We start from the raw sequence: 55,489 nt of genomic DNA, 5'->3' as shown, positions 1-55,489 counted from the left end.
ATCTCCTGGATGCGGCCGAGGGCGCCCAGCGCCGAGTTCACCGAGGTGATGGCGCCGATGAAGTTGCCGAGCGGCATCACCATCATGAAGAGGAAGAGGATGAACGAGACCAGCTGGGCGATGTCGATCGCGCCGGACGCGACGCGGTAGCCGCCGACGCCGAGGACGGCGAGGAAGGCGACCTGCATGGCGATCCCGGCCACCGGCACCACGAGGGCCGAGACGTGCGCGACGCGGATCCCGAGGCGGTACGCCTCCGTCGCGTGCTGGTTGACGACCGCGATCTCGCGATCGGTGGCTCCGGCGGCACGGATCGTCCGGACGGCGCTGATGGCGCGCTCGACGGCCGCGGCCAGATCGCCGACCTTCTCCTGGGCCTTGCGGCTGGCGGTGCGGATGCCGCGGCCGAGGGTCAGCGCGAGCCCGAGGGCCACCGCCACCACCGCCACGATGATCAGCAGCAGCACCCAGTCGATGACGGCCATCGCGATGATCGCGCCGACGAAGACGAGGGAGCCCGCGATCGAGTCGACGAGCCCCTGGGTCAGCACCGCGCGCAGGAGCGTGGAGTCGGAGCCGACGCGCGAGACGAGGTCGCCGGTGCGGCGCGCGTCGAACTCCCGGATGGGGAGGCGCAGCAGCCGCGCGACGAGGCGGCGGCGGCTCGAGAGCACGATCCCCTCGCCGGTGCGCTGGAGCAGGTAGTGCGCGAAGCCCGAGATCAGCCCGGAGGCCACGACCAGGCCGACGAGGGCCCACACCAGCGGGCCGAGATCGAGACCGGACTGGACCCGGGTGATGACCTGGCCGACGAGCAGGGGCTGGCCGAGGCTCGCCGCCGCTCCGAACAGGCTGAGGACCACGACGACCGAGAGGATGCCGCGGTGCTCGAGCAGGTAGGGCACGAGCTGCGAGAAGGAGGCGCGGGGTCCGTCGTCGCGGGAGGGTCGTCGTCCGCCGCGCCGGGAGGTGGTGGTGCTCATCGCCGTCCATTCTGCCCCGTCGTCGCTGCGAGCAGGCCGCCAGAGGGCGGGCCCGGTGCTCAGGGAGGGAGCGGAGACGCGGACGGCCCGCCGGGGGATCCCGTCGGGCCGTCCTCTGCAGGGAGTCCTACGAGACGTTGTCGTGGTACGACGCGTTCTTCGTCTCCTTGGAGAGCAGGAGCGCGATCAGCGTCAGCACGGCCGCGGCGCTGAGGTAGAGGCCGACCAGCACGGTGCTGCCGCCCGCCGCCCTCCACAGCGCGACCGCGATGATCGGCGCGAGGGCCGCTCCGAGGATCGATGCGAGGTTGTACGCCATCGCCGAGCCGGTGTAGCGGACGTTGGTCGGGAACAGCTCGGGGAGGACGGCGCCCATCGGGCCGAAGGTCAGGCCCATCAGCGTGAAGCCGAGGATCAGGACCGCCATGACGCCCGCGAAGCCGGCGCTGAACAGGGGCACGAAGAGCAGGCCGAACACGAGGATCGCCGCGGTCACCACGAGCAGCGTGCGGCGGCGGCCGAAGCGCTCCGCGAGCGGGCCGGAGACGAGCGTGAAGATCCCGAAGAACACCACGCCGACGATCAGCATGACGAGGAAGTCGTTGCGCGTGTAGCCGAGGCCCGGAATCGCGCCGTCGACGGGTGAGGTGCCGTAGGTCAGCGTGAAGGTGGTCATCAGGTAGAAGAGCACGTAGGTCGCCAGCATGATGAAGGTGCCCAGGATGAGCGGGCGCCAGCTGGTGACGAAGACGCGGGCGAGGGGCAGCTTGGCGACCTCGCCCTTCTCGACGACCTTCTGGAACGCGGGCGTCTCGACGAGCTTGAACCGCACGTAGAGCCCGATGATCACGAGCACGGCGCTCGCCAGGAACGGCACGCGCCAGCCCCAGGCCGCGAACGTCTCGTCGCTCATCGTGCTCGCGAGCACCAGGAACAGGACGTTGGCGACGATGAAGCCGATCGGTGCGCCCAGCTGCGGGAAGGTGCCGTAGATGGCGCGCTTGCCGGCCGGTGCGTTCTCGGTCGCGAGCAGCGCGGCTCCGGACCACTCGCCGCCGAGGCCGAGGCCCTGGCAGAAGCGCATCACGACGAGCAGGAACGGAGCGAGGAACTCCCAGCCGGGCGTGAGCGCGGTGGGCAGGCAGCCGATCAGGAAGGTCGCGACGCCCATGGTGAGCAGCGAGGCGACGAGGGTGCCCTTGCGGCCGACGCGGTCGCCAAAGTGGCCGAAGATGATCGACCCGATCGGGCGCGCGATGAACGCGACGCCGAAGACGGCGAAGGAGGCGAGGAGGGCCGTGGCCGGGTCCTCGTTGACGAAGAAGAGCGACGGGAAGACCAGGACGGCGGCGGTCGCGTAGGCGTAGAAGTCGTAGAACTCGATCGAGGTGCCGATGAGGCTGGCGAGGATGACGCGGCCGCGGGAGTTCTGCGGGGCGGCTGCTGGCGCGTCGGAGACGGCGGGAGAGGACATGAGGGAGGGGCTCCGTGTGGACGGCGACTCCCCCTGAGCTGGCGGGGCGGGGCGTCGATCGGGCGTCGCGGACCGCTGGGGCGAGGGGGAGGAGAGAGGGGTCGCTCGTGACGACCCGACCACTTTACTCCGTGTTCTCCCAGGTTCGTGTGCGGGCGGCCCCAGGACGGGGGCCGCCCGCAGTGGTTCAGCTGCGCAGCGAGCGGAGGAGCAGAGCGGTCGAGACCGCCGCCTCGGCCGCCTCGCGCCCCTTGTCCTCCTTCGAGCCGGGAAGGCCCGCGCGATCGATGCCCTGCTGCTCGGTGTCGAGGGTGAGCACGCCGAAGCCGACCGGCTTGCCCGTCAGGATCGAGACGGTGGTGAGCCCGGAGGTGGCGGCGTCCGAGACGTACTCGAAGTGCGGGGTGCCGCCGCGGATGATCACGCCGAGGGCGACGACCGCGTCGGCCCCCGCCTCCAGGGCCGCCTTCGAGGCGACGGGCAGCTCGAACGAGCCGGGCACGCGCACGAGCGACCAGGACGCTCCGGCCTCGTCGAGGGCTCGGCTCGCTCCGTCGATCAGGCCGTCGCTGATCTGCTCGTGCCAGGTGCCCGCGATGACGACGACGCGCAGTCCCGCGCCGTCGAGAGGGGAGGTGGTGGGGGCGCCGCTACCGGCCATTGCTACTCCTTCGTGGTGGCGCCGGCGATCCCGGCGTCGAGGGCGAGGCCGGAGATCCCGGCGTCGAGGGGGTCGTGGTCGAGGACGCTGTCGAGGGTGTGGCCCATGCGGTCGCGCTTGGTCTCGAGGTAGCCCTCGTTGAAGGCGCCGATTCCGACGACGAGCGGCACGCGCTCGGCGACGACGATGCCGCGGTCGGTGAGCTGGCGGACCTTCTCGGGGTTGTTGGTGAGCAGGCGCACCTCGGTGAGGCCGAGGTCCTCGAGGATCCCGACCGCCGCTCCGTAGTCCCGCGCGTCGGCGGGGAGCCCGAGGGCGAGGTTCGCGTCGAGGGTGTCGAGGCCGTCCTCCTGCAGGCGGTAGGCGCGCAGCTTGTTGATCAGGCCGATGCCCCGGCCCTCGTGACCGCGGAGGTAGACGACGACGCCGCCGTCCCGCTGGATCGTGTCGAGGGCGGCGTCGAGCTGGGGCCCGCACTCGCACTTCAGCGAGCCGAAGGCCTCGCCGGTCAGGCACTCGGAGTGCACGCGCACCAGGGCGGGCCGCCCCGCGGCGACCTCTCCCGCGAGGATCGCGACGTGATCCGCTCCGGTCTGCCGGTCGCGGTAGGCGCGGATCCGGAACGGGCCGTGGGTGGTCGGCACCGTGGTCTCGACCTCGAAGCTCACCCGCGCGCTCTCCGGGACCGCGACCGTGACGGGCACCTCCGCGTCGCAGTGGAACTCCTGCAGGTACGCGATGAGGGCCGCGACCGTGGTCACCGGCACGCCCTCGCGCTCGCCGAGAGCGATCAGCCCTGGCAGCCGCATCATCTCGCCGTCCTCGGCGACGATCTCGGAGATCGCGCCCACGGGGTACAGGCCGGCGAGCTTCATCAGGTCGACCGCCGCCTCCGTGTGCCCGTCGCGCTCGCGCACGCCGCCGTCGACGGCGCGCAGCGGCAGGATGTGGCCGGGGCGGTTCAGGCGGGAGGGGGTCGCCTCGGGGTCGGCCAGCACGCGGAGGGTGTGCGCGCGGTCGGAGGCGCTGATGCCGGTGGAGAGCCGGTCGGCCGCGTCGACGGACAGCGTGTAGGCGGTGCCGCGCGGGTCCTCGTTCTCGACCACCATCAGCGGCAGGGCGAGGCGGTCGGCGATCTCGTTGGTCATCGGCGCGCAGATGAACCCGGAGGAGTGGCGGACCATCCAGGCGATCGTCTCCTGGCTGGCGAGCTGGGCCGAGACGATGACGTCGCCCTCGTTCTCGCGGCCCTCGTCGTCCGCGACGATGATCGGGCGCCCGGCGCGCAGCGCCTCGACGGCCTCGGGGATGGTGGCGAGGCTCATGAGCGGGCCTCCGCGATCGAGCGCAGTGCGAGCATCCGCTCGACGTGGCGGGCCAGGACGTCGGTCTCGATGTTGACCTGATCGCCGATCGCGCGCGCGCCGAGCGTGGTGACGGCGAGCGTCTCGGGGATCAGCGAGACCTCGAACCACTGCTCCGGCTCGGCGGCGGGGCTGATCGCCGAGACGGTCAGCGAGACGCCGTCGACCGCGATCGAGCCCTTGTCGACGACGAGCGGAGCGATCTCCGCCGGCAGCGAGAACCGCAGCACCCGCCAGGCCTCGCCCGGTGCGATCGCGAGCAGCGTCGCCGTGCCGTCGATGTGGCCCTGGACGATGTGGCCGCCGAGCCGGTCGCCGACCAGCGCGGCGCGCTCGAGGTTCACGGGGTCGCCGACGCCCACGGTGTCGAGGGTCGACATCCGCAGGGTCTGCGCCATGACGTCGGCGGTGAAGCCCTGGTCGGTGTGCTCGACCACGGTGAGGCAGACGCCCGAGACCGCGATCGAGTCGCCGTGCCGCACGCCCTCGACGGCGAGGGGCCCGCGGATGCTGAGGCGGATCGCGTCGGCGCCCGCCTCGACAGCGGTCACGACGCCCTTCTCCTCGATGATTCCGGTGAACATCAGTGGGTCTCCATCTGCAGGGCGTGGGGGAGGCGGGCCGGGGTGCCGGCACCGCCCGCGGGGAGGACGTCGGGGCGCGCGGTCACGAAGAGGTCGTCGCCGAGGATCTCGACCGAGCGGAGGGAGAGGCGCCGGGCCCCGCCGATGCTCTCCACGCCGAGGTCGCCGAGCGCGAGGCGGGGGCCGCCGAGGAGCGCGGGCGCGAGGAACACGAGGTACTCGTCGACCAGTCCGGCGGCGACGAGCGCGGAGGCGAGGGTCGGTCCGGCCTCGACGTAGACGCTGCGGATCTCGGCGGAGTAGAGGTGCGCGAGGACCGCGGCGAGGTCGCGGGTGCGCTCGACCACGACGGCGCGGGGGTGCTCGTGCAGGCGGGCGCCCGGCGGCACGGGGCGCGTGCCGACGACGACGGGCACCGGCTGGTGGGCGAGGAGCTCGCCTCCGTCGCCGCGGGCGGTGAGCGCGGGATCGTCGGCGAGGACGGTCCCGGTGCCGACGAGGATCGCGTCGTGCGCGGCACGCTGCTCGTGCACGCGCTGCCGGGCCGCCGCTCCGGTGATCCAGCGGCTGCTGCCGTCCGCCGCCGCGGTGCGGCCGTCGAGGGTCGAGGCCCACTTGAGCGTGACGAAGGGGCGGTGCAGGCGGGTCGCGGTGAGCCACGGGTGGAGGAACTGCTCTCCCTCCTCGGCGAGCACGCCCTCGATCACCTCGACGCCGGCCTCGCGGAGGGTGCGACCGCCGCCGGCCGAGCGCTCGCCCGGGTCCGGCACGGCGTAGACGACGCGGGAGACGCCCGCCTCGATCAGGGCGCGGCTGCAGGGACCCGTGCGCCCGGTGTGGTCGCACGGCTCGAGCGAGACGACGGCCGTCGCACCCTCGGCGGCGCCCGCCGCGACGTGCGACAGGGCGTCGACCTCGGCGTGCGCGGTGCCGGCTCCGTGGTGCCAGCCCTCGCCGAGGACGGTGCCGTCGGGCGCGAGGATCACGCAGCCCACGCGCGGGTTGGGTCCGCGGGCGGGCCCGCGCTCGGCGAGCGCCAGCGCCCGGCGCATCGCGTGCTCGTAGTCGATCGTCATTCCCGGTTCTTCCGTTCGTCGCCGAACTCCGGGGTCTCGATCTACGGTGCGCGGGCACCGTCGCTCAGCATCGCGCGGTGATGCGCGACGCTCGTGCTGCCTCTCCTCCGGACTTTCACCGTCGGTCCTGGAGTTCCACCAGGTCAACCGCCGCCCCTCTCGAGGGGCTGCGGCTCGCGGACTGTGACCGCCGGTTCGGAATTCCCACCGACCCCGGAGCACGTGCTGTCCGGTCAGTCTACCCACCCGCCGCCCGGCGGGAGCCTCCGCGCGTCACACTCCCGGCGCACGGTCGGCTGGCGCGGGGCGGGCGGCGCTCGGACGCAGGGGCCGGGTCGCGCTCGTCGAGTCCCGCGCGGCAAAGGACGCTCGGTTCAGTTCCGGTGCTCGTCCACCCAGCGCGGGAAGGGGTCCGCGTACTCCGCCCAGGCGGCGGGGCCGGCCAGCAGCTCCTCGGGGGTGAGCAGGCAGCTCTGCAGGACGGCGGTCAGCCTCCCGGTGTCCAGGCCCGTCCCGAAGAAGGCGAGCTCCTGGCCGAGAGGCGCGTCCTCGTCCCAGCTGAGCAGGCTGGTCGGGTCCAGCGTCAGCACGTCGCCGGCGACCGACCACGAGCCGACCCGGTCGGCGCGCGTCGCCAGGCGCACCAGGCCGCGGGAGCGGAGGATGCGGCCCACCTTCTCCGCCACCAGCTCCCCGTGGACCGCCGTGCTCAGGCGGCCGGGGTGGAAGGGCAGCGGATCGCGGAACACGAACTCCTCGACGGTCGTGCCCGAGGCGCGGCGCCGCGAGGTCCCGTTGAGGGCGCACTGCCAGCCCATCGAGGAGGCGATCGCGTGCGCGCGCCGGGGGTGGAGCCTCCGTGGCGCCGCCGGGAGCTCACCGGCGGGGAGGAGATCGGCGGTGGGGGCGAGTGCTCGCAGGAGGTCGCGGACGAGTGCGGTCCGCTCGGGGTCGCTCTCGGAGAGGGGCTCGGCGAGGGCGACGAGGCTCGAGAACTCCAGGCGGGCGGCGAGGCGCTCCGCCGAGTCGAAGGAGGGGCCCGCGCCGCCGCAGAGCACGCGCAGGATCTCCTCCGTCGACGTCACGGCGACCACGTCGAGGATCGCGATGCGGGTGTCGGCGGGATGCCGCTGCGCGCAGAGGTGCTCGAGCACGAGTCCGATCTCGAGCGGGTCGGCCTGGCCATCGAGGGCGACGACCGTGTGACCGCGGTGGCCGTCGTCGGCGTCGGCCGCGAGGCGCCGGTGGAGCTCCTCGGCGAGAGCGGGACCGTCGGCGCCGGGCGGATCGACCTCGAAGGCGATCCGGGACTCGGGCCTGCCGGCGAGGAGCGCGGCGGTCCGCCCGGCGTCCTGGGGGTCGGTCGCGCTGACGAGGGTGACGGCGAGGACGGGGGGTGCGGGGTGGTGGGGCTCCATGGACCGCTACTCTATCGATAACAGTTCTCATTAACGAGAGGAGCATCCGTGAAGGTCCGCAACTCCCTCAGGTCGATGAAGGCGCAGCCCGGCTCGCAGGTGGTCCGCCGCCGGGGCCGCGTCTTCGTGATCAACAAGCTGAACCCGCGCTTCAAGGCCCGTCAGGGCTGAGCGCCGACGGGAGGGTGCGAGCCCTCCCGTCGCGCACGGCCTCAGTGCTCGTCGTAGTGGCCGGCGTGAGCGGCGTGCTTGTGGCCGTCGTGGACGAAGTCCACGTGGTCGTCGTGCTGCACGGTCTCGTGGCCGCAGGCGTCGCCGTGCTCGTGGTCGGCGGTCGAGTGCTCGGCCTCCGACTCGTGCTCGTCGTAGTGGTCGCCGTGCAGGGCGTGGTGGTGCGTGCCGTGGACGTAGTCGACGTGGTCCTCGTGCTGCACGGCCGGGTGGCCGCAGCCCTCGCCGTGCCCGTGCTCGGTGACGGGGTGCTCGGCGTGGAGATCGGTGGTGCTCATGGTGCTGCCTTTCCGGATGCGGGGGCCGCGGACGCGACGGGCTCCAGTCGACCAGATCCATAAACGCATTGCAATGGATGCGCCTAATCGAGAGCGATCATCGTTCCCGACAAGGACGGAGGTCACCCCTCCAGGGCGTGCCGGACAGCGTCGTCGACGATGTGCGTGACGTGGGTGTCGGCGACGGAGTAGTGCGCCTCGCGGCCCACGCGCTCGACCGCGACCAGCCCGGCGGTGCGGAGCATCCGCAGGTGCTGCGAGACCAGCGGCTGCGAGAGCCCGGTCACCTCGGCCAGTCGCCCGACCGTCGACGTCTCCTCGGCGAGGGCCCGGAGCAGGCGCAGCCGGGAGGAGGAGGACAGCACCTTGAAGAGCTCGGCGGCGGGTTCGAGGTCCTCGGTCATCTGCTCATGTAAGCAGAGGTGCATGCGCCGTGTCCGCGCGGCGCCCCGCGCGCCTCCGGCTACCCTCGGTGCGATGGACGAGGACAGGTACGGGCAGGACGTGCTCGCCGGCGACTGGCGCGCCCGCGGCAGGGTCGAGGTGGCGGTGGTCGAGGCCGAGCGCGATCTGGTGGTCGAGGAGGTCGCCTCCGGCTTCGTGGGTGCCGTGCTCGGCGTGGAGCTGCGGATGGTGCGGCTGGAGGACCGGTTCGGCAAGGTCCGCGTGTTCCCGCTGGGGCCCGGGTTCCTCCTCGAGGGGAAGCCCGTGTCGCTGAAGGCGCCCGGGCTGAAGCGCGACGCCGGCCTCGGTCGCGCGCGCTCCGCCTCCGGCTCCTTCCACGTCGCCGACGCGAAGGCGCGGGTCGCCCTGCCCAGCCGCATCTACGTCGAGGGACGGCACGACGCCGAGCTGGTCGAGAAGGTCTGGGGCCACGACCTGCGGGTCGAGGGCGTCGTCGTCGAGTACATCGAGGGCGTCGACAACCTCGACGAGCTGGTGCGCGAGTTCCGGCCCGGTCCGGGGCGCCGCATCGGCGTGCTCGTCGACCACCTGGTGCGCGGCTCGAAGGAGTCGCGGATCGCCGAGCAGGTCGCCGCCGGTCCGCACGGCGCCCACGTCCTCGTCGTCGGCCACCCCTACATCGACGTCTGGCAGGCCGTGAAGCCCGGCCGGATCGGCCTGGAGCGCTGGCCCGAGATCCCTCGCGGAACCGAGTGGAAGCACGGGATCTGCGAGGCGCTCGGCTGGCCGCACGAGGAGCAGGCCGACATCGCGCGCGCCTGGCAGCGCATCCTCGGCCGGGTGCGCACCTTCCAGGACCTGGAGCCGGCGCTGCTGGGCCGGGTCGAGCAGCTCATCGACTTCGTGACGGAGCCCGCATGACCCGGCACGCGGGCCTCGGCCTCGCCCTCGACGCCGTGCTCGTCCTGGTCTTCGTGCTGATCGGCCGCGGGAGCCACGACGAGGGGTCGGCGCTGATCGGCCTGCTCACCACGCTCTGGCCGTTCCTGGCGGCGCTCCTGCTCGGCTGGGTCGTCACGCGCTCGTGGCGCTCCCCGGACCGGATCGTGCCCGCCGGGCTCGTCGTCTGGGCGGTGACCGTCGCGGGCGGGATGCTCCTGCGGATCGCCTCCGGGCAGGGCGTGCAGTGGAGCTTCGTGATCGTGACGGCCGTCGTGCTGGCCGTGTTCCTCCTCGGCCGCCGCGCTCTGACGCGGCTGATCGCCCGCCGGCGCTAGGCGGACCGGCGGCTCAGCCCACCCGCACCCCGAAGTGCTCCGCGAACAGCGGCAGCAGCAGGCTGAGCTGCAGCTCGGAGAGGGTGGCGCCGCGGAGGCCGTCCAGCCCGGTGAGCACGTGCAGCTCGGCGCCGCGCAGATCGAGGTGCTCGATCCGGGCCCGGGAGAGATCGAGGGAGCGGACGTCGCAGTCGACCAGGCGCAGCCGCGTGCCGGTCGCACCCGCCAGGTCGAGCTCGTCGATCGTGCAGCGCTCGAGCAGCACGTCGCGCACCGCGGCTCCGCGGAGGTTCAGGTAGCCGAGCTTGCAGTCGGCCACGCGCACCTGCTCCCAGGTGCTCTCGTAGAGCTCGGCCGAGCCCAGCCGCGAGGCGAGCAGCTCGACGGATCGGAGCCGGCTCCGCGGCGCCGAGAGCCCGGGGACGTCCAGCCGCTCGAGCCGCGACTCCGCGATCGACGCGGCCCGCAGCTGGGCGCCGTCCAGGACCACTCCCTCCAGCACGCACTCGCTGAAGGAGGCCGCGGTGAGATCGGCGCCGGTGAGGTCGGTGCCGGCGAAGCGCAGTCCTTCGGCGTGCTCCCGGGCGCCCGTGTCCCCGGCGTACCCCTCGGCGAGGCCGTCGAGGAGGAGGGGGTCGAGCCGGGGAGGAGCGGTCGCGTCGCGCACGCGGCGAGCCTAGTGCTGGCACCATGGCGGCATGCCCCGCCTGCTCGCCGTGTGCCGCGTCGCCCGCCTCCTGCCCGACTCCGGCACGGTCGGCGTGACCGCGATCGACAAGCGGCCGGTCGAGGGTCCCGTCGGAGTGCGCGACTTGGGCCTCTACGGCGACGTGCAGGCCGATCGCGCGCACCACGGCGGCCTCGACAAGGCGCTCTACGCCTACTCCGACGAGGACGCGGTCTGGTGGGCGGAGCGCCTGGGGCGGCCGGTGGCCGCGGGGATGTTCGGCGAGAACCTGCGGATCGCGGGCCTCGACGTGAGCGGAGCCGTGATCGGCGAGCGCTGGCGGATCGGCGAGGCGGTCGAGGTCGAGGTGACGATGCCGCGGACGCCGTGCGCGACGTTCCAACGGGCCCTCGGAGAGCCCCAGTGGGTGAAGCGCTTCGCCGACGAGGGGCGCACCGGCGCGTACCTGCGGGTGCTGCACCGCGGATCGGTGGAGGCGGGCGACGCCGTCGAGGTGCTGAGCCGGCCCGGGCACGGCGTCCCGGTCGACCGCTGGTACCGCGAGCACAGCCCGGCGGACGCGCAGGCGCTCCTCGAAGCGGAGGAGGCGGGCGCGCTCCGGCCGGCTCCGGCGCTGCGGGCGTCGATCGAGCGGGCGCTCGCCTGACCCGGTCTACTCCCCGCGCGCCTCGCGCTTGAGGCGGCGCTTGACCGCTCGCTCCGTGAGCACCGTCAGGTAGTCCTGCACGGGCCGGTCCTGCAGGTCCGCGAGCTCCTCGCGCACGAGCGGCGCGACCTGCTCCTCGGAGTGGTCGGGGAACTTCTTGCGCACGTTCGCGGTCACGTCGCGCACCACCTGGTCGAGATCGAAGTCGGTCGTCATGCGGAGATCCTGGCCCCTCGAGGTGAACAGGAGGGGCGCGGAGCCCACGGCCCCGCGCCCCTCCTCCGTGCCGATGGTCAGCTCGCGGCGACGGCGATCTCGTTCGGCGTGACGTCGAGCTCGCCCGTGGCGACGACCTCTCCCGTGGTGAGGTCGACGGCGTGGATGCTGTCGGCGGCCGGGTCGGTCACGTAGGCGATGTCCCCGGCGACCGTGATCGCGGGGTGCGGGTCCTGCCACTTGACCGGGCTCTCCCAGGCGTCGACGACGGGGTAGGAGGCGGTCAGCTCGCCGGTCTCGGGGTCGAGGACGTGGATCGCGCCGTCCGAGGCGATCATGTACGCCAGGTCGTCGGGGCCGCGGGCGACGCCGCGGAAGGTGTACTCGACGCCCTCGGGCAGGTCGACGACGTCGAGGGTCTTCGCCTCGGTGTCGATCAGCGCCACGCGGTGCAGGAGGTAGCCCTCGGCGTCGCGGTCGTCCTTGTAGTCGCCGACGATGATCGGGCTGGTCTCGCTGACCCAGGCGTTGCCCATGCGGCCGTACGGCTGGTCCGGAGCCTCGAGCTTCGTGATCTCGCCGCCGTCGTAGACCAGGGCGCCGTTCTCGCAGCCGAAGACGACGACCTCGTTCTCGGCCGTGCCCTCTCCGTGGACTCCGGGGCACTGGTCGTTCGTGGCCGTCACGGCGCCGGAGGCGTCGCGCACCTCGATGCCGTTGCGCCCGTCGGCATCACCGACCGTGGTGAGGAAGGTGCCGTCCTCGAGGACGATCGAGACGCCGTGGTGCGCCTCGACTCCCGGGATGGTCTCGGTCTCGGGCATCCCGTCCGAGGACGCCAGGTCGGCGGTCTCGAGGACGGTCGTGTCGCTCGTGCCGTCGGCGTAGAGGACGGTCTTCCCGGCGTGCCGGACGACGTGGCCCGGGGTGTCCGCGGGGAAGACGATGTCCGTCAGCTCCGGCTCGCCGCCGGTGCCGGCGGCGGTGTCGAGGAGCTGGAACCCCTCGCTCATGGTGACCATGACGTGGCGGTCGTCGCCGGCGGGGTTGAGGCGGGTGAACTCCTCGGAGTCCATGTCCGCGACGGTCTCGAGGGTCTCGCCGTCGAGGACGAGGATGCCGCCCTCGTAGGCGACGGCGACGCGGGCGCCGGCGGCCGCCGCGGCCTCGGTGGCCGGTGCGGTGGACGCCGAGGACTCGGCGGCCGGGGTCGAGCTCGACGAGCAGGCCGCGAGGACCGTGATCGAGCAGGCGGCGATCAGGCCGAGGCCCGCCCGCCGGACGTGGGGATTCTGCATGGGTGCTTCTTCTTCCTGGTGGTGGATCGGAGGGCTCACGGGGAGAGCCCGGTGGCGATGCGCTGCGTGTTGACGCGCATCATGGCGAGGTAGTCGGGAGCGCCGCCCTCGGGCCCCGTCAGGGACTCCGTGAACAGCTCGACCACCTCCACGCGGATGTCGGCCTCGCTCGCCAGCGCCTGGACCAGGCGGTCGGGAGACGAGGACTCCGCGAAGATCGTGGGGACGCCGGTCTGCTCGACCGCGCCGACGAGATCGGCGAGGTCGGAGGCAGACGGCGCCGCGAGGGTCGTGCCTCCCGGGATGACGGCGCCGACGACGTCGAAGTCGAAGCGGTCGGCGAGGTACCCGAAGACGTGGTGGTTGGTGACGAGGGCGCGGCGCTCGGCGGGGATCGCGGCGAACGCCGCGGCCATCTCGGAGTCGAGCCGCTCGAGCTCGGCGCGGTAGCCGGCCGTCCGGTCCCGGACGGCGGCCGGATCGACGCCGTCGAGCGCGGCGAGCACGGGCCCGAGGGAGTCGACGACGTCGATCATCCGGCCGGGGTCCGTCCAGAAGTGCGAGTCCGGGCTCCCCTCCGCGTCGCCCTCGCTGTAGTCGAGGACGTCGACGGCGTCGCCGGCGACGAACGCGGGGACGTCCTCACCGGAGGCCTCGTCGAGGTGCTGCTGCAGGCCCTCCTCGAGTCCGAGGCCGTTCGAGACGACGAGGTCGGCGGAGCGCAGGCGCGCCGCCTCCTGCGCCGAGATCTCGAAGGAGTGCGGGTCGGCGTCGGGCTTCATCAGCGTGACGACCTGCGCCTCGTCGCCGACGAGCTCGCCCACGACGTCGCCGAGGATGTTGGTGGAGACGATGACGAGGGGCCTCTCGTCCTCCTCCGCGGACGTGCAGCCCGACAGGAGCAGGACCGCCGCGGCGGACGCGACGGCCCAGCGGCGCCTCATCGGCCCGTCTCCGCCGTGAAGGCCGGCTCGGTGGCGGTCTCGAAGGTGCGGGCGAGGCGCGCGCCGTCCGCGTAGTCGATCTCGTGCAGCTTCCGCTCGGCGGGCGCGCTGAGGTAGGCCCGCTGCTGGTCGGCGATCAGGACGGGCCGCGAGCCGTCCGCGGTCGTGTCCGCGACGAGGGGCGCGGTCTCGGCGAGGACCGCACCGTCGGAGCCGTCGAGAACCAGCACGCGGCCGTCGGCGGCGAGGGCGAGGACGGTCTCGTCCGCGTCGTCCACCGCGGTGACCTGCGCCAGCGGGGCGGGAGAGGGGAGGAGGCTCCAGGAGCGCTCCCGGGTGTCGAGGAGCCAGATGCCCGCGTCCCCGGCGAGGCCGGCGACCGTGGGGCGGCCCTCACGGTTGTCGAAGGAGGCGGCGGGTGGCGCGGTGGTGCCGGCGGGGTAGGGGATCCGCTCGACGACGAGCTCCTCGTCCTCGATCGACGCCAGGAGTGCGCCGTCGGAGCAGCCGATGACGGCGCCGACGCGGGTGGTGATCGTCCCGGCGGGGTCGGGGCAGGCCTCGCGGAGGCCCGTCGGCTCGCCGTCCGAGTCGTAGCCGGCGACGGCCGCTCCGGATCCGGACCCCTCGGTCACCAGTGCGGACGAGCCGACGGGCACGACCATCCCGGGTCCGGGCTCGACGTCCTTCCGGAACCGCTCGACGATCGCCCCCTTCGACAGCGCCTCGGTGTCGAGGAGGACCGCCTCGCCGGAGTCGGGGAAGAAGAGTCCGGTTCCGCCGGTGGTCGAGAGGTTCGTCGTGGCGACGACCGCCGTCCCGGAGCCCTCGACCGTGCCGATCAGGCGGGGGTCCGCGCGGTAGTAGTGGAAGTGGTCCACGTGGTCCCAGGTCCACACGCCGCTGTCGACGATCTCGACGCCCGCATCGGTCTGGGCGAAGAGGTAGCGGCCGTCGGTCGTCATCGCGCTCGGTGCGCCGATGGTGCCGAGGCCGGTGACCGTCTCGTCGAGGAGGTCGAGGTGCGACACGGCGCCCGACGGGTCGATCGTCGTCAGCCCCAGGCGCGGCTCGGCGAGCTCGGCGGCGTTCGCGACGGCGCCGTGGCCGGAGCCCGTGTCGTCCGCGGCCGGCGCGGAGGCATCGGTCGAGCAGGCGGCCAGGCCCAGCGCGAGAGCGCCCAGGAGGACGGTGGAGGCGGTGGTTCGGGAGTGCACGGAGTCCTTTCGAGGGTGAGCGGGGGAGGGGCGGTGCCGGCAGGGCCTCATGCGGCGACCGGCTGAGGGCCCGACCGGGACGCGAGGGCCGACGCGGCCGAGCGGACCGCCCAGGACACCGCGGCGACCGCGATGGCCGTGCCGGCGACCGAGGCGCCCGCGGCCGTGGCCGCGTGCCAGGAGACGAGCAGGCCGACGAGCACGGAGGCCGCGCCGAGGATCGACGCGAGCAGCATCCGGGTCGGGATGCGGGTGGTCCAGTGCCCGGCGGCCACCGCGGGAGCCAGAAGGAGCCCGACGACGAGGAGCGAGCCGACCGCCTGGTAGGAGGCGACGACGGCGAGGGTCACCAGGCCGACCAGCACGGCCTGAGCCGAGCGCGGACCGAGCCCGAGCACCGCGGCGATGCGCGGATCCAGCGCCAGGGCGACGAGCGGGCGGTGGAAGGCCGCTGCGACGAGGAGGCCGGCTCCGGCGGCGGCGGCGAGCAGCCCGATGTCGACGGGGGTGATCGCGAGGATGTCGCCGAAGAGGATCGAGGTCGCGTCCGTGGCGAAGCTGCCCGAGTGCGAGATCACGATGACCCCCAGCGCCAGCATGGCGACGAAGAGCAGGCCGATGCTGGTGTCGTAGGACAGTCGTCCGCGCCGCTGCAGGGCCGCGATGCCGAGGCTCATCAGCACCGCGCTGGCTGCGCCGCCCACGAGGACGGGCGCGCCGAGCACCGTCGCGAGGGCGACGCCGGGGAGCATCCCGTGGGCGAGCGCCTCGCCGAGGAAGGCCATCCCGCGGAGGACCACCCAGGTGCCGACGACGCCGCAGAGGACCGCGACGAGGACGCCGCCGAGGAGGGCGCGCTGGAGGAAGTCGAGAGCGAACGGCTCGAGGATTCCGGCGAGGAGGCTGGGCATGGTGCCCGACCGTACACGATAATGAGAACAGTTATCACTCCTGTACGCTCGTCGGGATGGACGTCTCACCCCTGCCCGAGCCCCCGGTCCGCCTCCGAGGCGCTCACGTCGACTTCGGCTCCCGCCGCGCTCTCGTGGGGGTCGATCTCGACGTCGCCGCGCGCTCGCTGACCGTGATCGCCGGGCCGAACGGCGCCGGCAAGTCGACGCTCCTGGAGGTGATCGCGGGAGTGCGTCCACTGACGTCCGGCACGCGGGACGTCACCGGAGCGATCGCCTTCGTGCCGCAGCGGGCGTCGATCCCGGACCGCCTCCCGGTCACGGTGCGCGACGTGGTCGCGGTGGGCACCTGGGGTCGGCTCGGCCGCCTCCGCCGCAGCGACGCGCGCGCGGCGGACGCGATCGCCACCGCGCTCGAGCGGATGGAGATCGCCGCGCTCGCCCGGGAGCCCTTCGCGGTGCTCTCCGGCGGTCAGCGGCAGCGGGCGCTCCTCGCCCAGGGGCTCGCCCGCGGGGCCGGCCTGCTGCTCCTGGACGAGCCCACCACCGGCCTCGACTCGGCGAGTGCGGAGCGGATCCGGTCGGTCCTGCGCGCGGAGGCGGACCGCGGCGCGACGGTGGTCTGCGTCTCGCACGACCCCGCCGTGCTGGCCGACGCCGACCGCGTCGTCGGACTCGTCGACGGGGCCCTCGCTCCGGCGGACCGATCCGTCACCCGCGGCCCGTGAGGCGGGGGCGCACGGGCCGTCCGTGACGGATCGCACCCGAGCGACGGGCCGCGGGCTGGGAGGATGGGGGGATGACCTCGACGCTGCTCGACCGCATGCCGACGCCCGACGCGGACGGGCGCGTCGACGACGACGCGGTCTACCTGGCCTTCACCGAGTGGGCGGAGTCGCGCGGCCTCCCGCTCTACCCGGCGCAGGACGAGTCCATGCTCGAGATCGCCTCCGGCTCCAACCTGATCCTCTCGACGCCCACCGGCACCGGCAAGTCGCTCGTCGCGATCGGCGCGCACGCCGCGGCGCTCGCCTCCGGGCGCCGCAGCTTCTACACGGCACCGATCAAGGCGCTCGTCTCCGAGAAGTTCTTCGCGCTGGTCGACGTCTTCGGCGCCTCCAACGTCGGGATGGTCACCGGCGACTCCTCGGTGAACGCCGACGCGCCGATCATCTGCTGCACGGCCGAGATCCTCGCGAACCTCGCGCTCCGGCACGGCGAGGACACCCCGGTCGACCAGGTCGTGATGGACGAGTTCCACTTCTACGCGGACCCGGCGCGCGGCTGGGCCTGGCAGGTGCCGCTGCTCACCCTCCCTCACGTGCAGTTCGTGCTGATGTCGGCCACCCTCGGCGACGTGACGGCGCTCGCCGCCGACCTCAGCCGCCGCACGGGCCGGGAGACCGCCCGGGTCACCGGCGTGGAGCGCCCGGTGCCGCTGCACTACTTCTACGAGATCGCTCCGATCCACGACTCCATCGAGGAGCTGCTCTCGACGAACCAGTCGCCGGTCTACGTCGTGCACTTCTCGCAGGCGGCCGCTCTCGAGCGCGCGCAGGCGCTCACCAGCGCGAACATCGCCACCCGCGAGCACCGCGACCGCATCGCCGAGGTGATCGGCGGCTTCCGCTTCACCACCGCGTTCGGCAAGACCCTCTCCCGGCTGCTCCGGCTGGGGATCGGCGTCCACCACGCGGGCATGCTGCCGAAGTACCGCCGCCTGGTCGAGCAGCTCGCCCAGCAGGGCATGCTGCGCGTGATCTGCGGCACGGACACCCTCGGCGTCGGCATCAACGTCCCCATCCGCACCGTGCTGCTCACCGCGCTGACCAAGTACGACGGCACCCGGACCCGCCAGCTCTCGGCCCGCGAGTTCCACCAGATCGCCGGCCGCGCCGGTCGCGCCGGGTACGACACCGCCGGGACCGTGGTCGTGCAGGCCCCCGAGCACGAGTCCGAGAACCGGAAGGCTCTCGACAAGATGGGCGACGACCCGAAGAAGCGGAGGAAGTGGGTCGCCAAGCGCGCGCCGCAGGGCTTCGTCAGCTGGGGGGAGCCGAGCTTCCGCAAGCTCGTCGACGCGGAGCCCGAGACGCTGACCTCGCACATGACGATCACCTCGGCGATGCTGCTGAACGTGATCGCCCGCGGCGGCGACGCCTACGCGAACGTGCACGCCCTGATCTTCGACAACCACGAGCCGTGGAAGCGGCAGCTGCAGCTCGCCCGCCGGGCGCTCGGCATCTACCGGACGCTGCGGGAGGCGGGAGTGGTCGAGCAGAGCGTCGGCGCCGACGGCGTGACCCGCATCCGCCTGACCGTCGACCTGCAGCCGAACTTCGCGCTCAACCAGCCGCTCTCGCCGTTCGCGCTGGCCGTGTTCGACGTTCTCGACCCGGAGTCGCCGAGCTTCGCGCTCGACGTGATCTCGGTGCTCGAGGCGACCCTCGACGACCCGCGCCCGATCCTGGGGGCCCAGCAGTTCCAGGCCCGCGGCGAGGCCGTCGCCGCGATGAAGGCCGAGGGGATCGAGTACGAGGAGCGGATGGAGCTGCTCGAGTCCGTCACGCACCCCAAGCCGCTCGAGGAGCTCCTCGAGGCGACCTTCGAGACCTACACCGCCGCGCAGCCGTGGGTGAAGGACTTCGAGCTCTCGCCGAAGTCGGTCGTGCGCGACATGTACGAGCGGGCGATGTCCTTCGGCGAGTACACCGCGTTCTACAAGCTCTCCCGCTCGGAGGGACTGGTGCTGCGCTACCTGTCCGACGCGTTCCGCGCGGCCCGGCAGACCATCCCCGACGAGCTGAAGAACGAGGAGCTGCACGACCTGATCGAGTGGCTGGGCGAGCTCGTGCGCCAGGTCGACTCCTCGCTGGTCGACGAGTGGGAGGAGCTGGTCAATCCGGCGCTCCACGCGGCCGACCAGGCGATCGTGCCGCCCGCTCCGCGCCGCCTCACCGCGAACCACCGCGCCTTCCGCGTGCTGGTGCGCAACGAGATGTTCCGCCGGGTGACCCTCGCCGCCCTCGACGACCACGAGGCGCTCGGCGAGCTCGACGCCGCCGCCGGCTTCGACGCCGACGCGTGGGGCGCCGCGCTGGACGACTACTACGACGAGCACGACAGCATCGGCATCGGGCCCGACGCCCGGGGGCCGAAGATGCTGCTCGTCACGGAGGAGCCGACGCAGTGGCTCGTGCGGCAGATCCTCGACGATCCGGCCGGCGACCACGACTGGGGGATCTCGGCGACCGTCGACCTCGCCGAGTCGGACGAGCAGGGTGCGGCCGTCGTCCGCGTCACCTCGGTCGGCCGCCTGGACTGATCAGCGGCCGCGCTTCTCCCGGCGCTGCATCTCGGCGGCGATGTCCGCCTCGGTGATCTCCTTGCGGGCGGGACCCCAGATCGACGCGGCCTGGCCGACGACGCCGATCCCGATCCCGATCATCGGCCAGATCGGCCAGAAGTAGCCGTCGGCCCCTGTGCCGACCCAGACGGCGGTCGTGATCGCCGAGACGCTCGCCCATCCGCCGACCGATCCCAGGAAGTCGCGGCGCCGCTTGACCTCGCGCACAGCGAGCGCGCGCTCGGCGTCCTCGACGCGGGCGGTCTCCACCTCCTCGCCGGAGGCGGCCGCCGGGACGACCTCCGCGGACCGGTCTCGCCGGGCGGACGGATCCGGAGTTCCCCACTCGTTCGTCATGCGGCAAGCCTACGCACGGGCCGTCGGCAGCGGTACGCGGGCTTCAGGCGGCGGTACGCGGGCTCAGGCGGCGGTCGCCTGCTCCGGCTGGCAGTGCGGGCACCACCAGGTGCGGCGCTGCTCGGGGTCGTCGAGGACCTCGTCGCGGACGAGCACCGTCGTGCCGCAGCGCAGGCACGGGCGCCCGGCGCGCCCCGCGACCCAGTGCCGCTCGCCGCGGCGGGTGTCACCGGTGGTGGTCTGGAACATCCCCGGGATCGTGACGGAGGCGCGGAGGCCTCTCGCCGCGGTCGCCACGAGGGCGCGGACGTCGAGGGAGCCGATCGGCCGCCAGGGCCAGACCCCGCGGAGGAAGCAGACCTCGTTGGCCCAGAGGTTGCCGAGACCCGCGAGGCAGCGCTGGTCGAGGAGTGCGGCGACGACGGGCCGGTCCGGGAGGCGGGAGAGGCGCCGGACGGCCTCGTCGGCGTCCCAGTCCGCGCGGAGCGGGTCGGGCCCGAGGTGCCCGACGGCGCGCGGCTCGTCGCGGGTGGCGAGGAGCTCGACGACCGGGAGGTCGATGCCCCACACGGTCGAGTCGTCGTCGAGGCGGAGGCGGACGCGGACGTCCTTCTGCACCGAGCGGGGGACCGCTCGGCCGGGAGCGGTCACGGTCCAGGAGCCCTGCATCCGCAGGTGGGTGTGCAGGGTCGTTCCGCCGGAGAAGCGGGTGAGGAGGTGCTTGCCGTGGGTGTCGTGCTCGAGGATCCTCAGCCCGGCGAGGGAGGTGCCGGCCGCGTCCCCGGAGCGCAGCTCGCCCTCGAGGACGGTGCGACCGTCCGCCGCCCGCCTGAGGCGGGCGGCGAGACGGTGCACACTGTCTCCCTCGGGCATCCCCGAACTCTAGGAGCCGGAGCTCGTCGAGGTCAGGGGTCGCGCGGGATCAGGCGCCGCGGTACGCCTGCTTGTAGACGCGCTCGGTGCCGTCGGGCGCGGTGACCTCGATGGTCGCCGTGCCGGCCTTGATGGGCTTGAAGACGGTCACGGTCTTCACCGTGAACGACTGGCCGGGCTTGACCGTCTTCTTCGTCTTGCTGCCGTACGCCGTCGTGATCTCGATCGAGACCGTCTCGTCGCCGTTGTTCACCGCCGACACCGTCAGCGTCCGCACGACGGCGAGGCGCTTGGTGGAGGCGGTGGTCGCGACGTCGATGACCGTGACGGGCTCGGGCTCCGGGTCCGTCCGGGTCTCGGGCAGGTCGAGGCCGACGACGACCGGGTCGTGGTCGCTGGAGCGGTACGCCGAGGTGTCGTAGAAGATCGTCGCGTTGTAGTCGTAGCGGCTGTACTCCAGTGCCACGGACTCGCCGCTGTTGATGTTCCAGGTGTCGACCCCGGTGACCGTCCTGTCGGCCGCGGGCGAGGCGAAGACGTGGTCCAGCGAGCCGACCGCGCCGTCGAACGAGTACGAGTACTTGCCGTCCTTCGCACCCTGGTCGATGTAGCCGGCGTCGGTGATCACCTTCACCGGGTCCTCCTTCGAGTAGGCGTTGAAGTCGCCCAGCAGGTAGACGAGCTCGGTGGCCTTCTCGGTGCGGAGGCGGTCGGCGAAGGCGACGAGGGCGGTCGCCTGCTTCACGCGCGAGGCGTTCGAGGCGCCCTGGCCGTCGCCCTGGTCGGCGTCGGCGCCGGATCCGGAGCCCTTCGACTTGAAGTGGTTCACGATCGCGACGAACTCGCTGGCGCTGTCGCCGAGGAGGCGGAACTCCTGGGCGAGGGGCTTGCGGGCGTTCGAGAAGTTCACCGTGTCGTTGAGCACGACGGACTCGCCGACCGGCTCGATGACGGCCTTCTTGTAGATGAAGGCGGTGCGGATGACGTCCTCGTCCGCGAGCGCGGGGAGCGCTGCGGGGGAGGGGACGTAGGCCCAGACCTCGGAGCCGGCCGCCGTATTCAGCGCGGCGGTCAGGGTGGCGAGGGCCTCGTCGCGCGGCTTGCCGAACTTGGCCGAGTTCTCGATCTCCTCGAGCGAGACGACGCCCGCGCCGAGGGTGTTGATCGCGGTCACGATCTTGGCCTGCTGGCGCTCAAGGTCGTCGGCGTTCGCCGCTCCGCGGGCGTCGCAGCCGCTGTTGACCGTGACGGGGTCGCCGTCGCGGTCGGTGTAGAAGGTGCAGCCGGTGATCGAGTCGCCGGTGGTGGAGAAGTAGTTGAGCACGTTGAAGGACGCGATCGAGAGGTCGCCGCCGACGGCCTCGGGCTTCGCGGTCCGGGTGTTCGCGAAGGTCGCGGGCTGCACGTCGCCGGCGTTCTCGACGGTCAGCTGCGTGGTGGGCTGGAAGGCCCAGCCGCCGTTGCGGTAGTCGAGGACGACGGGGCGGGTGAAGGTCGCCGGAGCACCCACGCGGATCGGCGCGGTGGTGGTGAGGTAGGGCAGCGGGATCGCCTTGTTCGCGGCGGCGCCGAGGAAGTTGATCGAGGCGCCGTCGTCGAGGGTGATCGCGCGGGCGGCGTTGTCGGCGACGACGGCCGCGAGCTCCGGCGAGCCGGGGCGGGCGACCTCGGTCGGCGTGAGCAGCGGGGACGTGCCGGCGGCGAGGCCGACCGAGCCGAAGCTGTTCAGGTCGAAGGTGTCGGTGACCGTGTAGGCGCCCTGCGGAGCGATCAGCATGCTCTCGAGCACCTCGCGCTCGGCGGCGGTGCGGGGGAGCGCGACAGCGGCCGGGACCGGCGCTGCGGCGGCGTCGTCGAGCTTCACGACGGTCGCGGCCGAGGTCGGGGTGAGCTCGGTCAGGCCGTTGTACTCGCTCACCTCGCCGGTGATGCGCAGGTGGTCGCCGATCGCGACCGACCCGACGGAGGCGGAGGAGAAGACGAAGACGGCGTCGGAGGCCGTGCGCGAGCTCTCGCCGCCGGTGCCGGGGGTCTGGATGACGTAGCCGTTGTAGCCGCCGGACGGGTAGCGCGCGGTGACGACGCCGGAGGTGGTGACGGTGCTGCCGACGAGCGGCGACGCGTCGCCGGTGCCCTGGATCTCCGCGATGGAGACGGCCGGGATCTCGGCCGGCGGGGTGGTCGGGGGAGTGGTCGGCGGGGTGGTCGTCGGCGGCGTCGTGGGCTCGGGCTCGGATCCTCCGCCCGCGGCCTGCGGGGTCGGTGCGCCGAGCGCGAAGTCGGCCGAGTTGACGTCGGTGTCGCCGGTGGCGGTGTCTGCGCGGGCGATCGTCTGGGTGAGCGAGGGGACCGTGGCGACGGACGACTCGAAGGTGTTCGAGGTGCCGTAGCCGACGAGGTCGATCACCGCGTCCGGCTGGGCGGCGGCGCCGGTGGGCGGCGCCACGAGCGCCGAGGTCCCGTCGACGAGGAAGAGGGTGCCGCCCGCGGCGGCCATGTTGAGGCCGTTCGCGCTCTGGTCGGGCGTCGGCAGGGCCGCGCCGTTGGTGCCGTTGCTGGCGCCGGCGAGCAGGAAGTGGCCGCCGGCGGGCACCGAGCCGGTGAGCGGCACGGTCGTGGTGGGGTTCGCGGTGCCGGTCGCCGAGCGGTACTGAATCGAGAGGCCGCCGAGGGCGATCTCGGCGGCGGTGGGGTTGTAGAGCTCCACGTAGCGGTTGCTGAACGCGGCGCCGGCGGAGCCTCCGCGGGCGAAGACCTCGCTGATGACGAGCTCGTCGCCCGAGGGCGCGGCCGCGGCGGAGGTCGCGACCAGCGGAGCGGCCGCCAGGGCCAGTCCGGTCAGGGCCGCCAGGCCGAGCCCGCGCCTCCGGCGGCGGTCGGGCGGAGTGGGAGAGTCGGGCATGGTGGTCCTCTCGATCGCCGCTCGGAAGAGCGGTCGCAGCGTCGTCGCCGCGCGGCGCGGCCGGCGCACCCCCGAAAGGGGCACGCATGGTCACGCTATGCAGTGCGGGTGCCCGGCCTGTGAACCGGACGTTTCATGAACGTAAACTCATCCACCGACATCGGGGCGCGCGGGTGCCGCTCGCGGCGCGTTCGCGGCTTCGCGGGCCACACTCGTCGGATGATCTCCTTCGAGCTGGCCCGTGCCCTGCGCACGGCGGGCGTGCGCTGGACGCCCCGCACCGGTGACCGCTTCCGCATCGAGCGGGAGGGCTTCGACGGCGACGTCTTCACCGTCAGCGACATGACCATCGAGGCGCACGAGTACCCGAGCGGGACCGTCCTCGGCTTCAACGGCACCACGGAATGGGCGCTCGACTCCGTCTCCCTGGAGGACTCGCTCTGGCTGCCGCGGGAGGACCAGCTGCGCGAGCTCCTCCGCGGGACCTTCCGCTCCCTCCGTCGCCTCGCCGAGCCGGAGACGCGGTTCGCCGTCGAGGTCGAGCTCGGCGGCCGGGCGCGGACCTTCGAGGACGCGGCGGCCGAGAACGCCTACGCGGAGGCGCTGCTCGCGCTGGTCAGCTCGGTCGCGGTCGACCTCGACGACGTGGACGAGCTGGACGCGGCCGACGAGCCCGACCGGGCGGCCGAGCGGGCCTGAGGCTCCGTCCGACCCCGACCCTCCGCATCCGGCGGGGCTAGGACGCCGCCTTCTCCGCCGCCGCGGTCTTCTTCGGGGTCCGCTTCTTCGCAGGCGCGTCGGCGCCCTTCTCCGGGTCGGCTCTCTTCGCCGCGGGCTTCTTCTTCGCGGCGGTCGTCGCCGGAGCCTTCGCCGCCGCCTTCTTCGGGGCAGGCTTCTTCGCGGCCTTCTTCTCGGCAGAGGCCTCCTCCGCCGGCGTCCCCTTCGCCCCGCGGCTGCGCTCGACCGAGCGCTTGAGCGCCTCCATCAGGTCGAGCACCTCGCCGCCGCCCTCCTCCTCCGGCGCCTCGCCGAAGGTCGCGGCGGTGTCGAGGGCGTCGCCCTGCTCGATCTTGGCGTCGATCAGCGTGCGCAGCTCCTCCTGGTACGCGTCGTGGAACTTCGCGGCGTCGAAGTCCTCGGAGTAGGAGTCGACCAGGTGCGCCGACATCTCGAGCTCGCGCGCCGCGATCCGGGTGCTGCCCTCCAGCGACGGGAACTCGACCTCCCGTACCTCGTCCGCCCAGAGCAGGGTCTGCAGCATCAGAAGCTTGCCGCGCACGCGCAGCGCGGCGAGGCGGGTCTTCTGCCGCAGCGCGAACTCGACGATCGCGGTGCGGTCCGTCTGCTCGAGGGTGCGGCGCAGCAGGACGTAGGCCTTGGGGGAGGAGGAGTCGGGCTCCAGGATGTAGGCGCGGTCGAACATGATCGGGTCGACCTGCTCGCTGGGCACGAACTGCACGACGTCGATCTCGCGGTCGCGCTCCTCCGGCAGCGCCTTGAGCTCGTCCTTGGACAGGACCACGGTGCGCTCGCCGTCGTCGTAGGCCTTGTCGATGTGGTCGAAGGTGACGACCTCGCCGCAGATCTCGCACTTGCGCTGATACCGGATCCGTCCGCCGTCCTTGTCGTGGACCTGGTGCAGCGGGATGTCGTGGTCCTCGGTCGCGCTGTAGATCTTCACCGGCACGTTGACCAGGCCGAAGGTGATCGCGCCCTTCCAGATGGCTCGCATGCGCCCAGTGAACACCGTGTCCCCCGGCCGCCGGAAGCCCTGTCGGACGTGAGGGAGCCCCCGACCGTCGAAGGGACCCGCCGCAGCTCGACGGTCCGGGGTCCCCTCAGGGCGGAACGACGGAGCCGCCCGGTCGTCGCGGAGCGACGGCCGGACGGCTCCGGGGCGGTGGCGGCTAGCCGCGCTCGGCGCTCCGGCGGCGCAGCGCGGCGAGCAGGAGCCCGCCGACGCCGCCGGCGATCAGCAGTCCGCCGAGGCCCAGCGGCAGGCCGACGTCGGCTCCCGTCGAGGCCAGGGGCGGGCGGCCGCCGGGGTGCGGCGCCACGGCGGTCGGCGTGCTGCTCGGGGTGGGAGCGGCCGTCGGCGCGGTGGTGGGCGCGGTCGTCGGGGCGACGGTCGGCTGCGCGGTCGGAGCGACGGTCGGCTCGTCGGTCGGGGCCACGGTGGGCTCCGGCGTCGGGGTCGGCGTGGTCGGGTCCTTCTCGGCGTCGATCGCGGAGGTGTCCGCGGCGAACGAGGCGGTCACGAAGGCGATGGCCTTCGACGTGATGCCGAGCGCCTCCTGGTTGATGTTGTCGATGTCGTCGGCGGCGGAGTGGTAGTTCGGGTCGTGCGTGATGCCGGCGGTGCCGCCGAACAGCGCGACCTCCTCCTCCGTCTTGACGTCGTCGGCGCCGGTGAAGACGCCCGAGGACGGGATGCCGACCGAGATGAAGCCGTCGTAGTCGCTGCGTCCGTCGAACGCGGTGTCGATCCAGGGCTCGTCGATCGAGTCGAAGTAGTCGGTGAACGCCTTCTCGGTCGCGATCGAGCCGGCGGGCACGTCCACGGGGGCCTCGTAGGTGGACTGGTCCGCGTCGTAGACGGAGATCACGTAGTTCGGCGAGGCGACCATGTCGAAGTTCATGTAGGTCGCGATCTTCGAGGCGTCCTCCTCCGTCAGGGAGTCGACGTAGGTGTAGGAGCCGACCAGGCCCACCTCCTCGGCGCCCCACCAGGCGAAGCGGACCGCGTTGGTCGTGTCGCCCGCGGCGGCCAGCTGCACGGCCGTCTCGAGCAGCGTCGCGGATCCGGAGCCGTTGTCGTTGATGCCGGGGCCGGCGGGCACGCTGTCGAGGTGCGCGCCCAGCATGACCACGTTGTCGTGGTCGCCGCCCGGGGTCTCCGTGACGATGTTGAAGGTCTCCACCTCGGTCGTCGTCTGGTCGACGAGGACCGAGACGCTCGCGGGGAGCGACGCCAGCAGCGCCTGCCCCTCGGCCTGCGTGACGCCGACGCCGGGGACGGCGGCCGCGTCCTGTCCGCCGAACGTCCCGTTGAGGGCGTCGCTCGGCGCGTTGTCGTAGATGATGATCGCGGCGGCGCCGGCGGCACCGGCGGCGACCGACTTCTCGAGGAAGCTGCAGGAGCCGCGGCTGACGAGCGCGATCTTCCCGGTGGCGTCGAGGCCGGTCCAGGCGTCCGTGGTGCAGCCGAGCGGATCGACGGGGGCGATGAGCTCGCCGGTCACGCCGCCCTCGGGCGTCGACGGAGTGAACTCCATCGGCGTGCCGACGGCGCCGGTGCCGGTGGTCAGCGTGAACGCGTCGATCGTCTGCGTCGCGGTGGTGAAGTCCTGGCGCTGCGTCGTGTAGCCGGCGTCCGCGAGGACCTCCTCGACGTACGCGCCGCTCAGCTCGTAGCCCGGAGTGCCGATCGCGCGGGTGCCGCCGTTGGCGTCCGCGATCGCCTGGAGCGCCTCCAGGTGGGTCATGATGCCGTCGACCGTGACGGTGTCGGCGAAGTCGACCGGCTCGACGGCGCTCGCCGTCGGCGCGAAGGCGAAGCCGGCGACGAGGGCGCCCGCTCCGATCATCGCGCTCGAGCCGATCAGCGAGCGGCGTCGGCGGCCGCTCGGGGTGTTCGTGGTGGTTCGCGCCACTGGGGCTCCCTCTCCTCGAGAACGGGCCGCCGCGTCGGCGGCCCCGACGCGCACCTCCCGAAGACTGGGAGGGGATCGCGTCCTCTGCGAGGGTATTCACAGGAAACGGTGCGGCCCAGTCCCCCCTGCCAGATTTCATCCGGACGAAACACGGACCGGGCCGGCGGGTCGGTCAGGCCGTCGCCGGGCTCTCGGCCCACTCGCGGAGCATCGCGAGCGTCTCCTCCGGACGGTCGCGGTGGGGGCTGTGACCGGCGCCGGCCACGACCGCGTACCGAATGCGCGGATTCGCGCGCAGCACCAGGGCGGCGAGGGAGGGAGGGAGCAGCGTCTCGACCTGCGGATCGCCGGCCAGCACGAGGACCGGCGGGCGGAGGCCCGGCAGGTCCGCCAGCAGGTCCCACGGATCGTTGTCGTCGATCGTCGCCGCCACCGCGGACGGGTCGGCGTCCCGCACCGCGGCGAGCTTCTCGGCCCGGTCCCGCTCGTCCCAGAGCGGCTGCGCGACAGCGAGCTCCTCGGCCGAGACCGCGAGACCGGCGAGCTCGCCCGCGCGGACGGCGGCCCGCTGCTCCGGGGCGAGCCGGAGCACCGGGTCCAGGAGCGCCAGGCGCCCCGCCCAGCCGGACTCGCGGGCGGCGGCGCGCACCGCGACCGCTCCGCCGAGCGAGTGCCCGACGACGAGGTCGAACGGTCCCCGCGCGAGGGCGTCGTCGGCGTAGGCGTCGTGGCGGGCGGAGCCGCCGCGCGGCCCGTCGCCGTGTCCGCGCAGGTCGGGAGCGGAGACGCTCCAGCCCGCCGCGGTCAGCTCGCGGCTCAGCCGCCACCAGGTGCGGCCCGAGCCGCCCAGGCCGTGCAGGAGCAGGACCCTGCCCGCCGTCATCGCCGGAGCCTCAGTCGAAGCGCGGGTCGCGGCCGGTGCGCTCACCGGTCGCGAGCCCGGCGATCGCGGCGAGGTCCTCGTCGTCCAGGGCGAAGCCGAAGACGTCCAGGTTCTCGCGGATCCGCTCCGGCGTCACCGACTTCGGGATCACGACGACGCCGAGCTGCACATGCCAGCGCAGCACCGCCTGCGCCGGCGAGACGCCGTGCTTCGCGGCGACGCGGGCCAGGGCCGGCTCGTCGAGGAGGCGCCCGCGGGCCAGCGGCGACCACGCCTCGGTGACGATCCCGTGGGCGGCGTCGAAGGCGCGCAGCTCCTCCTGGGGCAGCCGCGGGTGCAGCTCGACCTGGTTGATCGCGGGCACCACTCCCGTCTCGTCGAGCAGGCGCTGCACGTGCTCCTCGGCGAAGTTCGAGACGCCGATCGAGCGGGCCCGCCCCTCGCTCTGCAGGCGCTCGAGGGCACGGTAGGTGTCGACGTAGCGGTCGCGCGAGGGGATCGGCCAGTGCACGAGGTAGAGGTCGACGTAGTCGGTGCCGAGCAGCTCGAGGCTCCGGTCGAAGGCGGCGAGCGTCTCGTCGAAGCCGTGGTCGTCGTTCCACACCTTGGTCGTCACGAAGACCTGCTCGCGGGGGAGGCCGCTCGCGCGGATGCCCTCGCCGACTCCGCGCTCGTTGCCGTACAGGGTGGCGGTGTCGACGTGCCGGTAGCCGGCCTCCAGGGCGACGGCGACCGTGCGGGCCGCCTCCTCGTCGCCGATCTTGTAGACGCCGAGCCCGAGCTGGGGGATCGCGCGGCCGTCGTTGAGGGGGATCAGGGGGACGCTCATGCCTCCCATGCTGGCATGCGCCTCAGACGCTCCAGTCGAGCTCGCCGTGCGGTCCCACGTGCACGTCGTCCTCGATCAGCGCCGCGAGACCGGCCACCCCGAAGAGGAGGCGCCGCTCGGCGCGCTCCGCGTCGCTGCGCTCGTCGATGCCGCGCACGGCGAAGTGCACGTCGTGGCCCGCCTGCAGGCCCTCGACGCCGAGTCGGCCTCGGAGCGCGCGCACGGGGCGCCGGCCGATGCCGAGTCCGCGCCAGAGGGAGCCCGTCTCGAGGACCACCGCCGTCTCGGAGGCGACGACCCCGTGCTGCTCGCGGTGCGCGGTGAGCTGCCACCCGTAGCCGAGGTGGTGCAGGCGGGTCGAGTGCGGGCCGCGCCAGGCGTGCGAGGACTCCTCGCGGCGGAAGTAGACGGGACTCGGGCGGAAGGACCCCTGCCAGAGCGCGGCGGCGAGCTCGGTGCACCACTCCGGGGTCTCCGGATCGGACCAGGGGTCGAGGAGGTCGGTCCGGGCGGCGGCGCGCCGGTGCTCGCGCACCAGCTCCTCCGCGTCCTCCCGCAGTCCCATGCCGTCCCCTCGTCGTCGTGGGCCTTCACCCTAGGGTGTCCGACAGGCGCCGGACAACCGGGGTGGCGGCCTAGGAGGGCAGCGTGACCGGCTCGGTGTCGGGCAGCGGGCTGGCGTCGCGCCCGCGGAGATCCGGGTGGTACCGGCGGCCGAGCAGGGGCACCAGGAAGCCGACCAGGGCGAAGGCAGCGGCGACGACGATGGCGGCGGTCGGCCCGGCCTGGTCGATCTGCACGCCGGCGATCGCGGAGCCCAGCGCCGCGCCGATCAGCTGACCGGTGCCGACCCAGCCGTAGGCCTCCGCCGTGTCCGAGAAGCGCACGCTCGAGGCGGTGATCGCGAACAGAGCCGCGAGAGCGGGGGCGATGCCGATGCCGGCGAGGAACAGCGTGACGCACAGCCACCAGAAGTCGGTCGAGACCGCCGCCAGACCCATGCCGACCGTGACGATCAGCATCCGCCGCGCGGTCGCCCACCGGCTGATCGGGATGTGGCCGAGGGCGAGGCCGCCGACCAGGGAGCCCGCCGCGAACACGGCGAGCACGACGCCCGACTCGACTCCGCCCTCGCCGAACACCGCGACGACGCCCGCCTCGACCGCCGAGCAGGCGCCGATCAGGAGGAAGCCGACGACCGTGGCCAGCAGCACCGGGGGCTTCGTGAGCACCACGCCGAGGCGGCGCTTCGAGCGCGGGATGCGGACGCGGCCCACCTCGGGCGAGGCGATGAACCAGATCCCGCCGCCGATCAGGAACGCGGCGGCGGTCAGGATGCCCGCGACCGTCGACACCTGGATCGACACGAGCGTCGCCAGCACCGGGCCGAGCACCCAGATGATCTCCTGCGCGGAGGCGTCGAGCGAGAAGAGCGGGGTCAGCTGCGAGCTGGTGACCATCTTGGGGTAGATGGTCCGCACAGCCGGCTGCACCGGCGGCATGCTCAGGCCGGCGACGAACCCGATCACGACGAACTGCCACACCTCGAGCGGGAGCACGGCCATCGCGATGATCGCGCCCGCGCAGACCACGAGGGTGATCGTCAGCACGCGGCGCATCCCGAGCCGCCCCATCAGGCGGCTGGTCAGCGGCCCGGCGATGGCCTGCCCGATCGACATCGAGCCGAGCACCAGGCCGGCGGCGGCGTAGGAGTGGTGCACCCGCTCCACGTGCAGGAGGAACGCCAGCGAGAGCATCCCGAACGGGAAGCGCGCGGTCAGCTGCGCGAGGATGATGCGCCCCACCCCGGGGGTCTTCAGGAGATCGGTGTAGCTGCCCACCGGACGACACTAGCGCTCCGGAGGGGACTGCGGTTCGTCGAGGGAGACCGCTGCCCGAGGGTCCCTCGACGGGTCGCGGTTCCCTCGGCGGAGGGGCGCGTCAGCCGGCCAGCACCTTGCGGATCCGCTGCAGCGACACGCTCTCGGCGGTGCCGAGCGACTGCGCGAAGAAGCTCACCCGCAGCTCCTCGATCATCCAGCGGGCGCGCGCGATCCGCTCCGGGGCGTGCGCGGGCAGCGGCACGACGCCGCCTGCCGAGCGGTAGAGCTCCTGGGCCGCCTGCACCTCGTTCAGCCAGACGCGGTCGCGCCCGACGTTCTCGGCGATCTTTCCGAAGCGCTCGGTGATCCCGCCGAGGTAGCGCGGGAGGTGCCGCAGCCGCTCCACTCCGGTCGCCGAGACGAAGCCCGGGTAGACCAGGCCCGAGAGCTGCTCCCGGGCATCCGTGAGAGCGGGCAGGAGCGCCATGCTCGTCGAGGCCTTGAGCGCCTTCTCGACGCCCCGGGCGGTGGTGAGGATCGTCGTGACCGTCTTCACGGTCTCGAACATCGCGTCCATGACGCTCGCCGAGACCCGGTCGCGCACGGCGTCGAACTCGGCGCGGAGGAAGAGCATCCCGTCGGGCTTCATCCGCCAGAGGACCGCGTCGACGCAGGCGAGCAGGCAGTCGGTGAAGAGCGCGGTCGTGTTCTGGTACGGGCTCTGCGCGAGCACGAGCTTCTCGTTCGAGGTGAGGTGCTGCTGCACGTAGGCGACGGGGCTCGGCGTCGCGAGCAGGAGGAGGCGGCGGACGCCTCTCGGGTGCTCGCGCGCCTGGTCCTCGGCCGTGGCGAGCAGGCGGATCGAGACCGAGTCGCCGTCGTCGATCAGGGCGGGGTAGGCGCGGATGGTGTTCCCGCCCTGCCGGGTGTCGGTGACGCGGGGCAGCTCCGGCATGTCCCAGGTCTTCAGGCCCCGGCGCTCGAGCGCGTCGGGGACCCGGGCCTCGACCACGCGGGCGACCTCGTCGCGGACCCGGCCGCGCAGGCGCTCGGCCAGCGGGGCGAGCTCCTTGCCGGCGGCGACCGTGCGCCCCCGCTCGTCGGCGACGGCGAAGGTGACCCGCAGGTGCGAGGGGATGCGCTCGAGGTCGAAGTCCTCGGGCTGCACCACCACGCCGGCCTCGCGGCGGATCGCTCCGGCCAGGGTCGCCGCGAACGACTCCGTCGGCGGATTCGGCACGTCGTGCGGCAGGGACGCGGTGAGCTTGCGCGCCCAGTCGTTCGCGGGCACCACGTTCCGGCGCAGGTGCTTGGGCAGCGCCTTGATCATCGCGGTGACCAGCTCGGCCCGGAGTCCCGGCACCAGCCAGTCGAAGCCGAGGGGCGTCACGCGGGGCAGGAGCGCGAGCGGCACGTGCACCGTCACTCCGTCCTCCTCCGTCCCCGGCTCGAACCGGTACGAGAGGCGGAAGCGCTGGTCGGCCTGGCGCCACTGCGTGGGGAACGCGGTCTCGTCGATCTGCTCCGCGTCCTCGGGGAGGAGCGTCTCCTGCGTCATCGTCAGCAGGTCGGGCTCGTCGTGCTGGGTCGTCCGCCACCAGGAGTCGAACGAGCGCACCGAGGTGATGTCGCGGGGGAGTCGGCGGTCGTAGAAGTCGAACACGGCCTCGTCGTCGACGAGCAGGTCGCGACGGCGCGTGCGCTCCTCCAGCCGCTCGAGCTCGGCCCGCAGGGCCCGGTTCTTGCGGTCGAAGGCGTGGCGCGACTCCCACTCGCCCTCGACGAGGGCGTGCCGGATGAACAGCTCGCGGGCGTACGAGGCGTCGATCCGCGAGAACTGGACGCGGCGGCGGGCGATGATCGGCACGCCGTAGAGCGTGACCTTCTCGTAGGCGACGGCCGCGCCCTGCGACTTCTCCCAGTGCGGCTCGCTGAACTGCCGCTTGACGAGGTCGCCCGCGATCGCCTCGGCCCAGGCCGGATCGATCGCGGCGTTCGAGCGGGCGAAGAGGCGGCTGGTCTCGACCAGCTCGGCGCTCATCACCGCGTCGGGGAGCTTCTTGGCCAGGGCGCTGCCGGGGAAGATCGAGAACTTCGCGTTGCGGGCGCCGATGTACTGCACGTTCTGGCGCTCGCGGCTCTTCGCCGCGCGCTGCGCCTGCTGCGAGGTGGTGTCCTTGATGCCCAGGTGCGAGAGCAGGCCGGCCAGGAGGCTCCGGTGGATCCCGTCGGGGTCGACCTTCGGCTCGCCCAGCTCGAGCTTGAGGGGGCGCGCGAGCTGGCGCAGCTGGCGGAACACGTCCTGCCACTCGCGCACGCGCAGGTAGTTGAGGTACTCGGCCTTGCACAGGCGCCGAAAGGCGCTGGAGGAGAGCTCCTCCTGCTTCTCCTCCACGTAGTTCCAGAGGTTCAGCAGGGTGAGGAAGTCGCTGGTGGGATCGACGAAGCGCGCGTGCTGCTGGTCGGCCTGCGCGCGGCGCTCGAGAGGGCGCTCGCGGACGTCCTGGATCGTGAGGCCCGCGACGATCGCCATCACCTCGCGGCTGACGCCGTGGCGGCGCGACTCGATCACCATCCGGCCGAAGCGCGGATCGATGGGGAGCCGCGCGAGGTCGCGCCCGATGCGCGTGAGCTGCGGCGCGGCCTCCGCCCCCTTGCGCGGGACGCCGCTCGAGTGCGCGCTCGGCGGCGTGCCGCGCACCGGAGCGGCGTCTCGCGGCGCGGCGGAGGCGGAGCCGGGGACGCGGAGGGCGCCGAGCTCCGTGAGCAGGTCGAGGCCGTCCTTGATGCCGCGGGAGTCGGGCGGAGTGAGGAACGGGAACGAGGCGATGTCGCCCAGTCCGAGCGAGATCATCTGCAGGATGACCGCGGCCAGGCCCGTGCGCAGGATCTCGGGATCGGTGTACTCGGGGCGGCGGAGGTAGTCCTCCTCGGAGTAGAGGCGGATCGCGATGCCCGCGCTGGTGCGGCCCGAGCGGCCGGAGCGCTGGTTCGCGGAGGCCTGCGACACCGCCTCGATCGGCAGCCGCTGCACCTTCGAGCGCGCGCTGTAGCGCGAGATGCGGGCCGTGCCGCCGTCGATCACGTAGCGGATCCCGGGGACGGTGAGGCTCGTCTCCGCCACGTTGGTCGCGAGCACGACGCGGCGGCGGACGCCGGGGGTGCGCCCCTTCTCGAAGACGCGGTGCTGATCGGCCGCCGACAAGCGCCCGTAGAGGGGGAGCACCTCGGTGCCCGGCAGGTTCCGACCGCGGATGGCGTCCTCGGCGTCGCGGATCTCGTTCTCGCCCGAGAGGAACACCAGGACGTCGCCCGGATCCTCGCGCGCCAGCTCGGCCAGGGCGTCGGCGATGCCGGTCATCAGGTCGCGGCTGCCGCTCGTCGCGTCGGGGACGTCGGTGTCGTCGTCCTCCTCCGGCTCCTCGGCGACCAGCGGGCGGTAGCGGATCTCGACCGGGTAGGTGCGGCCGGAGACCTCGATGATCGGCGCGGGCTCGCCGGCGGCGTCGGCGAAGTGGGCCGCGAAGCTCTGCGGGTCGATCGTCGCCGAGGTGATGATCACCTTCAGGTCGGGGCGCTGCGGCAGCAGGCGGTGCAGGTAGCCCAGGAGGAAGTCGATGTTGAGGCTGCGCTCGTGCGCCTCGTCGATGATGATCGTGTCGTACCGGCTGAGCATCCGGTCGTGGTTCATCTCGTTGAGCAGGATGCCGTCGGTCATCAGCTTGATCCGCGTCGAGGCGGACGCCTTGTCGGTGAACCGGACCTGGTAGCCGACCAGCCCGCCGACCTCGTCGTCGAGCTCCTCCGCGATGCGCTCGGCGATGGTGCGCGCGGCGATGCGCCGGGGCTGCGTGTGCGCGATGCTCTCGCGGCCGAGCTCCAGGCAGATCTTCGGCAGCTGGGTCGTCTTGCCCGATCCGGTCGCGCCGGCGACGATGACCACCTGGTGGTCGCGGATCGCGGCGGCGATGTCCTCGCGCCGCGCCGACACGGGGAGTTCGGGCGGGTAGCGGATGCTGAGCACGTCTGACATGAGCCCTCCATCCTACGCCGCGTGCGACAATGCCCTGTCTCGTGAAACATCGCGGGCCACCCTGCCCGGTCGGGCGCTCCGGCGCCGGTCGACCGCGGCGCACGATCCCGTGGAGCACCCCGATGAATCCGCAGTCCCTGCTGGTCGTGCTGAACATCGTGCTGCTGCTCTTCGCAATCCGGGGCGTGCTGTCGAACCCGAGGCTCTCGAAGGTCGCGAAGGTCTCCTGGGTGGCGTTCATCGTGATCGCGCCGTTCATCGGCAGCCTCGCCTACCTGGCGGTGGGCCGTCGCGGCGGGAGCGGCGGAAGCGGCACGGTCGTGCGCGGCACGGAGCGGCCGTCGGGCTGGTTCTTCGAGCGCTGAGCGGTCGGGTGGCCCTACGGCGGGGGAGACCCGCGGACGTCGGCGCCCCGCGGACCTCCTGACCCTCCGTCCCGCGGCAACCCCCTCACCGCAGGCTCCGCCCGCGTCTAGCGTGGAGCGCATGGCCGATCGTCTGCGCTCCAGTGTCAGCCCCTACCTCCGCTCGCACGCGGACAATCCGGTCGACTGGTTTCCCTGGGGCGAGGAGGCGTTCGCCGAGGCGGTGCGCCGCGACGTCCCGGTGATGGTGTCCATCGGCTACTCCACCTGCCACTGGTGCCACGTGATGGCGCGGGAGTCGTTCTCGGATCCGGTGCTCGCCGCGCGGCTGAACGCGGACTTCGTCGCGGTGAAGGTCGACCGCGAGGAGCACCCGGACGTCGACACGGCCTACCTGACGGCCGCGAGCGCGTTCACCCGGCAGCTCGGCTGGCCGCTGACGGCCTTCGCCACCCCCGCCGGCGAGACCTTCTTCGCCGGCACCTACTTCCCGCCGCGCGCCGTCGGCGGCGTGCCCGCCTTCTCCGACGTCCTCGACGCGGTCTCGGAGGCGTGGCGGCTGCGGCGCGACGAGGTGCAGGCGACGGCGGGCGGCCTCGCCGCGGCCCTGCGCGAGGCGACCGCGGCGCTGCCCGCCGATGCCGCACTGCCCGGCGACGCCGAGCTCGACGGCGCCGTCCGCGCACTCGCGGACGAGGAGGACCGGGTGCACGGCGGCTTCGGCGGCGCCCCGAAGTTCCCGGTGGCCCCCGTGCTCGGGTTCCTGGCCTCGCGGCCCTCGGGAGCGGCGCTCGCCGAGCGCACGCTGCTCGCGCTGGCCGCGTCCCCTCTCCGCGACCGCGACGGGGGCTTCTTCCGCTACGCGACGCAGGCCGACTGGAGCGATCCGCACTACGAGCGGATGCTGTACGACAACGCGCAGCTGCTGGACGTCGCGGCCGTCCTGCTCGGGCACGACGGCGCCCGGGTGGAGGAGCTGACCGGGATCGCGGAGGGCGTCGCCGCGTTCCTCCTGACCACTCTCGAGCGGCCGGGCGGCGGCTTCGCGTCGGCGCAGGACTCGGAGAGCATCGTCGACGGTCAGCGCTCGGAGGGCGGCTACTACCTCGCCGAGGACCGGTCCCGCCTCGCGCCACCCGCTCTCGACGAGAAGGTCGTCACCGGCTGGAACGGCCTGGCGATCCGCGCGCTCGCCCGCGCCGGACGCGTGCTCGGACGGGAGGAGTGGATCGACGCCGCCCGGCGCGCGGCGGACGCGGTGCTGCAGCGGCACCTCGTCGACGGCCGCGTCGCGGTGCGCGCCTCCCTCGACGGTGCCGTCTCCGCGGCCCGCCCGGCGCTGGAGGACCTCGGGATGCTGGCCGGCGGGCTCCTCGAGCTCGCCCTGGCGGAGGGCCGCCCGCGCTACGCGGTCGCGGCGCGCACCGTGATCGACGGCGCGCTCGACGCGGCCGACGGCCCGCTGCCGTTCGCGCTGCCCGGGGGAGGGGACCCGGCGCTGACCGCGCGGGGACTCCTGCTCGCGGCCGATCCCTCCGAGGGCGCCTACCCCTCCGGCCTGTCGGCGACGGCGGACGCGGCGCACGAGCTGTACCTGCTCACCGGATCGCAGCGCTACCGGGAGGCGGCCGAGGCGGTCGTCGCCTCGATCGTTCCGGGCGCGGTCCGGCAGCCGATGGGCTTCGGCGCCGTGCTCGGGCTCGCTTCGCGGCTGGCTCGCCCGGTGCGGCAGCTGGTCGTCGTGGGCCCCGGCGCGGCGGAGGCGGTGCAGGGCGCGCGGTCCGCCGGGATCGGCGTGCTGGTCGGCGTGTCCGACGAGGGCGCCCGGGACTGGGCGGACGCGGGCTTCGAGCTGTTCGAGGGGCGGATCTCGCGGGAGGGGCTGCCGACCGCCTACTCCTGCGAGGCCTTCGTCTGCGCCCTTCCGACGACCCGCCTCCCGGAGGAGCTGCTCACGCGGCCGTGACCACCAGTGGCGCCGCGGGGTCGGCGGCCCACTCGTTGAGCGAGCCGTCGTAGACGACCGCCGTGTGGACTCCGAGCACCGCCAGTGCGAGTGCATCGGCCGTCGCGGCGATCCCGCCCCCGCAGTAGAGGACGATCCGCTCGGCCTGGAGAGCGTCTCCGAACAGCGACCGCAGCCGCTCCGGCGGCAGGAGCGTGTTGTCGGCGCGGTCGACGAGCCTCCCGGCGGGGACGCTCCGCGAGCCCGGCAGGTGTCCGAGGCGGGGTCGGCGCCCCTCCTCCCCGGTGAACTCCTTCGGCGGGACCGCGCAGACCAGCGCCCCGGGAGCCTCGCCGCGCACGACGCTCTCGACGCCGGCCTTGTCGATCCAGAGCGGCCGCTCCTCGCGCACGCTGATGCCACCGCTCACGGCGGGCTCGACATGCCCCGTCTCGATCGGGCGCTCCTCCCGCCGCCAGGCCGGGAGCCCGCCGTCGAGCACCGCGACGGCGTCGTGCCCGGCCGAGCGCAGCAGCCACCACAGGCGCGAGGCCCACTGGCCGACCGCGGAGTCGTACACGACGACCACCGAGTCGTCGTCGATGCCGAGCGCGGCGGTCGCGGCGGCGAAGCGCTCCGGGTCGAGCCGGGTGAAGGGCAGGGGAGCCGCCGGATCCGACAGCTGCTCGAGCAGGTCGCCGAACACGGCGCCGGGGACATGCCCCTCGAGGAGGTACTGCTCGTCGCCGCTGAGGTAGCCGGGCCGCCCGTCGAAGCCGGGCACGAGCAGCACGCTGGCGTCGACGACGACGAGGTGCTCGCGGCCGAGCTGGTCGGCGAGCCACTGGGTCGAGACGATCGGCCGGGCGAGGTACGGGACGGAGGAGGTGCTCACCCGCCCCACGCTAGGCGCGACCGCCGACATGTGCGCCCCCGTGCGTCACGCACGGTCACGGACGCCACGGGCGCTCAGCACTCGATGACGTTGACCGCGAGGCCGCCCTCGCTCGTCTCCTTGTACTTCGACGACATGTCGATGCCGGTCTGGCGCATCGTCTCGATGACCGCGTCGAGCGAGACGCGGTGGTCGCCGTCGCCGTGCAGCGCAAGGCGGGCTGCGCCGACCGCGGTGGAGGAGGCGATCGCGTTCCGCTCGATGCACGGGATCTGCACGAGGCCGCCGACCGGGTCGCAGGTCAGTCCGAGGTGGTGCTCCATCGCGATCTCGGCCGCGTTCTCGACCTGGCGCGGAGTGCCGCCGAGCACCGCGCAGAGCGCTCCGGCGGCCATCGCGCAGGCCGAGCCGACCTCGCCCTGGCAGCCCGCCTCCGCACCGGAGATCGAGGCGTTCGTCTTGCAGAGCGAGCCGATCGCGGTGGCGGTGAGGAGGAAGCGGCGCAGCCCCGCGCGGTCGGCGCCCGGGACGAAGCGGAGGTAGTAGTGCCCGACGGCGGGGATGATGCCCGCCGCTCCGTTCGTCGGAGCCGTCACGACGCGCCCGCCCGCGGCGTTCTCCTCGTTCACCGCGAGGGCGAAGGCGTGGAGCCACTCCACCGAGGTCGCGCGGGCGCGGTCGAGAGGGTCCTCCGCGAAGGCCTCGAGGCGCTCGCGCAGCACCGAGGCGCGGCGGCGGACGCCCAGGCCGCCCGGCAGCACGCCGTCGGTCGCCAGGCCGTGCTCGACGCAGGCGGCCATGGCGTCCCAGATCGCGTCGAGGCGGGCGTCGATGTCGACCCCGGGGTGCAGAGCGCGCTCGTTCGCGGCGGCGATCTCGGCGATGCCGGAGCGGGTCCGGTCGCAGGTCGCCAGCAGGTCGAGCCCGGAGACGAAGGGGTAGGGGTGCGGGGCCAGCGCAGCCAGCTCGGCGCGCTCGCCCGCGCGCCGGATGAAGCCGCCACCGATCGAGTAGTAGGTCTCCTCCCACACCGGCAGCGCGTCGTCGCCGACCCAGACGCTGAAGGTGAGGGCGTTCGGGTGCTCCGGCAGCCTCGTGCGCGGCTCGAAGACGACGTCGTCGCGCGTCATCGCGAGGCGCTGCTCGCCGGCCAGCAGGATCGTCCCCTCCGCGTCGAGGCGCTGCCAGGCCCCGCGCACCAGCGCCGGGTCGCACGTCTCGGGGTCCAGGCCGGCGAGACCGGCGACCACCGCGTCGGGGGTGCCGTGGCCGATCCCGGTGGAGCCGAGCGAGCCGTAGAGGGTGCAGCCCACCCGGCTCACACGGCCGAGGAGCCCGGCGTCGCGGATCCGCTCGGCGAGGGCGAGGGCGGCGCGCATCGGCCCGACGGTGTGCGAGCTGGACGGGCCGATCCCCACGCTGAACAGGTCGAGGACGGAGACGTAGGCGCTCATCCACCGAGACTACGCCGGGGCCGGCGGAGTGCGCCGCCCGAGCCGCGCCCGCGACGAAGAGTCACGGAGATCCGGCGTCGACGAGGGTCTGCGGCGGGTCAGCGCAGCGTCTTGCGCGCCGAGATCTGGCCGGTGTCGAAGCCGAGCAGGTGCAGGCCGCCGTGGAAGCGGGCGTGCTCGACCTTGATGCAGCGGTCCATCACGACGGTCAGGCCCTTCGACTCGCCGTACTCGGCCGCCTCCTGGTTCCAGATCCCCAGCTGCACCCAGACCGTGGGCGCGCCGACGGCGAGGACGTCGTCGATCACGGCGGGGATGTCGCTCGCCTTGCGGAACACGTCGACGATGTCGGGCACGACCGGGAGCTCGGCGAGACTGCGGTAGACCGGCTGCCCCAGGATCTCGGTGGCGTTCGGGTTCACGAAGTAGAGCTCGTAGTCGCTCGACTGCTGCAGGTAGGTGGCGACGAAGTAGGAGGAGCGGGCCGGGTTCGGCGAGGCGCCGACGATCGCCACGGTCTTCGCGCGGCGGAGGATGTCGAGTCGCCTGCGGGCGTCGGGGCCCACCCAGGTGCGCTGCGAGCGCAGCATCTTCGCCAGCGGCGAGTTCGCCGGGACCGAGCAGCTCAGCCCGTTGGACAGCTGGACGACCGTGTCGGCGGTGTCGGTGGTGCTCATGCTCAGACCTCCACGGCCGGGGTGTGCAGGGTGGTGGTCGTGTCCTCGGGGAGCGCGGTCGGAGCGTCGGGGGTGCCGTGCTCCTCGACCGCGCGGGCGAGCGCCTGGTCGAGATCGTAGATGATGTCGTCCGCGTCCTCGATGCCGACGGAGAGGCGGACGAGTCCGGGGAGGACGCCCGCGTGGAGGAGCTGGTCCTCGGTGAGCTGGGCGTGGGTGGTCGAGGCGGGGTGGATCACCAGCGTCTTCGCGTCGCCGATGTTGGCGAGGTGGCTGGCGAGGTCGACCGATTCGATGAAGGTCTGGCCGACGGCGCGGCCGCCCTTGACCACGAAGCTGAAGACCGAGCCCGGTCCCTTCGGCAGGTACTTCTGCGCGCGGTCGTGGTGCGGGTGCGCGGGCAGCCCGGCCCAGTAGACGGCCTCGATCCGGGGGTCGGCGTCGAGCCACTCGGCGACGCGGCGCGCGTTGTCGACGTGCGCCTGGATCCGGTACGGCAGCGTCTCGACGCCCTGGGCGAGCAGGAACGCGGAGTGCGGAGCGAGGACCGGCCCGATGTCGCGCAGCTGCTCCGCGCGCAGGCGCGTGAGGAAGCCGTACTCCCCGAAGTTGCCGTCCCACGACAGGTCCCCGTAGGAGGCCACCGGGTCGTGCAGCAGCGGGAACTTCTCGGGGGAGTAGTGGAAGCGCCCCGACTCGACGACGACGCCGCCGAGCGTGGTGCCGTGTCCGCCGAGGAACTTGGTGGCCGAGTGGATGACGATGTCGGCGCCCCACTCGATCGGGCGGACGAGGTAGGGCGTGGCGACCGTGGAGTCGATGATCAGCGGGATGCCGGCGGCGTGCGCGACCGCGGCGAGGCCCTCGATGTCGGCGATCTCGCCGGAGGGGTTCGCGATCGTCTCGGCGTAGAGCACCTTGGTCTTCTCGGTGATCGCCGCCGCGTAGTCGGCCGGGTCGCTCGAGCGGACGAAGGTGGTGTCCACTCCGAAACGGCGGAGCGTGACGTCGAGCTGGGTGATCGATCCGCCGTAGAGGTTGGCGGAGGACACCACGTGGTCGCCCGCGCCGACGAGCGCCGCGAAGGTGATGAACTGCGCCGAGAGCCCGGAGGCCGTGGCGACGGCGCCGAGGCCGCCCTCGAGGCTCGCGACGCGCTCCTCGAAGGAGGCGACCGTGGGGTTCGACAGGCGCGAGTAGACGTTGCCGTACTTCTGCAGCGCGAAGCGGGCCGCGGCGTCGGAGGTGTCGTCGAAGACGAAGGCGCTGGTCTGGTAGATCGGCAGAGCGCGGGCGCCCGTCACCGCGTCGGGGATGTTGCCCGCGTGGATCGCACGCGTCTTGAAGCCGTACTCACGATCTGCCATGCGATCGACGCTAGCGGGAGCCGCCGACACCGCCGCGCCGGAGCGACGCATCGCGTAACAGAGCGGTCCCGCAGTGCAGAGCGACCGTGCGCGACAGAGCGGCCGAGCGGATCGGAGCGCCGATCAGAGCGCCAGCTGCACCGCGGCCAGTCCCATCGCCGCGATCGCCGCCCACGACACCAGGGCGACGAGGAGAGCACGCCACCCCGTCGTCACGAGCGCGCGCACCCGGACGGCGCTGCCGAGCGCGAAGAGGGCCGCGGCGAGGAGCCAGGTCTGCGCGGTGTCGGCGGCGGCGAGCAGTCCCTCCGGCAGGGGGAGGAGCGTGCGCAGCAGCACCGCGGCGAGGAACCCGACCACGAACAGCGGCACGATCGCCGGGCGCGTCCCGCCGGTCCCGCCTCGGCGCCTCGTGACCGCCGCCGCCACCGCGACCATCGGCGCCAGCATGACCACTCGGGTGAGCTTCACCACGACCGCCACGGCCAGCGCCGACGCTCCGGCCACCTGGGCCGTCGCCACGACCTGGCCCACGTCGTGGACCGAGGCGCCGACCCAGTGCCCGAACTGCACGTCGGAGAGCCCGAGCGGCTGCTGCAGGGCGGGGAGCACTGCGATCGCGAGCGTGCCGCAGAGCGTCACCAGCGCGACCGGCGTCGCCTGCTCCTGCTCCTTCGCCCGGGTCGCTCCGGCCATCGCGCCGATCGCCGAGGCCCCGCAGATCGAGAAGCCCGCCGCGAGCAGCAGCGGCTCCTGCCCGGGCAGCCGGAGCGCCCGGCCCAGCGCCCAGGTCAGGCCGAAGGTGGCCAGGACGATCCCGACGACGACCAGGATCGCGCCCCAGCCCAGCGCAGCGATGTCGATCAGAGAGAGCTTCAGCCCGAGCAGGACGATGCCGGCGCGCATCAGCGAGCGGGACGAGAACTTCAGGCCCGGCGCCAGCGCCCCGCTCAGCAGGGGGCGCGCCGCGGGCAGCTGCGCCACGAGGATCCCGAGCGCGACCGCCGCGGTCAGCATCGGCACTGCCGGCACCGTCGCGTGCAGCAGGGCCGCGATCACCGCCGCGACGGCGCAGGCCGCGACTCCCGGGCCCAGCCGCCGGATCATACCCACGAGGGCAGCCACATGTGGGCCTGCCAGAAGGTGAAGGACGTCTGCGCGCCGATCCAGAGCGGCAGGAAGTAGGCCGTCAGCGCGGCCGCCGCCACTGCGAAGACGAGCACCACGAGGACGCCCCGGGTGCGCCGCCTCCGCTCGTCGCCCGGACTCCCGATCACGATCCCGGCCGTCAGCGCCAGCGCCAGCATCATGTAGGGCTCGAAGACGACGCAGTAGAACTGGAACACCGTGCGGTCGAGGTAGAGGAGCCACGGCAGGTAGCCCGCGACGATCCCCATCAGCACGAAGCCGGCGCGCCACTCCCGGTACCGCGCGAGCCGGTAGAGGAGGTACACCAGCGCCAGGACCCCGGCGTACCAGATGAGCGGATTGGCGACCGAGGTGATCGCCTCGTCGCAGCGTGCTGCGGTGCAGCCGTCGACGCCCGTCGCCTGGTCGACGAAGTACATGCTGGTCGGTCGGAGCATGAGCAGCCAGGTGAGCGGGTTCGCCTCGTAGGGGTGCGAGGCCCGCAGGTTGATCGAGTAGTCGTACATCTGCACGTGGTAGTGCCAGAGGCTCTGCGCCCAGTCCGGCACCCACGCCAGAGCCCCGGTCCAGGCGTTGCCGGGGGCCTCCGACGCCCACTGCCGGGCCCATCCGCCGGAGGTGCGCAGCCAGCCCGTCCAGGTGACGAGGTAGGCGATCAGGGCGATCGGCACGACCAGGAGGAAGGTGACCGGACCCTGCTTGAGGATCGCGCCGCTGCCCCAGAACGGCACGCCCGCGCGGCGCCGCATCAGCGCGTCGACGACCACCGCGTACACGCCGTACGCCGCGAGGAAGTAGACGCCCGTCCACTTCACGCCCGCGGCCAGGCCGAAGAGCACGCCGGCCGCGAGCAGCCAGGGCCGCCACCACAGGACCGGCCCCCAGCTCGGCAGCGCTCCCGCCGCCACCTTCCGCGCCAGCTGCAGGTCGGCCCAGCGCCGGTCCAACAGCACCGCCGCGACCCCGCAGAGCGCGACGAACATCAGGATCCCGTCCAGGAGCGACACCCGCGACATCACGATCGCGTGGCCGTCGAGCGCGAGCATCAGCCCCGCGAAGGAGGAGAGGAGGGTGGAGCGGAACAGGAGGCGGCCGATCACGATCACCAGCGCGACGGCGAGGATCCCCACGACGGCGGTCGCGACGCGCCAGCCGACGCTGTCGTCCGCGCCGAACACGCCCATCCCGAGCCCGATGATCCACTTGCCCAGCGGCGGATGCACCACGAAGGACGGCGCCCCCGTGAAGGTGTCCACGTCGCCGGCCGCGAAGCCGGGGTCCGGGTTCTCGGGCCAGGCGCCCTCGAACCCGAGGTTCCAGAGGGTCCAGGCGTCCTTCACGTAGAAGGTCTCGTCGAACACGAGCGAGCGCGGGTGGCCGAGGTTCCACAGCCGCAGCACCGCGGCCAGGGCGACCACCAGCAGCGGCAGTCCGAGCTCGTACAGCCGGCGGCGCGCGGGGGAGGCGACGAGCCGGGTGTGCAGGTCGTCGAACCGGGAGCCGCGCGGCACGTCCGGGAGCGGGGTGCGCTCGCGCGGTGCGGACGCCTCGGCGGGCTCCACCGGGACCGAGCGCGCCGATCCCGCCGCGTCCAGGAGCAGGTCGTCGAAGTCGCGCTGCGGTCGGTCCGTCACCCGGCCATGCTAACGGGGCGCCTCCTCCCGGGACGGCGGCGATCCGCGGCGGGAGGCCCCGGACCCGGCCTGGGAGACTGGCGGCATGATCATCCTCGCCGGCACTCCCATCGGAAACCTCGGCGACGCCTCCCGCCGGCTCGTGGAGGCGCTGGGCTCCGCCCGCCACGTCGCCGCCGAGGACACGCGCGTGACCATCCAGCTGATGCGCGCCCTGGGCGTCGAGAACCGGCCCGCCCTCTACGCCCTGCACGACCACAACGAGCGCGAGCGCGCCGCCGAGCTGGTGGAGCTGGCCCGCGAGGAGGACCTGCTCGTGCTGAGCGATGCTGGCATGCCCACGGTCTCGGACCCGGGCTACCACCTGGTCGAGGCGGCGGTGGCGGCGGGAGTCGCGGTCACCGCGCTGCCCGGTCCCTCGGCGGTGCTCATGGCGCTCGCCGTGTCCGGGCTCCCGACGGACCGCTTCAGCTTCGAGGGGTTCCTGCCCCGCCGGCACGGCGAGCGGGTCTCGACCTTCCGGGCGCTCGTCGACGAGCGGCGCACCATGGTCTTCTTCGAGTCCCCGCACCGGATCGGCGACGCGCTCGCCGACCTAGTCGAGGCGATGGGCCCGGAGCGGCGCGTCGTCGTCTGCCGCGAGCTCACCAAGATGTTCGAGGAGGTCCGGCGCGGCACGGCGGCCGAGCTGGCCGAGTGGGCCGCCGACGGCCTGCGCGGCGAGATCTGCCTGGTCGTCGAGGGAGCCCCCGCGCGGGAGGCGTCGCTCGAGGACGCGCTGGCCGACGTGCTGGCCCGCGTCGAGGCCGGATCGCGGCTCAAGGAGGCGTCGGCCGAGGTCGCCGAGATCACCGGGCTCTCCCGCCGCGCCCTCTACGAGGCGGCGCTCGCCTCCCGCCGCGGCTGAGGCTCCCTCCCCGGCGGCGATCGCGGCCGGTCGTCCACAGCGTCCGTCACACGCCGGGAGCGGTGCCGCGCGGTGAATAGGATGGTCGCCATGTCCGACGGCGCCTCCTTCTACCTCACGACCCCGATCTTCTACGTGAACGACGTCCCGCACATCGGGCACGCGTACACCGAGGTCGCCGCCGACGTGCTCACCCGCTGGCACCGCCAGGCGGGCGACGACACCTGGCTGCTGACCGGCACCGACGAGCACGGCCAGAAGATCCTCCGCACCGCCACCGCCAACGGCACGACCCCCCAGGAGTGGGCCGACCGCCTCGTGAGGACCGCCTGGCAGCCGCTGCTCGAGACCATCGACATCGCCAACGACGACTTCATCCGCACCACGGACGCGCGGCACGAGGTCAACGTCCAGAAGTTCCTGCAGAAGCTGTACGACGAGGACGCGATCTACACCGGCGAGTACGAGGGCTACTACTGCGTGGGCTGCGAGGAGTACAAGCAGCTGTCCGACCTCGAGGAGGGCACCGGCGACTACGCCGGCCAGTACGTCTGCAAGATCCACTCGAAGCCGGTCGAGCTGCTGAAGGAGAAGAACTACTTCTTCAAGATGAGCGAGTACACCGAGCGGCTGCTCGCGCTCTACGAGGAGCGTCCCGACTTCGTCCAGCCCGAGTCGGCGCGCAACGAGGTCGTGAGCTTCGTCCGCCAGGGCCTGGCCGACCTGTCGATCTCCCGCTCCAGCTTCGACTGGGGCGTGAAGGTCCCGTGGGACGACTCGCACGTGGTCTACGTCTGGTTCGACGCGCTGCTCAACTACATCACCGCGGTCGGCTACGGTCAGGACGAGGCGGAGTTCGAGCGCCGCTGGCCCGCGACCCACATCGTCGGCAAGGACATCCTGCGCTTCCACGCGGTGATCTGGCCCGCCATGCTCATGGCCGCGGGCCTCGAGGTCCCCCGGCAGGTGTTCGGCCACGGCTGGCTGCTGGTCGGCGGCGAGAAGATGTCGAAGTCGAAGCTCACCGGCATCGCGCCCGAGCAGATCACCGACACCTTCGGCTCCGACGCCTTCCGCTACTACTTCCTCCGGGCCATCACCTTCGGCCAGGACGGCTCGTTCTCGTGGGAGGACCTGTCTGCGCGCTACCAGTCCGAGCTCGCGAACGGCTTCGGCAACCTCGCCTCGCGGGTCGTCGCGATGCTGCACCGCTACTACGACGGCGTCGTGCCCGCGCCGGGGGAGCCGACCGAGGCGGAGGAGCGCGTGCAGCGCATCGTCGCCGAGGCCGCCGCGTCGGCCGACCGGTCGATCGACGCGCTCGCGATCCACGACGCGATCACCGCCGTGTGGAGCATCGTCGAGGAGCTCAACGGCTACATCACCGAGCAGGAGCCGTGGGCACTCGCCAAGCGCGAGGAGCGCGAGCGCCTCGGCACGGTGCTCTACACCGCGACGGAGGGGCTCCGCGCCCTGGCCGTGCTGCTCTCGCCGGTCGTGCCGCGCGCGACGGGGTCCCTCTGGGAGGCGCTCGGCGTGACGGAGTCGCTGGGCGCCCTCACCGCGCAGCCGATCCGCGAGGCGGGCCGGTGGGGAGTCCTCCCCGTCGGCACCACCGTCGGCACGCTCGCCGCGCTCTTCCCGCGCATCGAGGCTCCCGCGTCCTGACGGCCGCGCCTCGACCCGTGGACCGAGCAGCCGAGCGGTGCGGACTCGCCGGCGGAGGATCCGCAGGGGAGTGCCCGACGGCCGTGATCCGAACGTGGGGGGCCGGGTGCGAGCGGCCCTCCGCTCCGTGGACGGCGGGGCGCTGATGACGCGCGAGGTGCTCGACGCTCTCGAGCAGGCGGCCGAGCTCACCCGGCGCCACGTCGGGCACCCCGAGCGCGCCGCCGCGCTCGCCCTGCGCCTGCACCGGGTGACCGCTCCGACCGAGCTCGTCTACACCCGGTTCCCGCCGACCCTCAGCCTGGTGCTGGCCGGCCGGAAGCGCTCGGTGGTCGGCGACTCCGACGAGCGGTGGGGCGCCGGCCGCTTCCTGATCACCCCCGTCGATCTGCCGGTGGTCGCGGCCGTCGTGGAGACCGGCGACCGCGGCGACTTCCTGTCGGCCAACTGGCGTCTCGACCCGCTCGTGGTGGCCGAGATCGCGGCGCTCGCCCCCCGGACGGCCCCGCGGGCTCCCGCCCCGCGGATCGGCACGGTCACGGAGGAGATGGCCGACTCGCTGCGCCGACTCTTCCGTCTGCTCGACGCCCCCGCCGACATCCCGGTGCTCGCCCACGCGATCACGCGCGAGCTCGTGCTGCGGCTGCTGCAGACGGACCAGGCGCCCCGGCTGCTGGCCGCGTCCAGCACCGTCCGCTCGGAGGCCGTCTCCCGCGCGGTCGAGGCGATGAGCGCGTCGCTGTCGCGCGGATGGACCCTCGGCGCGCTCGCCGCGGAGGCGGGCACCAGCGTGCCCACACTCACCCGCCGCTTCCGCGAGCTGACCGGGATGTCGCCGCTGGGCTACCTGCGGCGGCTCCGCCTCGGGGAGGCCAGGAGGCTGCTCCTGGTCCGGGGCGACACCGCCGCGCAGGCCGCGGCCGCGGTCGGATACGCGAGCGCGTCGCACTTCGGGCGCGACTACCGCCGCGCCTACGAGACGACCCCCGCGGCCGACGCCGCGCTCCACCCCGGGCCGCTCGTCCAGATCCACTGAGCGGCGGGCGCTGTCGCGGGGACTCCGAGCGGCGCGTGCCGCGGCGTCAGACGCGGGCGCCGACGATGCCTCCGTCGACGTCGAGCGTCGTGCCGTGGACGTACGAGGCCTCGTCCGAGACGAGCCAGCGCACGGCCAGGGCGATCTCGTCCGGACGTCCGGGCCGGCCGGCGGGGGCGGACGCGGTCATCTGCTCCAGGATCGCCGCGGCGTGCTCGTTGCCGGGCGTGAGAGTCGCGCCGGGCGCGACGGCGACCACGCGCACGCCGCTCGGGCCGTACTCGGCCGCCCACGCCCGCGTGAGGTGCTCCAGCGCCGCCTTGGTCGCGGGGTAGAGCGCGGTCCCCGGCGTTCCCACCCGTCCCATCCACGAGGTGATGTTGACGACCACTCCGCTCCCGTGATCGGCCATGGCCGGGGCGATGGCCGCGACGAGCTGGTGCGGCACGCGGATGTTCGTGGTGAGGAGGGACTCGACGTCGGCGTCGCTGAGGTCGGCGGTCGGCCCCACCGGGAACACTCCGGCGTTGTTGACGAGGACGTCGATCCGCCCGTCGAGGAGGGTCAGCGCCCGGGCGGCGACGGCGCGGGTCTCCTCCGGCGTGCCCGCGAGGTCGGCGACGAGCGCGGAGGCGGTGCCCCCGTCGGCGCGGATGCCGCGGACGACGGACCCGACCCGCTCGGGGTCGCGTCCGTGCACGAGGACGTGAGCGCCGGCCCCGGCGAGGCGGCGGGCGATGGCCGCGCCGATCCCGCTCGAGGATCCGGTGACGAGGGCGTGGCGTCCGGCGAGGGAGCCGGATGCGGAAGGGGCGAGGAGCTCGGTGTCTGTCATGGCTCCAGCCTCCCGGCGGCGCGGGAGGCGGGCTGTCCCGATCCGATCGGGTGCTGACCCGATCCGCTCAGGGCGCCTCGGCGGCCGCTCTCGGCCCTCGTCCGCCCGGGACTCCGACCCCCGCGAGCCCTCCCGGTAGCCTGGAGCGCATGACCGACAGCCAGCACGTCCGCTCCCGCGAGGCCTCGTCCGGCCGCGACCTGACGTACCCGCCGCTGCCCGAGGCGCTCGTCGTCCCCGTCTACGACAACCACACGCACCTCGAGATCGCCGACGGCCTCGAGCCGCTCGACCACCGCGAGCAGCTCGACCGGGCCTCCACCGTCGGGGTCCGCGGCGTCGTCCAGGTCGGCACCGACGTCGAGACGAGCCGCTGGTCGGCCGAGCAGGCGGCGAGTGAGCCGCGGATGCTGGCCGCCGTCGCGATCCACCCCAACGAGGCGCCCGAGCTGGAGCAGCGCGGCGAGCTCGACGCCGCCCTCGCCGTGATCGCCGAGCTGGCGGAGCAGCCGCGGGTGCGCGCCATCGGCGAGACCGGGCTCGACTTCTTCCGCACCGGCGAGAGCGGCCGCGCCGCGCAGTTCCGCTCCTTCGAGGAACACATCCGCATCGCGAAGGAGCACGACCTCGCGCTGCAGATCCACGACCGCGACGCGCACCGCGAGGTCATCGAGACCCTGCGCCGCGTCGGCGCCCCCGAGCGCACCGTCTTCCACTGCTTCTCCGGGGACGCGGAGATGGCGCGGATGTGCACGGACGAGGGCTGGTACCTCTCCTTCGCCGGCACCGTGACGTTCAAGAACGCCGAGCTGCTGCGGGAGGCGCTCGTCGCGACTCCGCGGCACCTCATCCTGGTCGAGACCGACGCGCCGTACCTCACTCCGTCGCCCTTCCGCGGCCGCCCGAACGCGCCCTACCTCCTCCCGCACACCCTGCGCTCGATGGCCGCGACCCTCGAGACCGACGTCGGCCACCTCGCCGCGACGATCGCGTCGAACACGGAGGCCGTGTACGGCGAGTGGGGCGGCGAGGTCGGCTCCGAGCCGACGGAGCCGGTCGGACCCCTCGCATGAGCGGCCGCCACGCCGCCGAGCCGACGGGCGCTGCGATCCCGCGCCTGCTGGGCCCGGCCGAGATCCGCGACCTCGCGGGCCTCCTCGACGTCACGCCGACCAAGAAGCTCGGCCAGAACTTCGTGCACGACGCCAACACGGTTCGCCGCATCGTCAAGCTCGCTCGGGTGCGCCCGGGGGAGACCGTCGTCGAGATCGGCCCCGGCCTCGGATCGCTGACCCTCGGCCTGCTCGAGGCGGGCGCGCAGGTCGTGGCCGTCGAGATCGACGGGCGCCTCGCCGAGCAGCTGCCGCGCACCGTCGAGCTGATGGCGCCGGGCGCCGATCTCGCGGTCGTGCACGCCGACGCGATGAAGGTGCTCGACCTGCCGGGGGATCCGGTCCGGCTCGTCGCCAACCTCCCGTACAACATCTCGGTGCCGGTCCTCCTGCACTTCCTCGAGCACTTCGCCAGCATCCGGTCCGGAGTGGTGATGGTGCAGTCCGAGGTCGGGCACCGGCTCGCCGCCGGTCCCGGCTCCAAGGTCTACGGCGGCCCGAGCGTCAAGGCGGCGTGGTTCGGCTCCTGGACGACGGGCGGCGCGGTCTCGCGTCAGATCTTCTGGCCGGTGCCGAACGTCGACAGCGTGCTCGTCGCGTTCGACCGCGGCGAGGAGCCGGGCGACGAGACCCTGCGCCGCGCCGTCTTCGCGGTCGTCGACGCGGCGTTCGCGCAGCGGAGGAAGATGCTCCGCCAGTCGCTCGCGACCCTCTTCGGCGACAGCGCCGCGGCGATCGTCGCGCTCGAGCGGGCCGGCGTCCCGCAGACCGCGCGCGGCGAGGAGCTGGACGTCGCCGCTTTCGTCCGCCTGGGCCGCGAGCTCGATCCGGCGCGGGTCCCCGTGCGCGGCGCGGCGTTGCCCGACGGGTCGCTGGCGGAGACCGACGGGGACGACGCGGACGGCGACGGGGAGCCCGCCCCGGGTGCGGACGAGGGCGCCTCCGCCACCCTGTAGCGTGGATGCATGGCCCACCGCGCGACGTCGAACCGGGTCCACGCGCGGGCGCCAGGCAAGATCAACGTGTTCCTCAAGGTCGGCGCCGTGCGCGACGACGGGTACCACGAGCTGGCCACCGCGTTCCAGTCGCTCTCCCTCTACGAGGACGTGTTCGCGGAGGAGGCGGCCGACTTCTCGGTCTCCTTCTCGGGCTCGATCGACACCTCCCGCCTGGCCGTCGACGGCTCCAACCTCGCGATCAAGGCGGCTCGGGCGCTCGCCCGGGCGACCGGCTACCTCGGCGGCGTGCACCTCGAGATCGAGAAGAACGTCCCCATCGCCGGCGGCATGGGCGGCGGCTCGGCCGACGCGGCCGCGACCCTGCTCGCCTGCGACGCGCTCTGGGGCACGGCGTGCACGAGGGAGCAGCTGCTCGGCATCGCCGCGAGCCTCGGCGCCGACGTCCCCTTCTCCTTCACCGGCGGCACCGCGATCGGAGTCGGCCGAGGCGACGAGCTGAGCCCGGCGCTCGCCAAGGGCCGCTTCGAGTGGGTGCTGGTCCTCTCGGAGGAGGGCCTGTCGACCCCCGAGGTCTACAGCGAGCTCGACCGGCACCGCGAGCGCCACCTGCACGACTTCCGCCCGATCTCGGCGACCCCCGCCATCGATCCCAACGTGCTGCAGGCCCTCCGCGCCGGCGACGCCGCCATGCTCGCCGACGCGATGCACAACGACCTCCAGGCGCCGGCGCTGCACCTGCAGCCCGGGCTCGCCCGCATCCTCGAGCTCGGCGAGGGCCGCGGGGCGCTCGGCGGCCTCGTCTCGGGGTCCGGCCCGACCGTCGCGTTCCTCGCTCCGGACGCCGATGCGGCGGCCGACCTGCAGCGCGAGCTGAGCTCCGCGCGGCTGAGCGCCGTGCGGGTGTCCGGCCCGGTCCACGGGGCTCGCCTGCTGTCGACCTAGTCGCGGAGGCGGTGCCTCCGGAGCGGGGCCCGCGAGCCTCGCGCCCGGCGCCCTCCACAGACGGTCCGCAGAGAAGTTCCGACCTCGTGGCTTAGAGTGCCGCTCATGTCCCGCCGAGCCACCCTCTTCGCGATCCTCTCCGGGATCGTGGCCGCCGTCGTCGCCCTCGCGGCCGCCGAGGTCGTCGCGGTCTTCACCGGATCGGGCGGCAGTCCGCTGGTCGCGGTCGGCGGCTTCGTCATCGACATCGTGCCCCCGGGCGTGAAGGACACGGTCATCGCGCTCTTCGGCACCGGCGACAAGCTCGTGCTGCTGGTCTCGATCGGCCTCGCGATCGCGCTGCTGGCCGTCGGCGCGGGAGTCCTCGAGTACCGCCGCCCGCCGTTCGGCGTGCTGCTGCTGGCCGTCGTCGCGGGCGCCGGTGCGCTCGCCGCCGTCAGCCGCGAGGGCGCGTCCGGGATCGACGCGGCGCCGAGCGTCGTGGGCATGGTGGCCGGTGCCGCGGTGCTCCGCTCGGCCTCCGTCCGCCTCCGCGGCTGGCAGGAGGAGCGCGAGAGCGACTCCCCGGACCGCCGGTCGTTCCTCCGCCTGGTCGGGATCGCCGGAGTCGCCGCGATCGCCGCCGGCATCGGCGCCCGCTTCCTCACGTCCGCCTCCGCCGCCGTCACCGCCGTGCGCGAGGCCGTGTCCCTGCCGGCTCCCGCCTCGGCCGCCGCGCCCGTCCCGGCCGGCGCCGTGCTCGACGACATCGACGGCATCAGCTCCTACGTCACTCCCAACTCCTCGTTCTACCGGATCGACACCGCGCTCTCGGTGCCGTCGGTCGAGCCCGCCGACTGGTCGCTGAAGATCACCGGCATGGTGGAGGAGGAGATCGAGATCACCTGGGACGAGCTGCTCGCGCTGCCGCTCGAGGAGCACCTGGTCACCCTGTCCTGCGTGTCCAACGAGGTCGGCGGCGACCTGATCGGCACCGCCCTCTGGCTGGGCTACCCGATCCGCGAGCTGCTGGCCCGGGCCCGGCCGACCGCCGGCGCCGACATGGTGCTCTCGCGGAGCATCGACGGCTTCACCGCCTCCAGCCCGCTCGACGTGCTGCAGGACGAGGACCGCGCGAGCCTGCTCGCCGTCGGGATGAACGGCGAGCCGCTTCCGGTCGAGCACGGCTTCCCCGTCCGGATGGTCGTCCCCGGCCTCTACGGCTACGTCTCGGCGACGAAGTGGGTCGTCGAGCTGAAGGTCACGACCTTCGCGGAGGACCTGGCCTACTGGTCGACGCGCGGCTGGACCGAGCGCGGTCCGATCAAGATCGAATCGCGGATCGATGTGCCGCGCCAGGGCCAGCCCGTCGAGGCGGGGACGGTCGCCGTGGCGGGAGTCGCCTGGGCGCCGCACACCGGGATCGCGAAGGTGGAGGTGCAGATCGACGGCGGCGCCTGGCAGGAGGCGCGCCTCGCCGAGCAGGTCACCGCGGACACGTGGATCCAGTGGGTCCTCGAATGGGACGCGACGGTCGGCGACCACGTCGTGACCGTGCGCGCCACCGACGCGGACGGCACGGTGCAGACCACGGTCGAGCGCCCGCCCGCGCCCGACGGCGCCACGGGACTGCACCGCCGCTCGGTGTCCGTCTCGGAGCCGGCACCCGCGGGCTGAGGTCCGGGGGCCGCGACCCGGCCGCACTGTGATCGACCCGCGGCGGACCGCTCAGGCGGCACCGCCTAGGCTGGATCCCTATGGCACATCTGCTGGGCGCCGAGGCGCTGCGACTCGAGTACCCCACACGCGTGATCTTCGACGACGTCTCCCTGGGGATCGAGGAGGGCGACCGCATCGGGATCGTCGGACGCAACGGCGACGGCAAGTCGACCCTCCTGCGCCTGCTCGCGCAGCGCATCGAGCCGGACAGCGGCCGCGTCACGCACCGCCGCGGCGTCACGCTCGGGATGCTCGACCAGGCCGACACGGTCGACGAGGACCTCACCGTCGCCCAGGCCGTCGTCGGCGGGCTCCAGGAGCACGAGTGGGCGGGCGACGCGCGCACCCGAGACGTGATCGCGGGCCTGCTGCGCGACGTCCCCTGGGACGGAGTGGTCGGCTCCCTCTCGGGCGGCCAGCGGCGCCGGGTCGCCCTCGCGAAGCTGCTCGTCGGCGACTGGGACGTCGTCTTCCTCGACGAGCCCACCAACCACCTCGACGTCGAGGGCATCGCCTGGCTCGCCGAGCACCTCAAGCGCCGCTGGGCGGCGTCGTCGGGCGGGCTCGCGGTCGTCACCCACGACCGGTGGTTCCTCGACGAGATCTGCACCGCCACCTGGGAGGTGCACGACCGCCTCGTCGAGCCGTTCGAGGGCGGGTACGCGGCGTACATCCTGCAGCGCGTCGAGCGCGACCGGATGGCGTCGACCATGGAGGCCAAGCGCCAGAACCTGATGAAGAAGGAGCTCGCCTGGCTCCGGCGCGGCGCCCCCGCCCGCACGGCCAAGCCCAAGTTCCGGATCGACGCCGCGAACCAGCTGATCGAGGACGAGCCCCCGGTGCGCGACTCGGTCTCGCTCTCGCAGCTCGCCGTCTCGCGCCTGGGCAAGGACGTCGTCGACCTGCTCGACGTCACCGTCCGCTACGGCGAGCGGACCGTCCTCAACCGCATCGAGTGGCGGATCGCGCCCGGCGAGCGCACCGGCATCCTGGGCGTGAACGGCGCCGGCAAATCGACCCTCCTCGGCCTGGTCGCGGGCAGCGTGGAGCCGACGAGCGGCCGGGTGAAGCGCGGCACCACCGTGCGCGTCGCGATCCTCGACCAGCAGCTGCGCGAGCTGACCGGTGTCCAGCACCGGCCCGTCCGCGAGATCATCGCGGAGCAGCGCACCAGCTACTCCATCGGCGGCAAGGAGATGACTCCGGGCCAGCTGCTCGAGCGGCTCGGCTTCTCGAGCGCGCAGCTCTCGACGCCCGTGAAGGACCTCTCGGGCGGTCAGCGCCGGAGGCTCCAGCTCCTGCTCATCCTGCTCAGCGAGCCCAACGTGCTGATCCTCGACGAGCCGACCAACGACCTCGACACCGACATGCTCGCCGCGATCGAGGACCTGCTCGACTCCTGGCCGGGCACCCTCCTCGTCGTCTCGCACGACCGGTACCTGCTCGAGCGCGTCACCGACCAGCAGTACGCCGTGATGGACGGCGCGTTCCGCCACCTGCCCGGCGGCGTCGAGCAGTACCTCGACCTGCGCCGCGCGCTCGAGAAGGGTGCGCCCGCGGCGGCGTCGTCGGGCTCCTCCTCCGCCGCGCCGGCGTCGAGCGGACTCGCGGGGGCCGAGCGGCGCACCGCCGAGAAGGAGGTGTCGGCGATCGACCGGCGCCTGCACAAGCTCACGCAGCTGGCGAAGACCGTCCACGAGAAGATGGCGACGCACGACCAGGACGACTACGACGGCATCCTGGCGCTCAACGCCTCGCTCCGCGCCTACGAGGACGAGACGGCCGAGCTCGAGCTGCGCTGGCTGGAGCTCTCGGAGCAGCTCGAGGGCTGACGCCGCTCTCCTCCGCGGCACCGGCAGCTGTCCCGTACCGCCTGGGCGGGCCGCCGTCGCGGGCCCGTACCGACCGGCTCAGCCGAAGTCGAGGGAGAGCTTGCGGAGGAGCTGCGCCAGCCGCTCCTGCTGGGCGTGGGTGAGCGCGCCGAGCAGCTCCTGCTCCGCGTCGACCAGGCGGGTGATCGCCGCGTCGACCCGGGCGAGTCCCGACGGCGTCATCTGCACCAGCACGCCGCGCCCGTCGTTCGGGTCGTCGAGGCGCTCGACCAGGTCGCGCTCGACCAGCCGGTCGATGCGGTTGGTCATGGTGCCGCTGGTGACCATGGTCGCCTGGAGGAGCTGCTTGGGGCTCATCCGGTAGGGCGCGCCCGCGCGCCGCAGGGCCGAGAGCACGTCGAACTCCCACGTCTCGAGCTCGGACCGGCCGAAGGCGCTGCCGCGCGCGCGCTCGAGCTGCTTGGCCAGCCGGCGCATCCGCGAGAAGACCTGGAGCGGCGTGAAGTCGAGATCGGGCCGCTCCCGGACCCAGGCGTCGACGATCCCGTCGACCTCGTCATTCGCACTCACCCGTCCATTGTGGCGGCTGGGCGGCTCGGGGGACGCCGGGAGGCGGACGGGTCGGGAGGCGGAGGGGCCGGGAG

50 protein-coding genes and 1 riboswitch (1 of these 51 cut by a window edge) are annotated in these 55,489 nt (G+C 73.3%); of the genes, 17 read left to right on the top strand and 33 right to left on the bottom strand.

Going from position 1 to position 55,489, the window contains the following annotated elements:
- From C5C57_RS09540 to C5C57_RS09510, 7 genes are all read right to left on the bottom strand, one after another.
- Positions 1 to 983, bottom strand: the 5' portion of a protein-coding gene (locus C5C57_RS09540) for an ABC transporter ATP-binding protein (RefSeq protein WP_104297544.1). Its footprint begins 832 nt before the window's first position; the window shows 983 of its 1,815 coding nt (coding positions 1–983); it begins with the start codon at positions 981 to 983; its stop codon lies beyond the left edge, outside the window.
- 127 nt (positions 984 to 1,110) lie between these two features.
- On the bottom strand, positions 1,111 to 2,457 hold the full coding sequence (locus tag C5C57_RS09535; protein WP_104297543.1) for an MFS transporter: 1,347 nt from the start codon (positions 2,455 to 2,457) through the stop codon (positions 1,111 to 1,113).
- A gap of 187 nt (positions 2,458 to 2,644) precedes the next feature.
- Positions 2,645 to 3,118: a 6,7-dimethyl-8-ribityllumazine synthase gene (ribH, locus tag C5C57_RS09530; protein WP_104297542.1), complete on the bottom strand. Its 474-nt coding sequence runs from the start codon at positions 3,116 to 3,118 to the stop codon at positions 2,645 to 2,647.
- Between the two features lie 2 nt (positions 3,119 to 3,120).
- Positions 3,121 to 4,443: a GTP cyclohydrolase II gene (gene ribA, locus C5C57_RS09525; RefSeq protein WP_104247336.1), complete on the bottom strand. Its 1,323-nt coding sequence runs from the start codon at positions 4,441 to 4,443 to the stop codon at positions 3,121 to 3,123.
- Positions 4,440 to 5,066 (bottom strand): riboflavin synthase, encoded by a 627-nt coding sequence (locus C5C57_RS09520; RefSeq protein WP_104268884.1) that lies wholly within the window; start codon positions 5,064 to 5,066, stop codon positions 4,440 to 4,442. Before C5C57_RS09520 ends, ribA begins: the two co-directional genes overlap by 4 nt.
- Complete coding sequence (gene ribD / locus C5C57_RS09515; RefSeq protein WP_258072387.1) at positions 5,066 to 6,142, bottom strand: bifunctional diaminohydroxyphosphoribosylaminopyrimidine deaminase/5-amino-6-(5-phosphoribosylamino)uracil reductase RibD; 1,077 nt, start codon at positions 6,140 to 6,142, stop codon at positions 5,066 to 5,068. The genes C5C57_RS09520 and ribD overlap by 1 nt, the downstream gene beginning before the upstream one ends.
- Positions 6,143 to 6,233: 91 nt before the next feature.
- A riboswitch (FMN riboswitch) is annotated at positions 6,234 to 6,366 on the bottom strand.
- 150 nt (positions 6,367 to 6,516) lie between these two features.
- A complete protein-coding gene (locus C5C57_RS09510; protein ID WP_104247338.1) occupies positions 6,517 to 7,560 on the bottom strand; it encodes a GTP-binding protein in 1,044 nt (347 codons plus the stop codon).
- A 48-nt stretch (positions 7,561 to 7,608) separates the two neighbouring features.
- Here C5C57_RS09510 and ykgO point away from each other — a divergent pair, with 48 nt between their 5' ends.
- Complete coding sequence (ykgO, locus tag C5C57_RS09505) at positions 7,609 to 7,731, top strand: type B 50S ribosomal protein L36 (protein ID WP_104226896.1); 123 nt, start codon at positions 7,609 to 7,611, stop codon at positions 7,729 to 7,731.
- Positions 7,732 to 7,772: 41 nt separating this feature from the next.
- On the opposite strand, the gene C5C57_RS18495 is transcribed toward ykgO, so the two are convergent.
- Together C5C57_RS18495 and C5C57_RS09495 are read right to left on the bottom strand one after the other, a co-directional pair.
- Positions 7,773 to 8,069: a hypothetical protein gene (locus C5C57_RS18495; protein ID WP_104247339.1), complete on the bottom strand. Its 297-nt coding sequence runs from the start codon at positions 8,067 to 8,069 to the stop codon at positions 7,773 to 7,775.
- 122 nt (positions 8,070 to 8,191) lie between these two features.
- A complete protein-coding gene (locus tag C5C57_RS09495; protein ID WP_104222235.1) occupies positions 8,192 to 8,473 on the bottom strand; it encodes a helix-turn-helix transcriptional regulator in 282 nt (93 codons plus the stop codon).
- Between the two features lie 73 nt (positions 8,474 to 8,546).
- On the opposite strand from C5C57_RS09495, the gene C5C57_RS09490 reads away from it, so the two are divergent.
- Positions 8,547 to 9,395 carry a DUF3097 domain-containing protein gene (locus C5C57_RS09490; protein ID WP_104226898.1) on the top strand — a complete coding sequence of 283 codons (849 nt, stop codon included), beginning with the start codon at positions 8,547 to 8,549 and terminating at the stop codon, positions 9,393 to 9,395.
- On the top strand, positions 9,392 to 9,751 hold the full coding sequence (locus C5C57_RS09485) for a DUF3054 domain-containing protein (RefSeq protein WP_104233715.1): 360 nt from the start codon (positions 9,392 to 9,394) through the stop codon (positions 9,749 to 9,751). Before C5C57_RS09490 ends, C5C57_RS09485 begins: the two co-directional genes overlap by 4 nt.
- Positions 9,752 to 9,764: 13 nt before the next feature.
- On the opposite strand, the gene C5C57_RS09480 is transcribed toward C5C57_RS09485, so the two are convergent.
- On the bottom strand, positions 9,765 to 10,418 hold the full coding sequence (locus C5C57_RS09480) for a pentapeptide repeat-containing protein (protein WP_104233714.1): 654 nt from the start codon (positions 10,416 to 10,418) through the stop codon (positions 9,765 to 9,767).
- A gap of 31 nt (positions 10,419 to 10,449) precedes the next feature.
- Between C5C57_RS09480 and C5C57_RS09475 the strand changes: the two genes are divergently transcribed.
- Positions 10,450 to 11,085, top strand: a complete 636-nt coding sequence (locus tag C5C57_RS09475; protein WP_104255826.1) for an MOSC domain-containing protein — start codon at positions 10,450 to 10,452, stop codon at positions 11,083 to 11,085.
- A 6-nt stretch (positions 11,086 to 11,091) separates the two neighbouring features.
- Here C5C57_RS09475 and C5C57_RS09470 read toward each other — a convergent pair whose 3' ends face one another.
- From C5C57_RS09470 to aztB, 5 genes are all read right to left on the bottom strand, one after another.
- The gene (locus C5C57_RS09470; RefSeq protein WP_104262881.1) at positions 11,092 to 11,301 is read right to left on the bottom strand and encodes a three-helix bundle dimerization domain-containing protein; all 210 of its coding nucleotides are present in this window, start codon (positions 11,299 to 11,301) and stop codon (positions 11,092 to 11,094) included.
- 77 nt (positions 11,302 to 11,378) lie between these two features.
- Entirely contained in the window at positions 11,379 to 12,599 is a 1,221-nt protein-coding gene (aztD, locus tag C5C57_RS09465; RefSeq protein ID WP_104247341.1) for a zinc metallochaperone AztD, read from the bottom strand.
- Between the two features lie 35 nt (positions 12,600 to 12,634).
- On the bottom strand, positions 12,635 to 13,543 hold the full coding sequence (aztC, locus tag C5C57_RS09460) for a zinc ABC transporter substrate-binding protein AztC (protein ID WP_104247342.1): 909 nt from the start codon (positions 13,541 to 13,543) through the stop codon (positions 12,635 to 12,637).
- Positions 13,540 to 14,760 (bottom strand): ABC transporter, encoded by a 1,221-nt coding sequence (locus tag C5C57_RS09455; protein ID WP_104247343.1) that lies wholly within the window; start codon positions 14,758 to 14,760, stop codon positions 13,540 to 13,542. The genes aztC and C5C57_RS09455 overlap by 4 nt, the downstream gene beginning before the upstream one ends.
- 47 nt (positions 14,761 to 14,807) lie before the next feature.
- Positions 14,808 to 15,671: a zinc ABC transporter permease AztB gene (aztB, locus tag C5C57_RS09450; protein WP_104247344.1), complete on the bottom strand. Its 864-nt coding sequence runs from the start codon at positions 15,669 to 15,671 to the stop codon at positions 14,808 to 14,810.
- A gap of 56 nt (positions 15,672 to 15,727) precedes the next feature.
- Here aztB and aztA point away from each other — a divergent pair, with 56 nt between their 5' ends.
- Both aztA and C5C57_RS09440 read left to right on the top strand, forming a co-directional pair.
- Positions 15,728 to 16,399, top strand: coding sequence for a zinc ABC transporter ATP-binding protein AztA (aztA, locus tag C5C57_RS09445; protein WP_104297541.1), 672 nt, complete (start codon positions 15,728 to 15,730; stop codon positions 16,397 to 16,399).
- Between the two features lie 71 nt (positions 16,400 to 16,470).
- Positions 16,471 to 18,996, top strand: coding sequence for an RNA helicase (locus tag C5C57_RS09440; RefSeq protein ID WP_104247346.1), 2,526 nt, complete (start codon positions 16,471 to 16,473; stop codon positions 18,994 to 18,996).
- On the opposite strand, the gene C5C57_RS09435 is transcribed toward C5C57_RS09440, so the two are convergent.
- The 3 genes from C5C57_RS09435 to C5C57_RS09425 all read right to left on the bottom strand — a co-directional run bounded on the left by C5C57_RS09435 (position 18,997) and on the right by C5C57_RS09425 (position 23,149).
- Positions 18,997 to 19,374 (bottom strand): 2TM domain-containing protein, encoded by a 378-nt coding sequence (locus C5C57_RS09435; RefSeq protein WP_104222259.1) that lies wholly within the window; start codon positions 19,372 to 19,374, stop codon positions 18,997 to 18,999.
- Positions 19,375 to 19,437: 63 nt separating this feature from the next.
- Positions 19,438 to 20,247 (bottom strand): DNA-formamidopyrimidine glycosylase family protein, encoded by an 810-nt coding sequence (locus C5C57_RS09430; protein ID WP_104247347.1) that lies wholly within the window; start codon positions 20,245 to 20,247, stop codon positions 19,438 to 19,440.
- A gap of 49 nt (positions 20,248 to 20,296) precedes the next feature.
- On the bottom strand, positions 20,297 to 23,149 hold the full coding sequence (locus tag C5C57_RS09425; RefSeq protein ID WP_104247348.1) for an ExeM/NucH family extracellular endonuclease: 2,853 nt from the start codon (positions 23,147 to 23,149) through the stop codon (positions 20,297 to 20,299).
- A 219-nt stretch (positions 23,150 to 23,368) separates the two neighbouring features.
- On the opposite strand from C5C57_RS09425, the gene C5C57_RS09420 reads away from it, so the two are divergent.
- Positions 23,369 to 23,848, top strand: a complete 480-nt coding sequence (locus C5C57_RS09420; protein WP_244229602.1) for a pilus assembly protein CpaE — start codon at positions 23,369 to 23,371, stop codon at positions 23,846 to 23,848.
- 37 nt (positions 23,849 to 23,885) lie between these two features.
- Here C5C57_RS09420 and C5C57_RS09415 read toward each other — a convergent pair whose 3' ends face one another.
- From C5C57_RS09415 to hrpA, 7 genes are all read right to left on the bottom strand, one after another.
- Positions 23,886 to 24,881 carry a Ku protein gene (locus C5C57_RS09415; protein ID WP_104247349.1) on the bottom strand — a complete coding sequence of 332 codons (996 nt, stop codon included), beginning with the start codon at positions 24,879 to 24,881 and terminating at the stop codon, positions 23,886 to 23,888.
- Positions 24,882 to 25,056: 175 nt separating this feature from the next.
- Complete coding sequence (locus tag C5C57_RS09410; RefSeq protein WP_104297540.1) at positions 25,057 to 26,802, bottom strand: M28 family peptidase; 1,746 nt, start codon at positions 26,800 to 26,802, stop codon at positions 25,057 to 25,059.
- A 172-nt stretch (positions 26,803 to 26,974) separates the two neighbouring features.
- On the bottom strand, positions 26,975 to 27,685 hold the full coding sequence (locus C5C57_RS09405; protein WP_146078986.1) for an alpha/beta fold hydrolase: 711 nt from the start codon (positions 27,683 to 27,685) through the stop codon (positions 26,975 to 26,977).
- A 10-nt stretch (positions 27,686 to 27,695) separates the two neighbouring features.
- Positions 27,696 to 28,514, bottom strand: coding sequence for an aldo/keto reductase (locus C5C57_RS09400; protein ID WP_104222368.1), 819 nt, complete (start codon positions 28,512 to 28,514; stop codon positions 27,696 to 27,698).
- 22 nt (positions 28,515 to 28,536) lie between these two features.
- Positions 28,537 to 29,079: a hypothetical protein gene (locus C5C57_RS09395; RefSeq protein WP_104226914.1), complete on the bottom strand. Its 543-nt coding sequence runs from the start codon at positions 29,077 to 29,079 to the stop codon at positions 28,537 to 28,539.
- 70 nt (positions 29,080 to 29,149) lie between these two features.
- Complete coding sequence (locus C5C57_RS09390) at positions 29,150 to 30,355, bottom strand: MFS transporter (RefSeq protein ID WP_104222308.1); 1,206 nt, start codon at positions 30,353 to 30,355, stop codon at positions 29,150 to 29,152.
- A 100-nt stretch (positions 30,356 to 30,455) separates the two neighbouring features.
- Complete coding sequence (hrpA, locus tag C5C57_RS09385; RefSeq protein WP_104247351.1) at positions 30,456 to 34,370, bottom strand: ATP-dependent RNA helicase HrpA; 3,915 nt, start codon at positions 34,368 to 34,370, stop codon at positions 30,456 to 30,458.
- Between the two features lie 122 nt (positions 34,371 to 34,492).
- On the opposite strand from hrpA, the gene C5C57_RS09380 reads away from it, so the two are divergent.
- Together C5C57_RS09380 and C5C57_RS09375 are read left to right on the top strand one after the other, a co-directional pair.
- Positions 34,493 to 34,735, top strand: a complete 243-nt coding sequence (locus C5C57_RS09380) for a PLDc N-terminal domain-containing protein (RefSeq protein WP_159939582.1) — start codon at positions 34,493 to 34,495, stop codon at positions 34,733 to 34,735.
- Between the two features lie 121 nt (positions 34,736 to 34,856).
- Complete coding sequence (locus C5C57_RS09375; RefSeq protein WP_104297539.1) at positions 34,857 to 36,701, top strand: thioredoxin domain-containing protein; 1,845 nt, start codon at positions 34,857 to 34,859, stop codon at positions 36,699 to 36,701.
- Here the strand turns inward: C5C57_RS09375 and C5C57_RS09370 are convergent.
- The 6 genes from C5C57_RS09370 to C5C57_RS09345 all read right to left on the bottom strand — a co-directional run bounded on the left by C5C57_RS09370 (position 36,688) and on the right by C5C57_RS09345 (position 43,856).
- Positions 36,688 to 37,575 carry a sulfurtransferase gene (locus C5C57_RS09370; RefSeq protein WP_181069150.1) on the bottom strand — a complete coding sequence of 296 codons (888 nt, stop codon included), beginning with the start codon at positions 37,573 to 37,575 and terminating at the stop codon, positions 36,688 to 36,690. The two genes, C5C57_RS09375 and C5C57_RS09370, sit on opposite strands and share 14 nt — an antisense overlap.
- A gap of 74 nt (positions 37,576 to 37,649) precedes the next feature.
- Entirely contained in the window at positions 37,650 to 39,029 is a 1,380-nt protein-coding gene (locus C5C57_RS09365) for an L-serine ammonia-lyase (RefSeq protein WP_104297538.1), read from the bottom strand.
- 98 nt (positions 39,030 to 39,127) lie between these two features.
- Positions 39,128 to 39,706, bottom strand: coding sequence for a CoA-binding protein (locus C5C57_RS09360; RefSeq protein WP_104237688.1), 579 nt, complete (start codon positions 39,704 to 39,706; stop codon positions 39,128 to 39,130).
- A 2-nt stretch (positions 39,707 to 39,708) separates the two neighbouring features.
- Positions 39,709 to 41,073, bottom strand: a complete 1,365-nt coding sequence (locus C5C57_RS09355) for an O-acetylhomoserine aminocarboxypropyltransferase/cysteine synthase family protein (protein WP_104260321.1) — start codon at positions 41,071 to 41,073, stop codon at positions 39,709 to 39,711.
- A gap of 123 nt (positions 41,074 to 41,196) precedes the next feature.
- Positions 41,197 to 42,180 (bottom strand): YeiH family protein, encoded by a 984-nt coding sequence (locus C5C57_RS09350; protein ID WP_104226922.1) that lies wholly within the window; start codon positions 42,178 to 42,180, stop codon positions 41,197 to 41,199.
- Positions 42,177 to 43,856, bottom strand: a complete 1,680-nt coding sequence (locus C5C57_RS09345) for a dolichyl-phosphate-mannose--protein mannosyltransferase (RefSeq protein ID WP_258063282.1) — start codon at positions 43,854 to 43,856, stop codon at positions 42,177 to 42,179. Before C5C57_RS09345 ends, C5C57_RS09350 begins: the two co-directional genes overlap by 4 nt.
- Positions 43,857 to 43,941: 85 nt before the next feature.
- On the opposite strand from C5C57_RS09345, the gene rsmI reads away from it, so the two are divergent.
- The 3 genes from rsmI to C5C57_RS09330 all read left to right on the top strand — a co-directional run bounded on the left by rsmI (position 43,942) and on the right by C5C57_RS09330 (position 47,467).
- Positions 43,942 to 44,763, top strand: coding sequence for a 16S rRNA (cytidine(1402)-2'-O)-methyltransferase (gene rsmI / locus C5C57_RS09340; RefSeq protein ID WP_104226923.1), 822 nt, complete (start codon positions 43,942 to 43,944; stop codon positions 44,761 to 44,763).
- Positions 44,764 to 44,853: 90 nt separating this feature from the next.
- Positions 44,854 to 46,431, top strand: a complete 1,578-nt coding sequence (metG, locus tag C5C57_RS09335) for a methionine--tRNA ligase (protein WP_104288209.1) — start codon at positions 44,854 to 44,856, stop codon at positions 46,429 to 46,431.
- A 70-nt stretch (positions 46,432 to 46,501) separates the two neighbouring features.
- The gene (locus C5C57_RS09330; RefSeq protein ID WP_258072740.1) at positions 46,502 to 47,467 is read left to right on the top strand and encodes an AraC family transcriptional regulator; all 966 of its coding nucleotides are present in this window, start codon (positions 46,502 to 46,504) and stop codon (positions 47,465 to 47,467) included.
- Positions 47,468 to 47,513: 46 nt separating this feature from the next.
- On the opposite strand, the gene C5C57_RS09325 is transcribed toward C5C57_RS09330, so the two are convergent.
- Complete coding sequence (locus C5C57_RS09325) at positions 47,514 to 48,302, bottom strand: SDR family NAD(P)-dependent oxidoreductase (protein ID WP_104288210.1); 789 nt, start codon at positions 48,300 to 48,302, stop codon at positions 47,514 to 47,516.
- Between the two features lie 149 nt (positions 48,303 to 48,451).
- Between C5C57_RS09325 and C5C57_RS09320 the strand changes: the two genes are divergently transcribed.
- From C5C57_RS09320 to C5C57_RS09300, 5 genes are all read left to right on the top strand, one after another.
- Positions 48,452 to 49,375, top strand: a complete 924-nt coding sequence (locus C5C57_RS09320; protein ID WP_104297537.1) for a TatD family hydrolase — start codon at positions 48,452 to 48,454, stop codon at positions 49,373 to 49,375.
- Positions 49,372 to 50,370, top strand: coding sequence for a 16S rRNA (adenine(1518)-N(6)/adenine(1519)-N(6))-dimethyltransferase RsmA (rsmA, locus tag C5C57_RS09315; protein ID WP_181069148.1), 999 nt, complete (start codon positions 49,372 to 49,374; stop codon positions 50,368 to 50,370). Before C5C57_RS09320 ends, rsmA begins: the two co-directional genes overlap by 4 nt.
- A 9-nt stretch (positions 50,371 to 50,379) precedes the next feature.
- Positions 50,380 to 51,315, top strand: coding sequence for a 4-(cytidine 5'-diphospho)-2-C-methyl-D-erythritol kinase (locus tag C5C57_RS09310; RefSeq protein WP_104288212.1), 936 nt, complete (start codon positions 50,380 to 50,382; stop codon positions 51,313 to 51,315).
- Between the two features lie 105 nt (positions 51,316 to 51,420).
- Positions 51,421 to 52,971, top strand: a complete 1,551-nt coding sequence (locus C5C57_RS09305; protein ID WP_104288213.1) for a molybdopterin-dependent oxidoreductase — start codon at positions 51,421 to 51,423, stop codon at positions 52,969 to 52,971.
- Between the two features lie 80 nt (positions 52,972 to 53,051).
- A complete protein-coding gene (locus C5C57_RS09300; protein WP_104288214.1) occupies positions 53,052 to 54,845 on the top strand; it encodes an ABC-F family ATP-binding cassette domain-containing protein in 1,794 nt (597 codons plus the stop codon).
- A 78-nt stretch (positions 54,846 to 54,923) separates the two neighbouring features.
- On the opposite strand, the gene C5C57_RS09295 is transcribed toward C5C57_RS09300, so the two are convergent.
- Positions 54,924 to 55,415, bottom strand: a complete 492-nt coding sequence (locus C5C57_RS09295) for a MarR family winged helix-turn-helix transcriptional regulator (RefSeq protein WP_104222340.1) — start codon at positions 55,413 to 55,415, stop codon at positions 54,924 to 54,926.
- Between the last annotated feature and the right edge of the window lie 74 nt (positions 55,416 to 55,489).

Source organism: Rathayibacter sp. AY1C5, assembly GCF_002931705.1.
Lineage (GTDB): Bacteria > Actinomycetota > Actinomycetes > Actinomycetales > Microbacteriaceae > Rathayibacter.
Note: the sequence above shows the minus strand (reverse complement) of the source record. Positions and strands in the feature narration are given on the sequence as shown.

Bases quoted from the DNA above. Each gene is read 5' to 3' on its own strand.
- C5C57_RS09535 (WP_104297543.1), bottom strand. From the start codon at position 2,457: ATGTCCTCTCCCGCCGTCTCCGACGCGCCAGCAGCCGCCCCGCAGAAC.
- ribH (WP_104297542.1), bottom strand. From the start codon at position 3,118: ATGGCCGGTAGCGGCGCCCCCACCACCTCCCCTCTCGACGGCGCGGGA.
- ribA (WP_104247336.1), bottom strand. From the start codon at position 4,443: ATGAGCCTCGCCACCATCCCCGAGGCCGTCGAGGCGCTGCGCGCCGGG.
- C5C57_RS09520 (WP_104268884.1), bottom strand. From the start codon at position 5,066: ATGTTCACCGGAATCATCGAGGAGAAGGGCGTCGTGACCGCTGTCGAG.
- ribD (WP_258072387.1), bottom strand. From the start codon at position 6,142: ATGACGATCGACTACGAGCACGCGATGCGCCGGGCGCTGGCGCTCGCC.
- C5C57_RS09510 (WP_104247338.1), bottom strand. From the start codon at position 7,560: ATGGAGCCCCACCACCCCGCACCCCCCGTCCTCGCCGTCACCCTCGTC.
- C5C57_RS18495 (WP_104247339.1), bottom strand. From the start codon at position 8,069: ATGAGCACCACCGATCTCCACGCCGAGCACCCCGTCACCGAGCACGGG.
- C5C57_RS09495 (WP_104222235.1), bottom strand. From the start codon at position 8,473: ATGACCGAGGACCTCGAACCCGCCGCCGAGCTCTTCAAGGTGCTGTCC.
- C5C57_RS09490 (WP_104226898.1), top strand. From the start codon at position 8,547: ATGGACGAGGACAGGTACGGGCAGGACGTGCTCGCCGGCGACTGGCGC.
- C5C57_RS09485 (WP_104233715.1), top strand. From the start codon at position 9,392: ATGACCCGGCACGCGGGCCTCGGCCTCGCCCTCGACGCCGTGCTCGTC.
- C5C57_RS09475 (WP_104255826.1), top strand. From the start codon at position 10,450: ATGCCCCGCCTGCTCGCCGTGTGCCGCGTCGCCCGCCTCCTGCCCGAC.
- C5C57_RS09470 (WP_104262881.1), bottom strand. From the start codon at position 11,301: ATGACGACCGACTTCGATCTCGACCAGGTGGTGCGCGACGTGACCGCG.
- aztD (WP_104247341.1), bottom strand. From the start codon at position 12,599: ATGCAGAATCCCCACGTCCGGCGGGCGGGCCTCGGCCTGATCGCCGCC.
- aztC (WP_104247342.1), bottom strand. From the start codon at position 13,543: ATGAGGCGCCGCTGGGCCGTCGCGTCCGCCGCGGCGGTCCTGCTCCTG.
- aztB (WP_104247344.1), bottom strand. From the start codon at position 15,671: ATGCCCAGCCTCCTCGCCGGAATCCTCGAGCCGTTCGCTCTCGACTTC.
- aztA (WP_104297541.1), top strand. From the start codon at position 15,728: ATGGACGTCTCACCCCTGCCCGAGCCCCCGGTCCGCCTCCGAGGCGCT.
- C5C57_RS09440 (WP_104247346.1), top strand. From the start codon at position 16,471: ATGACCTCGACGCTGCTCGACCGCATGCCGACGCCCGACGCGGACGGG.
- C5C57_RS09435 (WP_104222259.1), bottom strand. From the start codon at position 19,374: ATGACGAACGAGTGGGGAACTCCGGATCCGTCCGCCCGGCGAGACCGG.
- C5C57_RS09430 (WP_104247347.1), bottom strand. From the start codon at position 20,247: ATGCCCGAGGGAGACAGTGTGCACCGTCTCGCCGCCCGCCTCAGGCGG.
- C5C57_RS09425 (WP_104247348.1), bottom strand. From the start codon at position 23,149: ATGCCCGACTCTCCCACTCCGCCCGACCGCCGCCGGAGGCGCGGGCTC.
- C5C57_RS09420 (WP_244229602.1), top strand. From the start codon at position 23,369: ATGATCTCCTTCGAGCTGGCCCGTGCCCTGCGCACGGCGGGCGTGCGC.
- C5C57_RS09415 (WP_104247349.1), bottom strand. From the start codon at position 24,881: ATGCGAGCCATCTGGAAGGGCGCGATCACCTTCGGCCTGGTCAACGTG.
- C5C57_RS09405 (WP_146078986.1), bottom strand. From the start codon at position 27,685: ATGACGGCGGGCAGGGTCCTGCTCCTGCACGGCCTGGGCGGCTCGGGC.
- C5C57_RS09400 (WP_104222368.1), bottom strand. From the start codon at position 28,514: ATGAGCGTCCCCCTGATCCCCCTCAACGACGGCCGCGCGATCCCCCAG.
- C5C57_RS09395 (WP_104226914.1), bottom strand. From the start codon at position 29,079: ATGGGACTGCGGGAGGACGCGGAGGAGCTGGTGCGCGAGCACCGGCGC.
- hrpA (WP_104247351.1), bottom strand. From the start codon at position 34,370: ATGTCAGACGTGCTCAGCATCCGCTACCCGCCCGAACTCCCCGTGTCG.
- C5C57_RS09380 (WP_159939582.1), top strand. From the start codon at position 34,493: ATGAATCCGCAGTCCCTGCTGGTCGTGCTGAACATCGTGCTGCTGCTC.
- C5C57_RS09375 (WP_104297539.1), top strand. From the start codon at position 34,857: ATGGCCGATCGTCTGCGCTCCAGTGTCAGCCCCTACCTCCGCTCGCAC.
- C5C57_RS09365 (WP_104297538.1), bottom strand. From the start codon at position 39,029: ATGAGCGCCTACGTCTCCGTCCTCGACCTGTTCAGCGTGGGGATCGGC.
- C5C57_RS09360 (WP_104237688.1), bottom strand. From the start codon at position 39,706: ATGAGCACCACCGACACCGCCGACACGGTCGTCCAGCTGTCCAACGGG.
- C5C57_RS09355 (WP_104260321.1), bottom strand. From the start codon at position 41,073: ATGGCAGATCGTGAGTACGGCTTCAAGACGCGTGCGATCCACGCGGGC.
- C5C57_RS09350 (WP_104226922.1), bottom strand. From the start codon at position 42,180: ATGATCCGGCGGCTGGGCCCGGGAGTCGCGGCCTGCGCCGTCGCGGCG.
- rsmI (WP_104226923.1), top strand. From the start codon at position 43,942: ATGATCATCCTCGCCGGCACTCCCATCGGAAACCTCGGCGACGCCTCC.
- metG (WP_104288209.1), top strand. From the start codon at position 44,854: ATGTCCGACGGCGCCTCCTTCTACCTCACGACCCCGATCTTCTACGTG.
- C5C57_RS09325 (WP_104288210.1), bottom strand. From the start codon at position 48,302: ATGACAGACACCGAGCTCCTCGCCCCTTCCGCATCCGGCTCCCTCGCC.
- C5C57_RS09320 (WP_104297537.1), top strand. From the start codon at position 48,452: ATGACCGACAGCCAGCACGTCCGCTCCCGCGAGGCCTCGTCCGGCCGC.
- rsmA (WP_181069148.1), top strand. From the start codon at position 49,372: ATGAGCGGCCGCCACGCCGCCGAGCCGACGGGCGCTGCGATCCCGCGC.
- C5C57_RS09310 (WP_104288212.1), top strand. From the start codon at position 50,380: ATGGCCCACCGCGCGACGTCGAACCGGGTCCACGCGCGGGCGCCAGGC.
- C5C57_RS09305 (WP_104288213.1), top strand. From the start codon at position 51,421: ATGTCCCGCCGAGCCACCCTCTTCGCGATCCTCTCCGGGATCGTGGCC.
- C5C57_RS09300 (WP_104288214.1), top strand. From the start codon at position 53,052: ATGGCACATCTGCTGGGCGCCGAGGCGCTGCGACTCGAGTACCCCACA.